Genomic DNA, 55,239 nt, shown 5'->3' on the forward strand with positions numbered 1-55,239 from the left:
CGACACCTGGACACTGGCTTCCCGACTCTCCTGAAGAATCCAGGATCCTGCCGCCTCACAGGCCACCAAGAACAAGATCTTCAGTGATCTTCTAGAGTCGTTCGACGCGCTCGCCCTCGGTGAGCACCCCTCTGGTGTCGAGGACGAGCCTGCCCTGATCTTCGATGATCTCCAGGTCGAAGGTGGCGTGCTGCTGCAGGAGCACCGTCAGGTCCGCTCCGGCGACCGCCGTCGCGAGGTCTTCCGCGCGTGGCACCGCGCTGCCGTTCACCTGCCACTCCTTGACGTACGGGTCGAGGTAGACCAGATCGGCGCCGAACTCCAGCAGCGCCCGCGCGACGGGCAGGGCCGGGCTCTCGCGTTCGTCGGCGATGTCGGCTTTGTAGGTGACGCCGAGCAACAGCACCTCGGAACCGTTGAGGGCTTTGCGACACCGGTTGAGCAGCCGCTGCGCGCGGGCCACCACGTAGGACGGCATGCGCTCGTTGATCTCCTGAGCCAGTTCCACGAACCGGAACGGGTAGCCCAGCTTTCGCACGGCGTACGACAGGTACGACGGGTCGACGGGAATGCAGTGCCCGCCGACGCCGGGCCCGGGAAGGAACTTCTGGAAGCCGAACGGCTTGGTGCCCGCGGCCTCGATGGCCTCCCACAGGTCGATGCCGAGTTCGTCGCAGAAGATCGCCATCTCGTTGACGAGCGCGATGTTGACGTGCCGGTAGGTGTTCTCCAGGAGCTTGGCCATCTCCGCCTCGCGGGTGCCGCTGACCGGCACGATCTGCTGGACGAACCGCGCGTAGAACGCCGAGGCCACCTCCAGGCAGGTGTCGGTGTGGCCGCCGACGACCTTGGGGGTGTTGCGCAGGCCGTACTTGGGATTGCCCGGGTCGATGCGCTCAGGAGAGAAGGCGAGGTGGAAATCCGTCCCCGCCAGGAGGCCGGAGGTCTCCAGGATCGGGCGGGCGACCTTGTCGGTCGTGCCGGGCCAGGTGGTGGACTCCAGGACGACCAGCGTGCCGGCGCTCAGGTTCCTGGCGATGGTCACAGCGGCGCTTTCCACCGCGGAGAGGTCGGGGCGATGGTCGTCGTCGAGCGGGGTGGGCACACAGATGACGATCGTCCGGCTGCGGGCCAGCACGCTCTCGTCGGTTGTCGCGCGGAAGCCGCCGGCCTGCCCCATGTGCTCGAGGTCGGCGTCGGTCACGTCGTCGACGTACGACCGGCCGGCGTTGAGGGCGTCCACCTTTCGCGGGTCGGCTTCGAAGCCGACGACGCGGAGCCCCGCGGCCACGGCCTCCTTCGCCAGAGGCATTCCGACGTAGCCCAGTCCGACCACCGCGAGGTCGTAGCCGGCGCCGGAGGGGTCGCGTGCCATCAACGATCCGTGGAGTCGAGGCGCCGCAGGGCGGTGGCCAGCCGGCCGGCGCTGAGTCCTGTGGTTATCGGCGGCACCCGGTCGCCGAACCGGAGCCGGAAGCGCGCGGTCAGGTCGGCAGGTCCGAAGAACTGCCCCGTCCAGGCGGGAACGGTGGTCCTCAGGTCGCTGTCCTCGCCCAGCGACGTGGTGAAGAGCTCGACGACCGCGCGCTGCACGGCGGTCGCCGGGCTGCCCGTGGCCTTCCCGCTCGTGTGAGCGGCCGCACGGGGCGGTGGGAGCGCGGCCCGGTCAAGCTTGCCGTTGCCGGTCCGCGGCATCCGGTCGAGCACCGTCCAGGTCGCGGGCACCATGGAGGCAGGCAGGAACCGGCCGGTGTGCGCGCTGAGTTCCGGCCGGCTGAGCGCGGCCGCGCCGGTGGCGACGACGTAGGCGTCGAGCCGATGGTGATCACCGGCGCGCGCCGCGACGACGGCCACCTCTCGCACCTGAGGGTGCCTCGAGATGACCTGCTCGATCTCCGCGGGCTCCACACGGAGGCCGCGCATGTTGATCTGTTCGTCGAGGCGGCCGAGAAACTCCAGATCGCCGTCCGGTCGCCAGCGGACCAGGTCCCCGGTCCGGTAGACGACGCCGGCGGCGAAGGGGTTGGCGACGAAGCGCGAAGCGGTGAGATCAGGCCGCCCCACGTAGCCGCGGGCGACTCCCGCGCCGCCGATGCACAGTTCGCCGGGGACTCCGATCGGAACCGGCGCCAGCCGTTCGTCGAGGACGTAGGCGAGGGCACCCGGCATCGGCCGCCCGATCGGCACCGACCTCGCGGGCGGCTCCCCGCGGTCGCAGGTGTACGAGGTGGCCCAGACGGTCGTCTCCGTCGGGCCGTATTCGTTGATGAGAACGGCTTCACGCGTCACCTCGTTGTGGCGCGTCACGAGAGCGGGAGGGCACACCTCACCGCCGACCACAGCGCAGCGCAGCCCGGCGACGGAGTCAGGAGCGGCGTCCAGCAGCGCGGCGTACTGTCCTGGAACCCCGTCGACGTGTGTCACACGCTCGCGCGTGATGAGCTCGCCCAGCAGCCAGGGGTCGCCGACCTCGTCGTCCGTGGGCAGGACCAGCGTGCCTGCCCTTGTCAGGGTCAGGTAGACGCCGGCGCCGAGGGCGTCGAAAGCCGGCCCGGCCAGGGCCAGGTAGGAGTCGATCGGACCGGGGAAGACGGGGTAACGGGCGATGGTGGACGCGACGATCTGCCGGTGCTCGACCTGAACCCCCTTGGGGCGACCGCTGGATCCGGAGGTATAGATCACGTAGGCGAGCCGGTCGGGCCCCGCCTCCGCCTGCCGCCTCCCATGAGGAGCGGCCGGCACGCTGCCGGATCGAAGGGCGTCCAGCGTCTCGCCGTCGATCACGATCTCGGCGCGCGCGTCGGCCGTCATGAAGGCCAGACGATCGGCGGGATGGCCCGGATCGAGCGGGAGGTAGGCGGCACCGGCCTTGAGCACTCCCAGGAAGGCGACGATGAGGTCGACCGAGCGCGGCAACCGGACCCCGACGACGTCCTCGCCGCGCACGCCGAGATCGCGCAGTCGCCGGGCGAGCAGAGCGGACCGGCGATCGAGCTGTCCGTAGGTGATCCGCTCGGTTCCGCACACCACGGCCACGGCGTCGTCGGGGCCGGCTATGAGCTCGTGAAGCACGTGGCTGCTCGCGGCCGGCTCCGCCGTACGGCTGAAGCGTCCGACCACCGTCGTCCGCTCGGCCTCCCCCATGAGCGAGATCGCGGAGAGGGTGTCACGGGGGTCGGCCGCCAGCAACCGCTCCACCTGGTGGAGCAGCCGCTCGGCGGTCGCCTCGTCGATGTCCCTGGCGTCGAAGCACGTGTCGTCCATGCCGATGGTGAGGCTCGATCCGACCGCCCCGTGCGGCGGCACCCTGGGGATCAGCGTCAGCGGCCCGGCGTCGACGAACCTCGGCGGAGCGGCTGCGTCAGCGAAGTGAACCGCGGGCAGGTGCCGGATCCCGGCATCCTCCATGACCTGATGCGCGCCGTCCCGGAAGGCGCCCGCGTGACGGAGTCCTCTCCCCCGGCGTTCCCTCACCTGGTCCACCAGGTCGCTGAGGGATGCCGTGTCGTCGATGTCGATCCGGACGAAACCTTCGGGAACGCCGATCAGCAGATCTCGTGATCGAGTCCAGCGTCCCAGTACCGCCGCCAGCGCGGCGAGCACGGATTCCGGTGCCGCGTCCTCGAACCGGTGCCTGATCACGCCGGGACCCGCGCCCGGGCTGCCTTCCACCGGTATCCGCGACACGGGAGGATCGGTGATCACGTCCCGCCAGTGGGCGCGGGCCCGCGCGGTCGGCTCGTCGCCGCCGGCCGCCGCCCGGCCCGCGTAGGCGTCCGCGACCGCCTGGACGAACTCCCCGGGAGTCGCGGTCTGCGCGGGAAGCGTCACCGCCACACGGCGGTCGCGTACCAGAAAGCTCGGCGTCAGCCGGACGGGAACCGGAACCTCGAGGCAGGGGAACGCGGCGAGCGCCCCTTCGAGCCGGGTCCGATCGACGGCTCCCGCGAGGTCGATCGTGAACGTGACGGTGTGCCAGGGACCGTCGGGATCGAGAACCCACTGCTCCCAGAGCCGCCGTCGTCGTGCGGTCATCATGGCTCCTCGACTGCTCGGACGATCGCGTCGCACAGGGCCGCGGCGACATCCGCGGGTACGGCCTCGCACCGATGACTGACCCGCAGCACCGATCCGGGCAGGAACTCGACGACGAGGTCGACGTCGAGCCGGGTGGTGTCGGCCCAGACGAAGCGCGTCGCCGCCGGCAGGTCGAGCCGCGGCTCGGGAGCGTCCTGCACGGCCAGGACGGTGGTGTAGAGCGGACGCCGGCGGGCCAGTCTGGCCACCTCGTAGGCGGGCACGTCCTGGTGGCTCAGGGCGTCCACCAACCCTGCCTTCGCGGCCGCGACCCCGGCTCCGCGCAGCCGTACGCACACCATGTCGATCAGGCAGGTCACCGACCTGGCGAGGACGTCGTCGTTGCGCCGGGCCACGGGCACGCCCACGGCGAGGTCGGACCCGCCCGTCAGGGCTTCCACGGCTCGCGCGTACGCGGCCAGCAGGACGACCGTGCTGGTGGTGCGATGCCGCAGGGCGCTCTCGTCGAGCCGCGTGACGGCCAGCGGCCGGCTCACCGAGGCGAGTCTGCCCGGCTCGACGCCGTCACGCCGGCCGGGGTCCGGCAGGCCGGTGAGGGCGTGCCTCCAGTAGGCCCGCTGGGCGTCGAGGTCCGTCACGCCGGCCTGGCGATGGTAGGCGCGGGCGACCTCGCCGAGACCGGGAGCCGGACCGCCGAAGCGAGGGGCGCGACCGTCGAGCCGGGCCCGGTACGCCACTGACAGGTCGTGGGCGAGCAGGCCGGCGGCCCAGCCGTCGATGGCGATGTGGTGCACCACGATGCCGAACCGGCCGGGGGCCAGGGCGGAGCGCCACACCTGTCCGGATTCCAGGTCGAGCGGCCGGATCAGCACCGCCGGCAGATCGTGGGGATCTTCCACCAGCCGGAGTTCGACAGGGTACGGTTCGGCCGCGATCTTCGCCACCGGCCCGTCCTGCAGGAAATAGCGACTGCGCAGAGCCTCGTGCCGGATCGCCACGTCGGTGAGCGCGGCCTGCAGTGCCGCCCGCTCCAGCGTCCCCTCGTACTCCCAGACCAGCGGGCACATGCCGGAGACGTCCTCGGGTCGCATCTGGGCCGCGAGGAAGAACCCGAGCTGGGAGGGCAGGAGGGGGACGGCCGTGGCCGCCGTCGGCGTGCCGGGCTCTCCACGATCCTCGCCGGCCCCCCGCGTGCGCAGCCACGCGGCCAGCCGCGCGGCGGTCGGATGGCGCATCACGGCCGAGACGGGAACCGTGACACCGAGGCGGGCCCCCAGCCTGACGCACAGCCTGCCCGCGGCCAACGATGTGCCGCCGAGCGCGAAGAAGTTCTCGGTGACCTGTACTTCCGGCAGTCCGAGCACGTGAGCGAACCCCTCGGCCACGACCTCGGTCACGGGATCGGCAGTCACGGGATCGGCGAGCAGGGGATCGGGATCGACGGAGGTCTCGCCGGTGGCGGCGGGCTTCGCGGGACCGGCGAGCAGGGGGGCAGTGAGCGCCTCGTGGTCGGTCTTGCCGTTGGCGGTCAGCGGAAAGCCGTCCACCCGCGTGATCCGCGCCGGCACGAGATAGCCCGGTAGCCGGGCCCGCAGCTCGCCCTCCACTCCAGGGGCCGGGCGTTCTCCCTGGTAGAAGAGCGCCAGACCGGTCGTCGTGCCGTCCGAGCCGGTGAGCGGCACCGCCGCGCTCCGCACCACCCCGTCGAGGGCGTCCGCGGCCGTCTCGATCTCCGCTGGTTCGACCCGGTGGCCGCGGATCTTGACCTGCCGGTCGAGTCGGCCGCGGTAGCGCAGCAGGCCGTCCTGCCCGCGTTCGCCACGGTCACCGGTGCGGTAGGCACGGGTCCGGTCCCCGTCGTCGACGACGATCTCGACGAACCTCTCAGCGGTACCCGCGGCGTCGCCGAGGTACCCGCGGGCGAGGCCGTCGCCGCCGGTGAACATCTCCCCGTCGATGAGGTGTATCCGTGTGTCCGGCGCGGGCAACCCGATCGGGACGTCGCGCCGCGCGCAGTCCTCGGCGGTGACACGGTGAGTGGTGACCAGGATGCCGCATTCGGCGGGCCCGTAGCAGTTCACCAGGGCGATGTCGGGATGCCGGTTCACGAACCTGCCCGCATGGAATGCGGAGATCCGCTCGCCGCCCGTCATGACCTGGCGCAGACCGGTGAACGCGTCGAGGTCCTCGTCGACGTACAGGTTGAGGAGCGAGGCCGGGAGGAAGAGCGTGTCCAGCCCGCCGCGGTCGACCAGCTCACGGACCCTCTGCGGGAGCGGGTACGGCTCGGTGACGACGACGGCGGTGCCGCCCGAGCACAGCGCGCCCCACAGTTCGAGGGCGAAGCCGTCCCAGGACACCGCCGTGGACAGCGAGACGATCGGACGGCCGGTGAGGTCGGCGGCACCGCAGCGCGGGAACAGCCGGGCGATCGCCCGGTGGGGGGAGAGCACGCCCTTGGGGCGGCCCGAGGTGCCCGAGGTGAAGACCACGGTGGCGATGTCGTCGCCATCGACGTCCTCGTCGACGCGCGCGCCCCTGGCGGACGCCACGGCGGGGTAGGCGCCGGCGTCGATCACGGCGGCCGGTTCGAGCCGGCGGCTCAGCTCCTCGACGCGTACGGCGGGCCAGCCGGGATCCAGAGCCGAGTACGAGGCTCCGCACTTGAGCGTCCCGAGGATCGCCGTGACGAGGCCGATGGATCGGGGCAGCAGCAGCGCCACCCGCTCGCCGGGGCCGACCCCTCTGGCGCGCAGCCCGGCGGCCACCCGGTCGGAGGCGGCGTCCAGTTCGGCGTACGTCAGCACGCGCGTGCCCTCGACCAGGGCAGGGTGGTCTCCTTGGCGCTGCGCGTGGCCGCGGAAGACCTGGTGGAGCACCCTGGTCACGGTCAGCTCACCGCCGCGACCAGATCGCGCAGGACGGGATTGTCCACGAGGTCCTTCACCGCGATGTGGAGCCCGGCCCTGCGCGCCCTGCTGACCATGGTGACCGCGAGCAGGCTGTCTCCGCCCAGCTCGAAGAAGTGGTCGTCCTGGGTGATGCCCTCGATGTCGAGAACCTCCTCCCAGATGCCGGAGAGGGTGATGGCGACCTCGGATGGTGACATATCAGGACTCCTTTGCGGAATGTGGCAGGCAGCGCCCAGCCAGATGGGCGACGTTGAGCACCCTGTTGGTGAGCCGAACCGACGGTGTCGCTCCGGGGACGGACTGTGTCGCACGATGCAGGGCCGCGGGCACGGAGAGAGGTTTGTCGTGATGGCGCCCGGCGCCGAACGCGGTGCGGACCGCCTGCGAGAACCCTTTGCCGTTGCGGTGCACGACCACCAGTGAGGGCACGAAATGAACGGAGAGCCCGAGCCGTTCGAGCTCCGCGACCAGTTTGTTGTCGCCGCCGGGCCCCGCGGATGTCATGCCGCCGGCCTGGAGGAAGGCCTCGCGCCAGACCGCGCTGTTCCCGCCGGCGAAGAAATCGACCGATTCGCCATGCGACAGGCCTCGGTAGCGTTCCATGTACCTGGCCTGGCGTGCCTTGGAGACCAGGCCGGCGTCGAAGGGCAGGACACGGCCGGTGATCCCGCCACGGCCCGGTGTGAGCTCCTCGGCGATCCGGTTCAGCCAGTCCGCGCGGGGCAACGCGTCGTCGTCGAGGAAGGCGAGCATCGGTGAGCTCGCCCGCCCGGCGCCGAGGGAGCGAGCGCGCATCGCCCCCTGCGGGCGGGCGTTGCGGATCACCCGCACCGGCAGGCCGGGCACCGACGCGTCGCCGATGCGCGGCTGCGAGCCGTCGTCGATCACGAGCACTTCGTGCAGCAACGTGGTGTCGCAGTCGACGAGCGCCAGCAGGCAGCGGCGCAGGTCGCGATACCTGTCCCTGCTGGGCACGATCACGGTGACGGGCGCGTCCATTGGTCTCTCCATTCACGGCACAGGGCCGGCCATAGCCGGTGGTGTCCCACTGGCAGGTAGGTACGGCGGATCGCGTGCGGCGCCGCGAGCCAGGGCAGCGGAGCGGCTTTGACCGTGCCGAAAGCGAGGGTTCGGGACGGCACGGCCGGCACGCTGGGCACGAGCCCGTAGGGATAGGCCAGCGGGGGCGAGGCCACCGCGAGCCGGTCGCGGATCACCGCGAGCGATTCGGTGATCTCGTGGCGCTGTTCGTCGGCGCCCAGCTCAGGCAACCTGCGGTGGGTCACGGTGTGCGCGCCGATCAGATGCCCGGCCGTGCGCAGTCCGCCCAGTTCCGCCCAGCTCAGCAAGCCGTGGTGGTAGTACGGCTCCGCGCCGGCCGGACCGGTGATGACGAAGAACACCGCCTTGACGCCGAACCGGTCGAGGATCGGCAGCGCGTACTCCAGCGTGTCCCGGTGACCGTCGTCGAAAGTGATCAGGAAGCGCGGTTCCGCGGGCAACGCCCGCAGGTCGCTCAGCGCGCCGGGATCCAGTGGCCTGCCGTACTCGTCCAGCAGCGTCTCCAGGGCATGGGCGAACGCCTGCGGGGTGACCGACGTGTAGTGCTCAAGAGCGGGATGCACGTGGTGGAAGTACAGGACGAGTGGCCAGCCGGGCGCTGAGCCGGCCATGGCGAGCTCCACCTCCGCGGGCAGCGGGCCACGGATCATCGGTCACCTCCACCCGAGGGCGTCGGCCACGGCGCGCGGCACGCGCAGCCCTTCGGCGCGGCTGTGCGAGGTATGGGCGGCCTCGAGCTGGTCGGGGAAATGCGGCTCGGGGGCGCCCCCGGCGTAACCCGCTGTCACGGCAACACGCAAGGCTTCGATCAACGTGTCGATCTCGTCGAGCCCGAAGGCGGCGGGCGAGAGTCCGATGAACAGCTGGCTGCAGTTCATCGGCCGGCCGGGGCGCTTGCGCTGCTTGCCGACGAGCGGACTGATGGTGTGGCCGCCGAGCATGCCGGCCAGCACCTCGGCGATGACGGTCACGCAGAGCCCCTTGTAGCCGCCGAACAGCGGCACTGATCCGCCCTGCTCCAGGTCCGCCGGATCGGTGGTCGTCCGTCCTTCGCCGTCCAGCAGCCATCCCGGAGGGACGGGCGCGCCACGATGCCCGGCGTCGCGGATCTTCCCGATCGCCACGACGCCGGTGGCGAAGTCGACGACGAAGGGTTCGTCGCGGCGGGTGGGGGTGACGAGGCAGACGGCGTTGCTGCCGAGCGTCGGCCGGACCGCTCCCGGAGCCGCCAGGCTGGGGCCGGAGACGTTGTACAGCAGCCCGACGGTCCTGTGCCGCTGGAACGGCCACCGGTAGGCGGCCATCATACCGACGTGGTTGTTGTGGTGGACGGCGACCGCGGAGACGCCGGTTCTGACCGCGGTCAGCGCGCACCATTCAGCGGCTCGTGCGGCGGCGACCTGGCCGAATCCGGCGCGGGCGTCGACGCGGGCGGTCGCGCCCCGTGCCGAGAGGACGGGTCTGGCCGTGGGATCGATGCCACCCGCGCTGACCCGCTCCAGGTAGGTGGGCAGGAGCCCCACTCCGTGGGAGGGGTGCCCCCTCACATCGGCCTCGACGAGGACGTCGGCGACGATGCCGGCGGTCTTCTCCGTGGCGCCCACCCCGCGCAGGGCCGCCACGGTGAGGTCGCGCACCTTTCCGGCGGGCAGGCGGAGGTCAGGGCCAGGATCCGGCGCGGAGCTCTCCGGGATGAGAGTCCCCTTGGCGAGAGTGAACACGCGGTCGGGCATCACCCGCTCGCCCTGGACGGCGTCGGTGGCCAGCAGGACGGTGGTCTTTCCGCTCGCCTTCCGCTCTCGGACCAGTGCGGCGAGGTGGTCGACGGGCAGCCGGTCGGCGTCGTCGACGACCAGGACCTGTCCGCTGATCTGTCCGAATCGTGGGCGCAGCTCGCCCTTGAGCACCGCGCCGAGCACGCTCTTGCCTGAGCCCCGCGCGCCGCGGACCAGGACCGTCTGGCCGGCGGAGATGTCGAGGTCGAGTCCGCGCAGGAGGACCGCCTCCTCGCCGGGCGCGCCGACGACGACGACGAGATCGCGCACGGTCAGCATGTGAGCTCCTCCGCCGCCGCGCGCACCCTGACGACCGCCTCTTCGAGCAGCTCACGAACGGTGCCGGGATGGTAGTGCCCGGTGCTGTACTTGATGTGCAGCTCCAGCCGCCTGTCGACGACGTCGCCTTCGAGCATGAGCGTGTAACGCTCGGTCTGGACCTGCGAGCGCAGTGGCCCGAGGGGCTCGTCGGCGGATCGGAGCAGCGCACCGGCGCGCTCGTCGAGCCGTCCCAGCTGGCCGCGGAAGTTGTAGCGCAGCGTGGTCTTGGGGAGGTCGGCGAGCTCGTCGGTGAAGTGGCGCAGGGCGTCGAAGCCGAACAGGCGCTCGGGGACGGCCCGCAGGTCCGCCGGGTCGAAACCGTCCCGGGCCGTGAACACGATCGGGAACGTGTTCTGCAGATAGCCGACGGTGTCGACCACGTCGATGTTCAGTGGCGTCAGGTGCCGGCCGACGTGATAGGTGTCGACCCCGACTGCCGGAAGGCCCCAGCGCGCCATGATCGCCTGAGCGGCCGCGTCCAGCACGACATCGCTCACGCGTAGTCCCCGAGCCCTGGACGCCCTGGCGAGCACCGCGGTTTCCGCGGCGGACAGCCGGATGCCGGCCAGTCGCATCGTGGACAGCGACGCCGGCTCGTCGCGGTCGGTGGGAGGCATCCGTACCGCGTCGAAGGGCCGTGCCCGCCAGCGTCGCGCGTCGGCCGCCGCCTCCTCCGTACGCACCCACTGCTCGACGGCGGCGACGTAGTCGGCCGGCGTGGCGGGACGACGCGGTCCTTCGAGTTCGCCGCGCAACGCGCTTTCGAGCTCGTCGGCGACGATGCCCATGGAGAATCCGTCGAGCGTCAGATGATGGATGATCACCAGTAGCCGCCCCGGCTCGTCGCCGAAGGGGAAGTGCACCACGTGAAGGACCTGGCCGTCCGCCGGTCGCATCCTGGTCTGCGCCCTGGCGATCTCCTCGGCCAGGGCCGCTGCCTCGCCACGGTAGTCAGCCAGTTCGGCCCGGCCCATGACCGTGCCGGCCTGCGGGCTCAGCACCTGTGACCGCCATCCGTGCGGAGTCACGCGGTAAGCGGTGCGCAATGCCGGGTTGCGCTCGAGGAGGCGTTCCACGGCCCGGACGAGGATCTCGCCGGTCAGCTCGGCAGGTACGGTGAACAGCCAGCCGAGGTTGAAGTGGTGCCAGTCGGCGTCCGGCCGGTTGCCGACCCACCGCCGCTGGGCGGGAAGCAGGCACGTCATGCGGTCACCTCCGCGGACTGCTCGGCGCGTTGCCGGCGGGTGCGGGGATGCCGGACCGCCACTTCGGCGCTGATCAGGCAGGCGCCGCTGACCAGAGCGAGCAGCACGACCCAGCCGAGCGATGTCAGGCCGCTGATGAGCAGGGCGACGACCACGGGCCCGATCGCCTTCTGCGCCGAGTCGCCGAGCGCGAAAACCGCGAGGTAGCGGCCCCGCAGGCGTTCCTTGGCGAGCCCGATGGAGACCGTCCACTCGGCGGCGGAGGCCGACAGCTCGCCGATCGAGTGCATCACGACCGCGACGGCCATGACGGCGATGGTGAGCGTCACCCCGGTGTACTGGGCCGTCACGTAGCCGGCCGCCGCGAACGCGAAGGCGATCGCGGCCCGCGCGTACGCGGGACGGACGTCCGCCGGTCCGCTGAGATTCCTGGTCGCCCGTACCTGGAACAGCACGATCATGATCGTGTTCGCGGTGAACAGCACGCCGACGAGCGCCTGCGGGGCGTTGGTGTGCTGGACCACCCAGAGCGGAACGCCGACGATGAAGGCGTTCGCCTCCAGGAGCACCAGGACGTTCAGCGCGGCGAGCGTCACGTAGCGCCAGTCCGCCAGCACCGCGCGATAGCCGCCGGGGGCTGGGGCCCGCTCTGCTTCGGCGACCGCTCGGAAGGCCCGCTCGGGCGGCCTGATGGACACGACGAGAACGGCCGCGACGACGAACGACAGGACATCGAGGCCGATGGCCAGGAGGTATCCCTCGCGGGTTCCGACGGCCAGCACGATCGCGGCAAGCAGTCCGCCGATTCCGTATCCGGCGTTGCGGATCGAGCGGTTGAAGGCCAGCAGCCGGTTCCTGGTCTCGCCTTCGGCGATCTCGGCGATGAAGGCGTGCTTGGCCGGCCGGCCGGAGGCGTCGGCCGTCTGCGCGAGAAGCACCGCGACCACCAGCGGAGCGAAGGCGTCGGCGAGCAGGTAGGCGGCGGTCCCGAGTGCGGCCAGGCCGAATGCCGCGATCACCACCGGTTTGGGGCCGTAACGGTCGACGAGGGCGCCCCCGACGGGCACCAGCGCGATGCCGGCGATGCCCGCGATGCTCATGGCCAGGCCGACCGTCACCGGCTCGAGGCCGATCTGCCGGGTGAAGTAGATGATGACCAGCGGCATCAGCAGACCGCTGCCCAGAGCGTCCACGATCGCCACCCAGGACCAGCGGCGTACCGCGGGAATGTCAGGCAGGCCGACCAGCCTGCCCACGAGGCCGGTCATGTCATCGCTCCGGAGGCTGGTCAGGAAGCCGCTGGAGGAACTCCAGACGGTTGCCCAGATTGTCATGGACGTAGAAGCGCCGGTGGCAGGGGAGGTCGCCGTCCCACGTGACCTCGACGCCGCGATCGGCGAGGCGGCGGGCCAGGTTGTCGAGATCGGCCGACCTGATGCCGGGATGGGCCTTACGGGCCGGGCGGAAGTCCTCTTCCACGCCGAGATGGATCTCCAGTGCGTCGGCCCGCACCCACAGACCTCCGCGGGCGGCGAGCGCCGGCGGCTTCGGGATCTCGACCATGCCCAGGACACCCACGTAGAAGGAGCGGCACTCGTCCTCGCTGCCGGGAGCGATGGCCAGTTGGACGTGATGCAGGCCGAAGCCGAACGGCGACCGATGGTCATGGTCATGTCGCCCGGCGTGGGGCGGGTTGTCACTCACAGCTGTTCTCCCTTTCACGAAGACGCCCCCACACGGCGGTGACGTGGGCATCCAGGTCTGCCGGCAGATCGGGTTCGGGGCAGGTGCTGCGCCTGGCGCGCAGCCCGCCGAGATAGGGGGCGAGATCCAGACCGACGAAGGTGCTGAGCCGCCGCGTGGCCCTGCCGTCGCACAGCGCGCGATATCCGACCACCATCTGGCGCGCCGGGTCGAGCGCCGGCGCGAGTGCGAGCCAGCCGCGGTGCCAGGCCGCCCACTTGGCGCACGCGCCGACATCGGTAGCCGGCTTCCACGGCCGCTCTCCCGCCCATTCGTGCGTGGAGGCGGCGACCTCGTACGGGTGCCGCACGAGAAGCAGCAGGCGAGCCGACGGCACCGCCTCCAGCACGGTGGGCAGATCGAGCAGGTACTCGTTGTACTTGTCCCCCCAGAAGGGCCAGGCCGCGTAGGACTCGGTGAGGATCTCCCGGACCAGCGCCGAGGGGTCGTCACGCCGGCCCTCCGCCACCCTGGAGGCGGCGGCGCGCAGGGCGGTGCCGACGCGGACGCGCCAGTGCGCGACTCCCTGTCCTGCCACCGGCTTGCGGCCGAGAGCATGCCAGATCTCGTCGGCCCGGAAATGCCGGCCCGCGAGATCGCTCCGCGTGCACCAGCGGGGCAGGAGGTAGGGCAGCTTGCCGTTGACGGTGAACAAGCCTCCGCTGTCGGCGTAGGCACGGCTGAGCGCGTGCGCGAAGGCAGTCGTTCCCGACCGCTGAGCGCCGAGGAGCAGGAGCGGGCCGTTCACGTGGTCACCAGCCTCTTCAGCCACCGCATGCATTCGACGCTCGCCGCGTGGCCCCCTTCGGTGAAGGCCTCGCCCCATGGCCGGTCGCGTTCCTCCCGCGTCAGGACGCGCCCGTGCCGCCAGTGAGTCTCCAGCGACAGCCAGCCCTCGTAGCCGTCGGCGGCCAGGGCGGCGACGATCTCCGCCCAGGGCAGATCGCCCTCGCCGAGGCGGACATAGCCGGTCGTGCCCGCCGGGTCCTTGACGTGCACGTGGCGGATGAGTGCTGACCCGATCCGGTACTCCTCGGGAAAGGGAGCCCGATGCCGGCCGCTGAAGACGCTGTTGCCCGGGTCCCAGAGAATCCCGACGTCGCTGTGACCCAGCACGTCCAGGAAGGTCATGATCAGGGCGATCGTCGGGGTGTTGGTCCGCGTGCCGGTCTCCACCAGAAGCTGGACGCCGGACATGGAGACCCCGTGCAGCACCTCCCTGGCGACCTGGGCGGCGCTGACCGGATCCGGTGCGCCGTCCCGGTAGAAGGTGAAGGCGCGCACGTGGGGGGCGCCGAGGAGACGAGCCTGCTCGACGGCGCGGATCAGCAGGGCCCGGACCCGGCCGACGTCCTCGTCCGTGCGCGGCAGGTCGCACTTCATGGCCGGCGGGCAGAACCCCGCCACCTCCAACCCGTGCTCGGACACCGTCCTGCGCGCCTGCGCCAGCTGCTCGTCACCGAGCCGATGGGGCGGCGTGTTCGCGAGGGACCGTATCTCGATGCCCGAGAACCCGCAGGAGCGCGCGGTCCTCGCGACGACGCTCAGATCCTGGTGGACTTCGTCGTTGATCACGGCGAGTCGCATGCGACCCCCTTCCACGCATGGCAGAGGACGCTCAGGTCCTGCTCGGGCACGCCCGCGTGCGACTCCACCGTCAGGTCGGTGACGTCGTCGCCGGCCAGGCGGAGCCAGCGGAGGTCATCGCCGGTCAGCGGGCGGTGCCGGTGCCGGTCGCCGCAGCCGAAGCCCTTGACCTGAACGGCACGAGCCAGCGGGGCCAGCTGGGTCAGATCCGCCTCGAAGTCTCGCGAGATCCCGTGCAGGCCAAGGTTGTCGATCAGCAGGCGGCAGCCGTACCGGTCGCACAGGCGCATCAGCTCATCGGGGCCCGCATGCCCTCGATGGGTCTCGATGAGGACGTCTCGCGGCGGACGATGGCGGGTGAGTCGGTCGATCTGCTCCGACGTGCACGGGGCCTCGAGCGCGCCCACCGCCGCGAAGATCTTGACGGGGTGATCGGGGAAGTGCTCCGCCGGCGTCACGTCGTAGTCGTCCCGGCCGAGCACGACCGACAGTCCGACGAACGCCACGGGGAGTCCGGCCAGTCCGGCGATGCCGTCCCGCTCCCACCGGTGGCCCCTGCCGGCCCGCAGGTCGACCACCGTACCCCCGGCACGACGGGTGAGCGCGGCCAGATCGGAAGCGCTCAGCTCCGGCGCCGACGCCGACGAGAGGCCGCACCGTGCGATCATCGGCCGCCGGCCTTCCGCACCTCGTCGAGCACGGTCACGACGGCCCTGGCCCGGGCCAGCCGGCAGCGATCGGGGCCGGCGGCGAACTCCTGGTAGACCCGTGTCCGGAGGGCCGGGGTGGGCTCGGGTGGGATCTCGGTCACCCGATCGCCGACCGCGATCCGGACCATGCCATCGGTAATCTCGAATCGCCTGGCGTCGCCGCCGACGATGACGAGGTGTTCCGCCCGCGTGCCGCCATCGGCCGACACGGTGAAGGCCAGCGTCGCCCCCGAGGCGAAGAAGATCGTCCCGGCGCTCCTGATGTCGATTCCGGGCGCACATTCGCGATAGTCGCTGACCCGTACCCGTTCGATGTCGCCCAAGAGCTGGCAGGCGATGTCCAGGTAGTGAATTCCGAGGTGAGACGTGACCCCGCCGGATGAGTGCAAGGGATTCGCGCGCCATCCGGTGAAATGTTCGGGCGCCCGTGGCCGGCTCACGAGCAGCGTTCCGATCGCGTCGCCGCCCCAGGCGGTGCAGGCGGTTTCCGGGATGCGCAGGCGATGCTGCAGCATCACGGCCACGTCGTCGGACTTCGCGGCGAGCCGGTCCAGTTCCTCGACCGACATGGCCGGAGGCTTCTCCAGGAGAAGCGATTTCCCGGCGTCGAGAACAGCGTGCGCCATGTCGGACCGCTGACCGGGAGGGGTGCACAGCGCGACCGCGTCCAGGTCCGGGTCCGCCAGGACGTCCGGCCACGAGCCGATCCGCCGGTGCGGGAGGACGTCGACGGTTTCGTCGGCGTCGAAAACGGAATGCAACACCATGGCGCCGGCTTGTCGAATCGCCGTGGCGTGCTGCCGGCCGGCTTTGCCGTAACCGACGATCGCGATACGCATGTCGCCCCGGTGATCATGCTTCGACCTCGCGGCGCGCGAAAGCATGTCGCTTCCGGGAGTTTCTTTCATCGAGTCACACTTCTCTCCCGCGCCAGGGCCGGCGTCGGAGTCGCTCGCATCGCAGAAAGGGATGAATCTGACACTGGCCCCTCATATGCCGAGGGCGACCGCGCCGATGGCAGCGCCATCACATGGGCACGATCGATGAGTATCGAGCAATTCGTGCAGATTTATACGGTTTATGGCCGTATGTGCAGTTTCTAGCCGAATCGCCTTGCATGAGCCTTTCATCGGACTTTCATGAGACTTACCGAGGCCATGCCGGCGCCGGGCCCGCCGCCATGCCCGCCGCCATGCCGGCGCCGGGCCGCGAGGACCGGCCACCCGCCGCCCCGCCCTCCCGCGACCCGCGCAGGCGTCGGCGCGAATCCCGACAGGCTCGGCGACCATCCAGAATGATGGGCGGGACAGCCCTGATCGAGAGGCGTCGATGACTGGAGAGCGCGGCGGAGGTGTTCGTCTCGGTCGCGGCCGTGCCGCCGCTGCCGAAGTCGCAGGACGAGGCGCTCGACGCACTCGAGGCCGACCAGGTCGTCGCGGCCTGTTCGCGCCCGACCTCATCGACACGTACCTGTCGGTCAAGCAGACGGAATCGCGCGCGCTCGACGGTCTGGACGACGTGGAAAGCTGCCGGAGGATCGCTGATGTCTTCTGAGTCCCTCGATCAGTCGATCGAGGCCATCGCGCTGGTGGACCACCATGTCCACGGCGCCGCGGGCAACGACCTGTCCAGGGCGGAGTTCGAGGAGCTCATCACCGAGTCGGACCGGCCGGTACCCGGCTGGATGAGCCAGTTCGACTCCCAGATCGGCTTCGCGATCCTGCGGCACTGCGCGCCCGTGCTGGGTCTCGACCCGCACGCCTCGCCCGAGGCGTACATGGCGCGGCGTGCCGAGCTCGGCGCCGCGGAGGTGAACAGGCGGTTGCTGACCGCGAGCGGGATCGGCCACTTCCTGGTGGAGACCGGTTATCGCGGCGACGAGATCCTCGGGGTCACGGGCATGGCCGAGGTCACCGGACGGCCCGCCGAGGAGGTCGTCCGCTTGGAGGCGGTGGCCGAACAGGTGGTCGCCGAGGGCGTCAGCGCGGCCGGGTTCGCCGCGCGCTTCGCCGAACTGCTGTGGAAGCTCAGCCGTACGGCCCGCGGCCTCAAGACGATCGCCGCCTACCGGCACGGGCTCGACCTCGACCCGAGCCCGCCCACCCCCGCCGAGGTCACGGCGGCGGCGGGGCGGTGGCTGCGGGCGGTCGAGGAGACCGCGACGGTCCGGGTCGACGATCCGGTGCTGCTACGCCACCTGATCTGGACCGGGATCGAGCGCGGGCTGCCACTGCAGTTCCACACCGGCTACGGCGATCCTGACATCGACCTGCGCCGCTCCGACCCGCTGCTGCTGCGGGGGCTCATCGAGCGGGCCGAGCCCAGCGGGGTGCCGCTGCTCCTGCTGCACTGCTATCCGTTCCACCGCAACGCGGGCTACCTCGCCCAGGTCTACCCCAACGTCTACTTCGACGTGGGCCTTGGAGTGAACTACACCGGAGCGCGCAGCGTGGCCGTCGTGGCGGAGAGCCTGGAGCTGGCGCCGTTCGCCAAGACTCTCTTCTCCTCCGACGCCTGGGGCCCGGCCGAGCTGCACCACCTGGGCGCCCTGCTGTGGCGCCGGGCCATGTCCCGCGTCCTCGGCGGTTTCGTGGCCGACGGGGAGTGGTCGCCGGCCCAGACGGTCCGGGTGGCCACCATGATCGGCAAGGACAACGCGCGTCGCGTCTACCGCCTGGGAGACGACGCATGACGGATCAGACCCGAGCGCTATCCCGGACAAGACACGCGAACACACCCCGGATGAGAACGCGCGAACGCACCCCGGACGAGAACGCGCGAACGCACCCCGGACGAGAACGCGCGAACGCACCCCGGACGAGACACACAGACACACCCCGGACGAGAACGCGCCAACGCCTGCTCGCCGCGCTGCGCGCCGAGCTTCCGAGCTCCTGCTCTGGCGGTCATGGCCGAAGGCGCGAGCCCTGATGGAGGAGCAACTCGGCTGACCCGCGCGCGTTTCAGCGCGTGAGGCCGCGATACCGGCGCAGGCGTCGCAGTCGATGGGCGCGCGCAGCGTGCCGCCCGAGCGGGACCGACGACCTCCCTCCAACTGGCCCCCTCCACTTACACCCGTCAGCGGCTCGACCCCGGCCGGGTGGGTGGCCACGCCGGTCGGGGCGGTGCTCCGGCTCACGGCGGAGCGTTGGCGGGAGCGGCCGCATCGAAGGTCGGCGGCTTGCGATGATGCCAGGTTGACGCCATAGTGGCGTCATGGATCTCGCGCCATACGTCGACTATCTGCGCCAGGAGCTGGCCGCCGCCGCCGAGGTCGGTGGCGACGACGCCCGTGCGCTCGCCGAGCGGCTCACCGGGCCGCTGGAGTCCGCGACCAGGCTCGCCCTGCTGGAGGCGCTGTCGAAGGCGGCCGACGAGATCACGCGCGACCTCGCACCCGGGTCGGTCGACGTCCGCCTGCGCGGTCGCGACCCGGATTTCGTCGTCAGGGTCCCCGTCGACGAGTCCGCCGACCAGACCGTCGAGCCCGTGCCCGCCGTCGCGGCCAGGCCGCCGGCTCCCCCGCTGCCGCCGGAGGGCGACGAGGGCGGTACGGCGCGCATCAACTTCCGGCTTCCCGAGCACCTCAAGGTCAGGGTGGAGGAGGCGGCCGGCAGGGAGAGCCTGTCGGTGAACGCCTGGCTCGTCAGGGCGGTCGCAGCCACCCTCGAACCCGCCGAGGGCCGCGGCGGCGGGCGCTCCTCGGGCACGTCGGCGGGACGCCGCTACACCGGCTGGGTCCGCTGACACCCCAGCCTGACCGTCCGCCGGACTCCCCGTCCACCAGCCCTCGTCCGCCGGACTCCCCATCCACCGGCCCTCGTCCGCCGGACTCCCCGGCCCTCGTCCGCCGGCCTCCCCGTTCGTCGGCCTGCCGGTTCGCCGGCCTGCTGACCGTCCCCCTGTCCACCCGCCCGCCTCCACGTCCGCCGACTCCCCGTCCGTCCGGCCGTCCATCTGCCCACAGCACCGGTGAGGCTCATGGACGCCGCCCGCCGCCCCGCAAAGTGCCGCGTTCCATCCGGCCCGCATGCGGACCTGATCACGCCGCGGGGTCGGCCGGACCTAACCGACAGGGGTGAGCCAGTCGCGGTAGCGGTCGTCACGACCGTGCACGGCCGCGTCGTAGGCGTTCCTGAGCTTGGCGGTCACCGGGCCTTCCGGACCGCTCTCGCGGTGGTCGACGGAGGCGACCGGCACGATCCCGACGGCCGTGCCGCACAGGAACAGCTCGTCGGCCGTGTAGAGCTCGGCGCGCAGGATGTCGCGCCGCCGTACGGGCAGGCCGAGGTCGGCGGCGAGCCGCTCGACGGTGTCCTGGGTGATGCCCTCCAGGGCCCCGGCGGTGGCGGGCGGGGTGGCCAGCGCACCGTCGCTGACGAGGAACAGGTTGGCGGCCGTGCACTCGCTCACGTGGCCGGCGGCGTTGAGCAGCACGGCCTCGTCGAAGCCCGCGTCCAGCGCCTCGGCCTTGGCCAGCACCGAGTTCAGGTAGGGGCCGGTCGCCTTGGCGACCGTGGGGACGACGGCGGGGTCGTTGCGGCGCCAGGAGCTGGTCATCAGCCGCACCCCGTCGCCCAGGTACGTGCCCCACTCCCAGGTGGCGATCGACACCGTGACCGGGCAGTTCCGCGCCGAGATGCCCATCTCGCCGTAGCCGCGGTGGACGAGGTGGCGGATGTAGCAGGTCGAGTGGCCGTTGTCCCTGACCGTTCGCAGGGTGGCGGCGTGCAGCTCGCCCGGGGTGTACGGCACGGCAAGGCCGATGATCTTCGCGCTCCGGTAGAGCCTGGCCAGATGGGCGTCGAGCCGGAAGACCGCCGGGCCCCGCGGGGTGTCGTGGACGTTGGTGCCCTCCAGCACGGCCGTGCCGTAGTGCAGGGCGTGGGACAGCACGTGGACGCGGGCCTCCGGCCACGGAACCAGCGCGCCGTCCATCCAGATCGTCCCGGTCTCGGGCAGCTTCATCATGTCCCCTCAAGTGGCTCAATCAAGTGGCCACTTCTGAGCCACTTCTCCAATGAGTGGCGAATCTAGCGGCGGTCGACCAGGCCACACAAGAGCGGGCACAATAGCCCGGTGGGAACCGAGGATCTGAACAGGTTCGCCGTGCTCATCCGCGACCGGCTGCGGCTGCGCGAGGGCAGGCAGCCGCCCAGTCGCAGGCTCGCCGGGGCGCTGAGCGATCTCGCCGAGATCGGCGCGCTGGCCCCCGGCGGCAGGCTGCCGTCCGAACGCGACCTCGCCCTGATCGTCGGGCTCAGCCGCGGCACGGTCGCCGCCGCGCTCAACGCCCTGTGCGAGGAGGGGCTGTTCGAGCGCCGCCACGGCAGCGGCACCTACCTGCGCGAGACCGTCGCCACGGGCACGCCGTCCTTCTCGGGGCTGCTGCGCGCGGGCGCCGTCCTCGCCGACCTGTCGACCTCGGTCGTGCCCGACCCCTCACACCTCGTCGTGCCCCCGCTCGACGCCGCGGAACTCCTGCGCACGCCCACCGGCCACGGGTACGACGCCAAGGGCGACCCTCGCCTGCGCGCGCTGCTGGGCGGGGACGTCCTGATCACCGGTGGCGCCCAGCAGGGCATCGACCTGGCGGCCAGGGTCCTGCTGCGCCCGGGGGACAGGGTGCTGGTCGAGGATCCGACGTACGGCGGCGCGCTCGCGGCCTTCCAGCGGGCCGGAGCGCTGGCCGTACCCGTCGAGCTGGCCGACCCGCGAGCGGCCCGCGCGGCGATCGGCCTGCACCGGCCCGCGCTGATCTACGCCGTCAGCGTCAACAATCCGACGGGCGCGGTCCCCGACCTGCGGCACGTGGCCGACCTGGCCCGCGCCGAGGACATCCTGATCGTCGAGGACCGGACCCTCGCGGAGCTGGTGTTCGAAGGCGCCTGCCCGGGGCCGCTCGCGGACGGTCACCCGCACGGCACGGTCACCGTGGGCTCGCTGTCCAAGGTGCTGTGGGGCGGGCTGCGGGTGGGCTGGCTGCGCGCCGCCGAGCCGCTGCTGGCCCGGCTGGCCGAGGCCAAGCAGGACGCCGACCTCGCCACCAGCGCCGTCTCCCAGCGGATGGCGGCCGGACTCCTGGAAGGCAACCCCGCCGGCTCCTGGCGCGCCGAGCTGGCCGCCCGCCGCGACCACCTGTCCGCCGCGCTCGCCGCCGCGCTGCCGGCGTGGACCTGGGAGCCGCCGCGCGGCGGCCTGTCCCTGTGGGTCCGCCTGCCCGGCACCGACACCGACCGCTTCTCGGCGCTCACCCGCCGGTACGGCGTCGCCGTCGCCCCCGGCTCGCTCTTCTCCGCCGACGGCCGCCACCGCGACCGCCTGCGCCTGAGCTTCGCCCTGCGGCCCGAGCTGCTCGACCAGGCCGTCGCCGGCCTCGCCGAAGCCTGGCGCGCCCTCGACCAACAGACCGGCACGCCCGCGCAGAGCGGCTGACCCCCGTCTCGATCGGCTCGGGCCCTCGCCCTTCTCCCACGAGCACGGTCGAGGTCGCGGCAGGCGCTCACCGGTCGTCAGGGTCGCCCCGGACCGCGGTCACCAGGTCCGCGCCGGACTGGTGGAATCAGGTCCGCGCCGGACCGGTGGAATCAGGTCCGCGCCGGACCGGTGGAATCAGGTCCGCGCCGGACCGCGGTCGAGCTCGTCGCGAAGGCGGCCGACGGCCTCCCTGCCGTCGGCACGGCGCCAGGCCAGGGCGACGCGGTGGCGGGGAGCGTCCCGCAGCGGGCGCCAGACCAGCTCGGGATGGCCGGCCTTGGCGGCAGGCACCAGCGTGACCAGGTCGGGCTCGGCGGTGAGCAGCAGGACGACGGCGCTGAGCCGCCGGCTGTCGCACACCTGGACCTCGGGCCGCCATCCGGCGGCTGCGCAGGCGTCGAGCACGTGGTCGTGGTAGCCGGGGGCCTCCTCCCGGTCGAACCAGAGCAGGCGCGTGCCGGTGAGATCGTCCGCCGTGAGCCGGTCCGGCAGCCGGTGCCGCTTGCCGGCGATCACGCCGAGGGGTTCGTCGACCAGGCGCAGCAGCCTCAGGTCCGTGTCGTCGGTCGCGGGCTCGAGCACGAGGCCGAGGTCGAGTTCACCCCTGCGCAGCAGGTCCGGCTGTTCGGCGGAGGCGGCGTCGCGGAAGGCGATGTCCACGCCCACGGCTGCGGCGGCCAGCCGTACCCGGCCGAGCAGGTCGGGACCGATCCCCGTGGACAGCCCGAGCCTGAGCGCGGGCGCGGAGCCGGCGGCCAGGTCCCTGATGTCGCGCAGGGTGCGGTCGGAGCGGGCGAGCAGGTCGCGGGCCGCCTCCAGCGCCGCCGCCCCCGCGGGGGTCAACCGCACCCCGCGCGGCGTGCGCTCCAGGAGGGTGACGCCGACCGCCCGCTCCAGGGCCTTGATCTGCTGGCTCAGCGACGGCTGGGCGATGTGCAGCCGGCGGGCCGCCCGGCCGAAGTGCAGCTCTTCGGCCACTGCCTGGAAATACCGCAGCCGCCGCAGATCCCATCCCATTCCGGCCATGATAGGCCGCGCCTGTCGGGCAGGTGGAAACCGGTCTTGGACAGTCCCATCGGGGACGCTGTGCACTGGACGGCATGACTATCGTGTTCTGGGTCTTTCAGGGGTTGCTGGCGGTGTTGTTCCTCCTCGCCGGTGGCCTCAAGATCTTCGCGCCGCTCGAGGCCATCAGCGGGATCATGCCGTGGGTCGAGGACTTCTCCCGGCCCCAGGTGGCGGGCATCGGGATCCTGGAGGTGTTCGGCGCGGCGGGCCTCGTCCTTCCCGGCGTGACGCGGATCGCGCCCGTGCTGACGCCGGTCGCGGCGATCGGTCTGGTGATCCTCATGGCCGGCGCCACGATCACGCACCTGGGTCGCGGGGAGGCGCACCTGGTCGGCGGGAACATCGCCGTCATGGTCGTCGCCGCGATCGTCGCATGGGGGCGTCTCACCTCGTGGCCACTCTGAGCCCGCCCGCCGGGGCCCCGATGTCACCCCAGCCGGGCGCCGGCGGGCTGCAGGAAACCGGCGGCCGCCACCGCGCAGACGGCCGCGGCCAGCAGGAGCGGCAGGGCCGGGCCGGTGGTCCCCAGCGCGCCCATGGCCGCCACCCCGAGCGTCGCGCCGACCTGCCTGACGCTGTTGAGCAGCCCGCCGGCCGCGCCTGCCGTACCCTCGGGAGCGGCCGCGACGACGGCCGCGGCCAGCGCGGGCAGCACGAAGGAGACGCCGAGGCCGGCCAGCAGCAGCCCGGCGGGCAGCCATCCGGCGGCCAGCGCGAGGCTGCCGGCCGCCAGCAGCGCCAGCCCGGCCAGGATGGGCGGGCGGGGGCCGAAGCGGGCCACCAGCCGGCCGGTCAGCGGCGGGTTGAGCACGAAGGGCAGGGTCATCGGCAGGAACGCCAGGCCGGTGGCGGTCGCGCCGAGGTGCTGGTCCCGCAGCAGGAGCGGCAGCACGAACAGGATGCCGTTGAGCGTGAAGGTGACCGCGGCGCCGGCCGCCAGCCCGGCGCGCACGCCGCGGCCGGCCAGCAGCCCGCGGTGGAGCACCGGCGCCGGGCTGTGCCGTTCGAGCGCCGCGAAGAGGCCGGCCGCCGCCAGGGTGGCCGCTCCTGAGGCGGCCGCGTGCGCCCAGGCGCGGGAGCCGGCGGCCACCACGGTGTCGGTGAGCAGCGCCAGCACCGCCACGGCGGCCAGCTGCGCGCGCCAGTCGATCCGCCGCTCCCCCGCGGGGCAGGTGATCGCCGCGCCCTTGACCAGGGACAGCACGAGGAGGGTGATGGGCACGTTGACGAGGAAGATCGCCCGCCAGCCGGCCAGGTCCACCAGCGCTCCCCCGGCGATCGGGCCGGCGGCCACCGCCGCGCCGCTGACGGCCGCCCAGGTGGCCACGGCGCGTGCGCGGCGCGGCGGGTCAGGGTAGAGCCGCGCGATGATCGCCATCGAGCTCGGCAGGCAGGCCGCCGCCGCTGCCCCGAGCACGGCGCGCAGGCCGACCAGGGCCGGCAGCGTCGGCGCCAGCGCCGACAGGAGCGAGAGCGCGCCGAACGCGCTCACCCCGGCGCGGAAGACGCGGTGCGCGCCGTACCGGTCGGAGACGGCGCCGGCCGACAGCAGCGACGCCCCGAACACCACGGTGTAGGCGGTGGTCGCCCACTGCAGGCCGGCCACGGAGGTCTCCAGCGAGGCGGCCAGGTCCGGCTCGGCGACCGCCAGCACCGTCATGTCCAGCAGCACCATGAAGTAGCCGAGCGAGACGCCCACGAGATATCTGATCATGGCGCCCACCCTCGCCCGGCACCGACCGCCGCCTCCACCGGCTGACCCGAAGGCAGCGTTCGGAATTTCCGAACGCCCGGCGCGGGTTGGCAGCGGCATGGAACTGCGCCAGCTGCGCACCTTCGAGACCCTGCTACGGCACGGCACCGTCACCGACGCCGCCGTCGCCCTGGACCTGGCGCCCTCCAGCGTCTCCGAGCAGATCCGCGCGCTGGAGCGCTCGCTCGGGGTGTCGCTGTTCGAGCGCACGCCGCGCGGCATGCGTCCCACCGCGGCCGCCGAGCGGCTGACCGGCTGGGCGCGCCGCCTGCTGGAGCTGGCCGAGCAGGCCCGGCTGGAAGTGACCGGGCAGCCGTACCGGCTGCGCCTCGGGGCGCTGGAGACCATCGCCGCCACCCACGCGCCGCGCGTGCTGGCCCACCTGGCCGAACACCATCCCGGCTTGGAGGTGCGGGTGCGTCCCAGCTCCAGCAGGGACGAGCTGATGGCCGAGGTCGCGGCCGGGCGGCTGGAGGCGGCGCTGCTGCTGGACGCGGGTCAGGCGCTGGGCGGGCTGGGGTTCGCGCCGCCTGAGCCGCTGACCTTCCTCGACGTCGACGAGGTCCCGCTGGTGCTGGTGGCGGCACCGGGACACCCCCTGGCCGGGCGCGGCCTGGTCGGCCCCGGTGACCTGGCGGGCGAGCGGCTGCTGGTCAACGTGCCGGGCTGCTCCTTCCGCCTGGCCGCCGACAGCGTGCTCGGGCCGGGGCCCGAACGGGTCGGCGCGGGCGGGGTGGCGGTGATGCGCGCCTGGGCCGAGCAGGGGCTGGGCATCGCGTTGTTGCCGGAGTTCGCGGTGGCCGGGGCGCTGGAGTCGGGTGCGCTGGTACGGCTGGCGCTGCCGGCTCCGCGGCTGAGCCTGCGCCTGGTGTGGCGGGAGGACCGGGAGGAACTGCCGGGGTTGCGGCAGCTGCTGTACGCCGCCGCCGGCCGGCCACGCCACTCGTAGCCGCAGGGTTCGGCGGCTCCGCCCGCACGCCGCAGCCCCGATAATTGCCAGATGTGACAGATCTGGACGGCCTCGTGAGGGAGTCAGCTGACCGGCTGGCCGCGAATCACGTCGGCGTGGTGGTCGCCGCGCTGACCCCCGGCTCGGTGGAGATCCGGGGTGCCGGTCGCGCCGGCGGTGACAACGACGGCACGCCCGGCGCCGGGACGGTGTTCGAGGTCGGCTCGGTGACCAAGGTGTTCACGGCTCTGGCCCTGGCGCGGCTGGGTGTCGCCGGCACGGTCGACCTCGACGAGCCCGTGGCCGCGCTGCTGCCCGAGGGAACACGCGTGCCATCACGGGATGGCCAGGAGATCACCCTTCGGCATCTGGCGACCCACACCTCAGGGCTGCCCCGACTGCCCAAGGGCATGATGCTGGAGGCGCTGCTCCGCCCGTGGAAGCCGGATCCGTACGCCGGATGCACGATCGATCTCCTGCTCCGGGGGCTGGCTCGGACCCGGTTGGGCGCCACACCCGGACGCCGGTTCCGCTACTCCAACCTCGGCGCCGGCCTGCTGGGAGCGGCGCTCGCCCACCGGGTGGGCACCGACTACGAGACGCTGATCTCCCGGGAGATCAGCTCCCCGCTGGACCTGACCGGCACCGGCATCACCGTCGACGGCACTGCCGGCAGCGGCCGGTCGGCGCGCCTGGCGCAGGGCCACACCCGGCGGGGCAGGCCCGCCGCGGCCTGGCACCTGGCGGACATGGCCGGTGCCGGAGGGCTGCGATCCACGCCGGCCGACCTGGTCGCCTTCCTCCGCGCCCACGTGGACGACGGCGCCGGCGCGCTGGCCGAGGCGATCCGGCTCAGCCGCCGGACCGAGCACCGGATCAGCCCCTTCTCCTGGGTTCACCTGGGCTGGATGGGGCAACGGCTGCATGCTCGGCAGGGCGCCCACCTGCAGATCTGGCACAGCGGGATGACCGGCGGGTTCTCCTCGTTCGTGGGCTTCGACCCCGAGAAGGGGGTGGGCGTCGCCGTCCTCAGCAACACGCGACGTTCCGTGGACCGTCCCGCCTTCGAGCTGCTCCGCACCTTGCAGACGGCGCATTCCTGAGCTGTCGAGCCGGTCGGGCAGCCGCGGCGGGGGGGGGGCGCCCACCCCCCGCCAACTGATCGCCGACATCGCTGTACTCATCCGCGGTTGCCGATCAAACCGGCAGGAAATCAGGGGCGCAGCAGGGGACGTCCTTCAAGCGCGGCTTCCCAGAGCTTTTCCGCGGCATCTTCAGTGTCGCCGTCCAGGAACTCGGGCAACAGGATGTCAGCCGCATCATCCGCGTCGGCGTCTTCAAGGTAATCGCCCTCGGACACGCGCAGCCGACGGGCCTTCAGATCATCGACAAAGGTGACCTCGCCCCTGTCCCATGTTTCGAGCCACGCGCCCGCAGATGCAGCACCGTGTACGACGAGCATTCCCGAGTCGGAGAGTTCCGTCATCAGCAGGCCCCCGACGGTGAGCGAGCCGCCGATGAACAGATTGCTGTCCACGAGGCACATCAGGTGCTGCGCGGTGACCGAGCCGGTGACATAAAGCGGCGTGTAGACGTCTGCGTTCAGAAAGCGCATCGGCCCGTTGACCGTCAGGTAGGTACCCGGAGGGAAGGCCGCGACGGGGCGGGGTCCTGCCCCGTCGTCCGTCGCTCACAGCGAGACGGTGCTGCGCAGGTTCCACGACCTGCACCGCGATACCGGATCCGGGCCGCTGCTCGACCCGTTCCCGCTGGACCTGGCGCGTCGCTCCGGCCGCGCGCACGCGCACCACAACCCGATGGAAGCCTGGACGCCGGAGCGGACAGGCCGCTACCGGCCCACGGTTCACCAAGATCGAGAAGGTCAAAGAACCGTGCGTCAAACGCCCTTCAGAACACGATCAAGTGCCGCCCGGCCTGCGGGTCCCCAGTTCGGCTTGCCGCCGGGAAGGCCCCGATCTCCGTTCTGCCCCATGAGCATCAGGAAGAGGCTCTTCATAGCGGCCAGCCCGCGGGCGCGCCGGATCGCCGCCTCGTCTGCGTGCGCGTACATCTCGAAGAACCGTGCGGCCGTGCCCGCGGGTAGCAGCACCCATGCGGCGGCGAGGTCCCACGCCGGATCGCCGGCGAACATGCCACCGAAGTCGACGATGCCCGAGAGCGTTCCGTCCGAGACGACGACGTTCGCGGGATGGAGGTCGCCGTGCACCCACACCGGCGGGCCCTCCCACTCGGAGGCCGCGACGGCATCGGCCCAGACGGCCCGGACGGCGCGGACATCGCCGACGGCGTCGCGGTCAATGGCCTGCAAGAACTGCTCGAAGCCGCCCGTGCACCTCTTGGGGTGAGCGCCGAAGTCCGAACTGGCCGGGGCCTCGGCGGGCGCCTCCACATGGAGCGCCTGGAGGAAGCCCGCCAGCGTGTCGGCCGCGTGGGTGCCGCGGCTGATCGAGCCGTGGTCCAGCGGCTCGCCGGGAACCCACGTCATGACGGTCCAGTGCTTGGGGAAGCGCTCGGACGGTTCGCCGAACCGCACCGGGATCGGCACCGGGAGCGGCAGGCGCGGGGCCAGCACAGGTAGCCACCGCCGCTCCTTGAGCTGGAGCTCCGGGGTGGGGTCCATGCGCTGCATGCGCACGGCCAACTCGTCCCCGAGGCGCCACATCTGGTTGCCCCAGCCGCCCGCCACCTCGCGGATGGCCAGCCCTGCAAGGTCCGGATGTTGCTCCTGCAGCAGGTCGCGGACCAGGTCTGCGGTGATCTCAATCTCGGTGTCCGTCATGCGAGATCACAGTACTGAGGCGGCAGGCGGAGCGGCTCTCGCTCTCCGGAACATCTCGCTGTGATTCCTCTGGCATCACCGATTCGGTTTCAGAGAGCTGCAGATCAGAGGCTTTGGGACGGACCGGCCCCAAAGTTCAGAGAATCTCAGAGAAACTCGTGAACCACTCTTAAGATCACCAAAGGCCTGGCCATCGACAGGAAGAGCTCACTCATGCGCACCATTTACGTCGTCACCCATCCGGAGGCGACGCATCACATCGAGGGGCTCGTCGGCGGTTGGCATGATTCGCAGCTGACGCCGACCGGCCTCAGCGCGGCGGCCTCCATTGCCCAGGCGCTGCGGGCTCAGATCCCGGACGGCGGCGAGGTGGAGCTGTTCTCCTCGGATCTGCAGCGCACCCGGCAAACGGCCGAGAAGGTTGCCGAGCCGTTCGGCGTGAAGCCAATCTTGGACCGCAGACTGCGGGAGAAATCCTATGGAGAGGCGGAGGGAAGGCCACAGGAGTGGCTGGATCAGCGATTCGTGCCGCCGCCGGCTGTCGGGGAGCGGCTGGAACATGACGAGGGCGTGGAGGGTGCCGAGACCAAGGCGGCGCTGGCGCAGCGCATCTACGCGGCCATGGACGAGATCGTGCAGCGCCCCTGCGAGCACCAGATCATCGTGACGCACGGTGGCTCCCTGACCTTCGTCGTGGCGGCCTGGATCAAGATGCCGATCATGGCGGTCGGCCATGCCTTTTTCCGAGTTCGATCGGGCAGCATCACCACACTGCACGAAGACGATTTCCGCCACAGCCGCCAGGTCGTCAACCTCGGTGACACCCGCCATCTCGACTCCGCCAAAGCTGGGCTGACCTCTACCTGACCCGAACGGCAGGTCGCCGGCGTGGTCATGGCCACACCCGCCCGCCCGCGATCCGACTCCGCGATGCCCTCCCGCAACCGCGGATCCTCACCGAGCCATACGGTCAACCCGCCGACATTCTCGGCAGGCGCCTGGAACGCTGATGACCAGTGACTCTTCCGGCATGCGCCCAAGCACGCGATCGCCACGGCCTGTCGTAGTGGTCAGACGTCGTGAGCGGCCATTCACGTAGGCCGGAGGCGAGAAAGCAGGGACCGGGCGGTCGCGTGCTGGTGGCTGGCGCAGGGCCCGCGCCGCGGCTGGGACCGGAGCGCCGGCGTGGCGCCCGCCGAGCGAGCCTGACCAGCTACGGGCCGGGCTCGCTCGGGCAACAGCCCAGAGGGGCATCGCTCGGCGGCAGAAGCCAGCAGAGAAGAACGAAGGGACCGTGAACTATTGACGGGGCATGGCGAATATGTGATCACACTCAGGGCGCTCCAGAAGCGCCACCACGTAGGTCGTCGTAGCGACTACCACGTCCCAGATCGGGCCATCCGCCCTCTCGAACTCTTCCATCGATTTCCGAACAGCTCTGCGGGCCCTGGAGATCTCCTGGTCCGCCCCGATGCTCAGCGCTTCATGGAGGGCTTCGCCGAAGCCGATGATCCTTCGGCAGGTGGCGATGTCCCGCTGCCTTCCGCGTGGGAGGACTCCCCGTTCTATCTGTGCGGCATGCGCTGCATCGCCGGCCTCTTCGGCGTCCCTGAACCCGAGGACACGGGCCGCCCTGGTCGCGAGGTCGGTATCCAGTTTCTCCCACGCCTGAGGATCCAGCCGGGACAGCATGTAGATCGTCCGGCCGACGAGGAGCTCATAGGCCGATGACCGCTTCTTCGAGGTTTCCTTCGTTGCATACCAGTCGAAGCCGATGCTGATCACGAGGGTCGCCGCGGAGAATCCCACAACGCCGGACAGCAGGTTGACCATGATCGGATGCCGGTCGAGGTATTCCAGATGGTTTTCCTCCAGGTACACGCTCAGGCTGAATGACAGAAGCGCCACGAGAGCCAGGAGAAGTTGCAGCCTTAGCGGAAGTGACTTCATGGGTACTCCGGTGAGGCGTCGAGGGCGATCGCCCGAAGCTGACGGCTGTCGATCCAACGGTCAGTGGTTCAGCACGGTTCCCTGCCGTGTCCCGCCTGTGAGGGGCGCACGCGCAGGGTGCGGACCTTCCTCCAGACCCGGCCTGCGACCTCCTTGAAGTCGATCAGGTGGTAGGTGCCGGCGTCCGGTCGCGTGGTGCAGGAGACCGGTGTCGGGGGCGGCTCGGCGGCGCCGCCGAGCATCTTCACCTCCTGCGCGAGGGTCCCGGCAGCGGCCCGCGGGGCACCGCTCCGCTCCCGCGCACGACCGGCGGGGTGGGGCCGGTAGGCCCGACGGCGTACCGGCAGAGCCCTGGTGCGCTGCTGGTCGAGCGTTGACGAGCGGCACTACCCCAGAGCGAGCGTGAATCAACAGAAGCGAACCCGCCGCTTCACGCGCATGTATCGCCGCCGCTGTCCGTCTTTCCGACTGCGTCCAGCCCGTCCGAGTGCAGATGTGTTGAGATCTAGTCGTTATAAAGTGCGGTATTGCATGATTCTGATGATTCATGGTGAATTGCAAAGGCAAGGCTGTTCGTATTCGTCCCGGCCGCCCCATCCCCCGGCCCGCGACGGGCCACCGGCCCGCGACGGGCCACCGTCCCAGCCCTTCCCACCCGTTTTCACCGTGCCGCCTCACGGCTCTCCCCAGCACCCCCGCGAGGGCAGGCTCCGGCATGCCCCGGCCGGGCCGTACCAGTGGAGCCTGCCCGCCATCCACCCCCCATGGAGGCAGTTCGTGCGTGCGCTTCGACAACTTCTCTCCGGCTTCGCCGCGACGACCCTGCTGAGTACGGCCCTGGTGAGCGCCGGGCTGGCCGCGACCGTGGCAACGGCCGCTCCCGCAGCCGCGGCGGCGGTCGACGACGGTCTCGCGCTCACCCCGCCCATGGGTTTCAACAACTGGAACAGCACCCACTGCCGTGCCGAGTTCAACGAGGAGATGGTCAAGGGAATCGCGGACCTGTTCGTCTCGAAGGGACTGAAGGACGCGGGATACCAGTACGTCAACCTCGACGACTGCTGGGCGCTGCCGCAGCGCGACCAGAACGGCAACCTGGTGCCCGATCCGGTGCGGTTCCCCCACGGCATCAAGGCGGTGGCCGACTACGTCCACTCCAAGGGCCTGAAGTTCGGCATCTACACCAGCGCCGGCACCAGGACGTGCGACGCCAAGGGCTTCCCCGGCGGGATCGGCCACGAACGGCAGGACGCGAACCTGTTCGCCTCCTGGGGTGTGGACTACCTCAAGTACGACAACTGCGGCGACCATCTCGGGCAGAGCGCGCTTGAGAGGTACACCACGATGCGCGACGCGCTCAGGGCCAGCGGCCGGCCGATCGTCTTCAGCATCTGCGAGTGGGGCTCCAACCAGCCGTGGCTCTGGGCGCAGGACGTCGGCCACCTGTGGCGCACCACGGGCGACATCAGCGACAGCTGGTCCTCGATGCTCGACATCATGAAGCGCAACCTGGCGCTGGCGCAGTACGCCAAGCCGGGGGCCTGGAACGACCCCGACATGCTCGAAGTGGGCAACGGCGGCATGACGGACACCGAGTACCGCACCCACTTCAGCATGTGGTCGATCATGGCCGCTCCGCTGCTCATCGGCTCCGACCTGCGCAGGGCCTCAGGCGAGACGTTCGACATCCTGCTCAACAAGGAGGTCATCGCCGTCGACCAGGACCCGCTCGGGATCCAGGGAAGCGTGCTGAAGTCCGAGGGCGGCCGGTGGGTCGTCGTCAAGCCGCTGGCCAACGGGGACAAGGCGGTCGCCCTGTTCAACGAGAGCGACCGGGCGCAGCGCGTCGCCACCTCGGTGACCGAGATCGGACTGGCCGACGGCAGCCCGGCCTACCGGGTGCGCGACCTGTGGACCCGCACGGACACCCACACCGAGGACGTGCTCGCGGCGACGGTCCCCGCGCACGGCACGGTCATGCTGCGCGTCTCCAAGGACGCCGGGTGGGCGCGGTACGCCCCCGCGGTCGAGCTGAGCCCGCAGGGCGAGGCCGCCTATCCGGACGGCCCGGTGCTCGCCCACCCCGGCAAGCCTCTCACCCTCGCCACGACCGCGGTCAACCACGGGCACGTCCCGGCCCAGCGGCTCTCGGTGCGGGTGACCGCGCCCGAAGGGTGGAAGGTGGAGGCGACCTCCCCCACGACGAAGGGCACCCTCGCTCCCGGCAGGACCTTCCGTACCACCTGGAAGGTCACCGCGCCGGCCGACGCCCCCTCCGGTCACCACGAGGTGACGGCCACGCTGGACCACACCGGCCCCGGTGGCCGGCCGCCGGCCCGGACCACGGGCACGGCGGGACTGCTGGTGCCGCCCGCTGCCCCCACCGGCAGCTCCTACCTCAGTGACGTCGCCTGGCTGAGCTCGACGAACGGCTGGGGCCCCGTGGAGCGGGACCGCAGCGTCGGCGAGGACGGCTCGGGGGACGGCGGGCCGCTCACCGTCGGCGGAGCGGTGTACGCCAAGGGCCTCGGCGTGCACGCCCCGAGCACGGTCGAGTACTACATCGGCGGCGCCTGCACCCAGGTGACGGCCGTGGCCGGCCTGGACGACGAGGCGGGGACCCGCGGCACGGCCGCGTTCGAGATCTGGGCGGACGGGCGGAAGGTCGCGAGCACCGAGGTCATGACCAACGCGATGCCCGGGCAGCGGCTCACGGCCGACATCTCGGGAGCCGCCCTGCTGCGCCTGGTGGTCACCGACGGCGGGGACGGCATCAACTACGACCACGCCGACTGGGCGGACGCCAAGCTCACCTGCGCCGGCCCCACCCACAACCACTACGAGGCCGAGGCGCCGGCCAGCGCCGTCGAGGGCGCCGCCCTGCGGGCCGCGTGCGGCGGGTGCTCCGGCGGCGCGAAGGTCGGCTACATCGGCAACGGCGCCGCCAACGCCGTCACCCTCACCGGCGTCACCGCGCCGAGCGAGGGCGACTACCGGCTGGAGATCCACGGCCTGGTCGACGGCTCCCGGTCCTTCTCCGTCAGCGTCAACGGCGGCCCGGCGACGCAGGTGGCGCTGACCGGCACCAGCTGGTCCGTCCCGGCCGTCGCGACCGTCACCGTACGGCTCGCCGCCGGCGCCAACACGCTCCGCTTCGGCAACGACACCGCCTATGCCCCCGACCTCGACAAGGTCGTCGTCCACGGCTGATCACGGATGACCACGGCTCCCGGCCCCGGGCGGACCGCCGCCCGGGGCCACGGATCCGGCCCCGGTGAACCGCCGCCCGGGGCCGCCCGGCCGCCTACCGGTCACCCGGCGCGCGACCGCCGATCTCAGTCCTTGACGACCTCCACCCAGTAGCGGCCGTCACCGTCACGGTGGGCGCCGTGGATGTCGGTGGCCAGGTCGGGGAAGGCCCGATCGAAGTCCTCCAGAGCCCGCAGATAGGTCATCAGCGGGCCGTCGGCCGGGCCGGTCGCCTCGCCGGGCATCAGCATGGGGATCCCGGGCGGGGTGACCACCACCGTGGCCGCGGCGACCCGCCCCGGCAGGCCGTCCAGCGAGACGCGCTCGGTGCGGGCCCGGATCATGGCCTGGTAGCAGTCGGCGGGAGTCGACACCGCCTCGGGCAGGGTGGTGAAGACCTGGTCGAGCAGCTTCCCGACACCGGAGTCGCGCAGCTTCTCATGGACCAGGGTGCAGAACTTCTGCAACGAGATCGCGGACGGCCCGAAGCCCGGCAGCACCTCCGCCAGGTCCAGATCGTTGTCGTAGGCGTTCTTGAAGTCGGTGAGCGCGTCGATCAGCGTGCCCCACTTGCCCTTGGTGATCCCCATGGAGAACAGCACCAGCAACGTGTGGTCGCCGGTCTTCTCCACCACGATGCCGCGCCGCTCCAGGTAGGCGGCCACGACGCGGGCCGGGATGCCCCAGTCGAGCGTGCCCGTGGCGGCGTCGGCACCCGGGCAGGTGATCGTCACCTTGACCGGGTCGAGCAGGCAGTAGCCCTCGGACATCCCGTCGAACCCGTGCCAGGCGGCCCCCTCGTCCAGGGTCCAGCACCGGGGCTCGGCGCACAGCAGCGCAGGGTCGGCGTCGGCGAACGAGACGTCCTGACCGGTGCGCGGGTCGGTGACCGTGGGGGGCTGCCAGACGCCGAAGAACCAGTCGGGCCGCAGGCCGTCCTCGCGGATGCGGGCGGCCAGCCGTACCATCGCCTGCCGGAAGCGGACCGCCTCGACGATCGCCTCCCCCGTCAGGAACGGCCCGGACGGGCCGTCCATCATCGCCGCCGCGACGTCCAGCGAGGCGATCATCGGGTAGAGCGGCGAGGTGGAGGCGTGCATGAGGTAGGTCTCGTTGAACGCGTCGTAGTCGACCGGCGCCCGCTCCGCCGGGCGGACGTGCAGCATCGCCGCCTGCGACAACGCGGCCAGCAGCTTGTGGGTCGACTGGGTGGCGAACACGGTGGGACGCCCCGCGCCCGGCAGCGTGCGCTCGTCGATCGCCATGCCGTAGCGGCCGGCGTAGAGGGGGTTGAACCGGGCGTAGGCGAACCACGCCTCGTCGAAGTGCAGCCGCGGCACGCTGGCGCCCAGCAGCTCGCCGACCCGCACCGCGTCGTAGCACACCCCGTCGTAGGTGGAGTTCGTGATCACCGCGTACGTCGGGTCCCCGGCGGCGAGGGGGTGGGCGGCCACCCGGTCACGGACCGCGTCCGCCTGCAGTACGGCGGGCGGGATCGGGCCCGCCAGCCCCAGCCCGTTGCGCTCGGGTACGAGGTAGACCGGGCGGGCGCCGCTGATGGCCAGCGCGTGCTGGACCGACTTGTGGCAGTTGCGGTCCACCAGGACCGTGTCGTCACGGGCGATCGCGTGGTGACCGACGATGCGGTTGGCGGTGGAGTTGCCGTTGACCACGAAGAACGTGCGGTCGGCGGCGAAGACGCGGGCGGCGTTGCGCTCGGCCTCGCCGATCGGGCCGGTGTGGTCGAGCGGCGATCCCAGCTCGGTGACGGAGATGGACAGGTCGGTGCGCAGCAGCCGCTCGCCGTAGAAGTCGAAGAACGCCCGCCCCACCGGCGACTTGAGGAACGCCACCCCGCCCGCGTGCGCCGGTGTGTGCCAGGAGTAGCGATGGTGGTCCTGAAGGCGCCGCAGCGCGCTGAAGAACGGCGGAAGGATCTTCTCGGCGTACTGCTCGGCCGCGTGGGCGATGCGCCCGGCGATGAACTGCGGGGTGTCCTCCAGCGGGAAGACGTAGCCCTGGATGACCTCGTACACCCACAGCGGAAGCTCCTGCTCCTGCGTCATCAGGAAGACGGGCAGGCCGCGGAACCGTTTGGCCACCGCGCCGAGCAGTTCCTCGGCCCCCGGCGCGTCCCATGCCGCCAGCACAGCCGTCAGCGACGCGTCCGACCCGACCACCGCCAGGGCGTCCTCGGCCCGGTGGGTCCAGCGCACCTGGAGCCCGTGCTCGTCCATCGCCGCGCACACGCGGCGGAGCTGATCGGCGAGTGCCGAATCGGCGTCGGGACGTTCGGTGACGGCGGCCAGAACCGTTCGCTCCATGCGGCACTCCGTGATCGGGGGGAAGGGATCGGGGAAAGGGGTGGAAGACCTCCACGCAATAGTAACGGTGTGTCGTCGATTGGCAACTCTGTGCAATGAGATGAAAGTGGCGAACGAGGGGGCGGGCCTGACCGGCCGCGCGCAGGTGGTGGTGCCGTCCTGCGCATGCGGCGCGGCCAGGCCCGCTTACCGGCCTGATCCGCCGCCTAGGGCGGTGGTGTGCGGATCAGCCGAGGTTCCAGACGGAGGAGATGCGGTCGTTCCAGCCGCTGGGGACGAGGTTGGGGATGTCGGTGAACGGTGCGACGAACAGGGAACTGCCACCGAAGTTGATGTGCTCGTAGTAGCGGACCGAGCAGTTCGTGCCGCCCATGGAGCTGATGACGTCGTTCCAGTCGTGCAGGTGCAGGGGCCCGTGGTGGACGCTGGTCAGGTCGTTGTGCGCTTCTCGGGCGGCACACCAGAACCAGTCACCGGCGTACTCCACGTGCTCGAACATCTGGACCTGGCCCCACGTCGCGGGGCGCGGGTCCCGCGCGGCCCCTGCCTGGGCCAGTTGCGAGGCCGCCCACAGCGCGCCGTTGAGCGCGCTGTCGTCGGTGAGGGCCGACAGCCGCTCGGGGCCGTAGATGTAGGTCAGCGGACGGCCGTCGAACCGCGACAGGTCGCGGGGGTCGTGCTCGACGCCGTCCACGACCACCGCCATGGCGGGTGCCGGGTGCGTGAGGGGCTGCGTGGAGGTCGCCCTGGGCGCGCTCAGCACCTGGGCGGCGTCCATCTTGACGGGCGGGGCCGAGCGGGGCGCGCTGACGGCCTTGCTGACGAGTGCCTCCAGCGTGGTGATGCCCTGGTCGCGCAGCAGCGCCAGCACGTCGGCCTCGGCCAGTCCCCCGACGTGGTCGGAGAACTCCAGGAAGCGCTCGACCTGGCGGCGGGCGGGGGTTGAGATGCTTTTCACGGGTGTTCCTCCCCTGTGAGTGGTGCGAACTCCTTCATGGTCGGGTGAGGCGGCGGCCCGGACATCCCCCCAGTGTTGGGGATGGCGTTCAGGTGGTGAAGGCGGCCATGAGCTCGTCCCTGCCGGCCGCGCCGGTCTTGCGGAAGACCGCCTTCAGGTGGTCGTTCACCGTGTACGCGGACAGGCCGAGCAGCCGCGCGATCTGCTTCGGCGCGGCTCCCCTGCACAGCAGTTCCAGCACGCCGCGCTCGCGCGGCGTGATCGCGTACCAGTCGCAGAACGAGGGCAGCATGAGCGCGCCCGCGGCCGACTGGATGACCACGGCCACGTCGCCCGTGCCGTCCTCGTCCAGGGCTTGGCCCTCGACGGCGAGCCAGCGGCCGTAGTGGGCCGCGGGGGCGCAGATGAGCGGCCGGCCGCCGCCCGATCCGCGGACGTGCTCGCCGGCGTCGATCGCCAGCGCCGTCACGAACGTGTCGGCCAGCCAGGCGTGCGTGCCGTGCCGGACAGGGCCGCGCAGCCGCTCGAGCCACGCCTGGGCCTGCGGGGTCACGGTACGGATCGTGCGGTCGGGGCCGACGACGATCACGCCGGCGGGCAGCGCGGCCGCGGTGGGCGCCAGCGGGCCCGCGGTGACGTACCGGCGCAGCGCGGTCACCAGCGCCGGGCCGAGCAGCGCCGCCCTGCGCAGGTCGTCGCCGGTGAAGGGGTGGTCGTCGCAGGCGCGCACCAACCCGAGCAGCCCCCACACGCCGCGGCTGTCACGCAGGAGCAGCCGCAGCTCGCAGGAGACGCCGCAGGCCGCGAACGCCCGCCGCGCCCCCTCGTCGGCGCCGGCCACCGCGACCGGCACCTGCCGGCGCACCAGGGACGAAGGCCGGCAGGGATCGCCGTGGGTGTGACGGTGGGCGAGCAGGGCCGTGGCGAGTTCGCGTTCGTACCGGTGCCAGAAGCTGAACGAGCCCTGCCCGAGCCCGGTCGCCGGACTGGTGCCGATCAGGCGCAGCGCGTCGTGCCGTACCCACGGCGCGATGGCCGCGGAAAGCGCGGCGCCGAGATCCTCGGCGGCGATGGCCCGATCCATCAGCGTGCGCAGTTCGTGGACCACCCGGTCCTGGCATGAGGTCACGCCGCTCACGTCAGCACAGCGTGGAAAGCATCGGCAAGCGGAGGGTAGCGTTTTGGCTACTCTCAGTTTGAGCAGGCCCTAGCCGGGCGCACCCTGCCGTTCGGGCAGGGACCAGCTCGCCAGCAGCCGCAGCGCCTCCTGCGAGGGCGAGCCAGGCTCGGCCGCATAGGCCACCAGCACCTGGTCGGGCTCTCCGGTCACCGTGAACGACTGGAAGCTCAGCGACAGCTCGCCCACCACCGGATGACGAAGCTGCTTGGTCCCGCGCGTCTTCTCCAGCACGTTGTGATCGGCCCACCAGCGGCGGAAGTGCGCGTTCTTCACCGACAGCTCGCCCACCAGCGCTGCCAGCAGGGCGTCGTCCGGATACTGGGCCGCCTTCAGCCGCAGGTAGGCGACGACCTCCCTGGCCTTCTTCTCCCAGTCGACGAAGATCTCCTTGCTCGCCTCGTCGAGGAAGCAGAAGCGCGCCCAGTTACGGTGCCTGCCCAGGTCGGTGTAGAGCGCGGAGGCCAGGCGGTTCCAGGCCAGCAGCTCGCTCCTGTGGTCGATCACGTAGGCGGGCACGCCCTCCATCGCGTCGAGCAGGTGCCGCAGCTGAGGGCCGACCGTGCGACGGGTACGCCGCGAGCGCTGAGGTGCGCGCACCGGCCTGGCCAGACTGAACAGGTAGGTCCGCTCGTCCTGGTCCAGACCGAGCGTCCTGGCCAGCGCGTTGAGCACCTCTTCCGACACCCCGCCGCCGCGTCCCTGCTCCAGCCGCGTGTAGTAGTCGGCGCTCATCCCTGCCAGCTGGGCCAGCTCCTCCCTGCGCAGGCCGGGCACGCGGCGGCGTCCGCCGTACGACCGCAGGCCCGCCTCCTCGGGACGGACGCGCGCGCGACGCGACTTGAGGAACTCACCCAGTTCGTTCACCCCTCGATTATCGGTCCGCCCGGCCGCGCGTGCCTGGTCCTGTCAGACCCAGGAAAACCAGGTCCCTGGGTACGGCATGCGGCGGGCGGCAGAGTCGGCGCCATGACCGACAACCTCGCGGGCCGTACCGCCATCATCACCGGAGCATCCAGCGGCATCGGAGCCGCCACCGCCACACTGCTGGCCGCCAGGGGTGCCAGGGTCGCGCTGCTGGCCCGCCGCGAAGAGCGGCTGACCGACCTCGTCCAGGAGATCAAGCAGGCCGGAGGGGAGGCGATCGCCGTCGCCGCCGACGTGGCCGACTCCGCTTCGGTGGCCGCGGCCGTCCAGCGGGTGCTCGGCGTCTTCGGCGGGGTGGACCTCGTCGTCAACAACGCCGGGATCATGCTGCCCGCCCCCGCCGAGCAGGCCGACCTCGCCGACTGGGAGAGCCAGATCGACGTCAACGTCACCGGCGCGCTGCGCATCGTCCACGCGCTCACGCCCTCCCTGCTGCGGGCGGCGGCCACCGGGCCCGCCGACCTGATCAACATCTCCTCGATCGCCTCGCACGTGCCTTTCCCCAGCTTCGCCGCCTACACCGCGAGCAAGGCCGCCGTCACCCACCTGTCCACGACCCTGCGCGCCGAGCTCGGCGGCCGTGGGGTGCGGGTCACCGCCGTCGAGCCGGGGGTCGTCGCCACCGAGCTGCAGGGGCACGTCACCGATCCCGCGGTCAACCAGTGGCTCGACGGGCTGATCGGCAGCATCGAGGTGCTGTCGGCCCAGGACGTGGCGGAGGTGATCGCGTTCACGGCGGCTCAGCCGGCACATGTCAATCTCTCGCGGATCACCATGTATCCGACTCGGCAGGTGTAACGAGCCCGGACCTGGGCGACGGTGTGGGAGCGGCCGGGTTTCGAGCCGCTCCCACACCGTGTGGACGCTCAGGGGGGAGCCGGCTGGTAGGGGCACGGGCAGCGCCCGCTCAGCCCGGGGAGGCCGGCGGGCCCTGGTGCCCGTCGGCGCGGGCGGATGCCTGGCTAGGTCAGCTGTCCGACGGTGAACCCGGCCAGCAGCTCGCCGTCGGGCGGGATGACGCCGTAGCTGCTCTCGGGCAGCTCGTTCCAGGCTCCCGGCAGGTCGCCGAGCGGCTCGGACACGACCAGGCGGGTGTCGGCGGACAGCCCGCGCAGCCACGCGACATCCGGGTGCAGCGAGCGCAGGGACTCGACGCTGGAGCTGTAGAACAGCGTGCGCGACTGGCGCCGGCTGGAGTAGCGGAAGACCCACACCCGCTCGCCGTTCGACGTCGCGACCGTCATCTGCAGCGGGAACTCGATGCCGTGCTCGTGGCCGAGCCGTTCGACCAGGCCGGCCATGCGGGCCACGGCCTCCGGCGGGTCGTCGTCCAGGCCGAACGTCAGTGCCAGGTAGAACATCACCTCCGAGTCCGTCGTGCCCTCGATGCGGGAGAACAGCGCGGGGTCGACGGCCATGCACAGCTCCCGCCGGAGCCGGTCGAAGCCGGTGACCACGCCGTTGTGCATCCACAACCAGCGTCCGTACCGGAAGGGGTGACAGTTGGTCTGCTGCACCGCCGTACCGGTCGACGAGCGGATGTGGGCGAAGAACAGCGGCGAGCGGACATGCTCGGCGATCTCCCGCAGGTTGCGGTTGTTCCACGCCGGGCCGGTGTCCCGGAAGATCGCGGGGGTGCCGATACCGACGGTGTACCAGCCGATGCCGAACCCGTCGCCGTTCGTCGTCTCCACGCCCATCCGGGAGCGCAGGCTCTGGTCGATCAGCGACGGCTGCGGACGGTACAGCACGTCGCACAGCAGCATGGGCGTTCCCGAGTAAACGAGCCATCTGCACATGAGCCACGCCTTTCCTCAACAGGTCGTACAACCTCCGCCGTACCCTCTCGGCCGGGTGGTATGGCGTGGCCTGCGCGCGACGGTGCCGGCGAAGGAGCAGGTCAGTGACCGGAGCCCCGTGCGGGTGGGCCCGCACGTGAGGTCGTCAGGCGGCGTACCGCCGCAGGAACATGTCGACACCCTCGCGGATGAGGCGTTCGGCGAGGTCGGCGGTGAGCGTGGTCCCGAAGGAATTGAAGATCAGGTGGGGGTAGACCGTCAGCCCGAAGAACTGGATCGTGGCCACCTCGATGTCGCCGACGGCGAGCCGGCCACGCTCGGTCAGGTGGCCCAGGATCTCGCCGAGGAGCCCGGCGAACCGGCCAGGCCCGCGCTCCTGCCAGGCCCGGCCGATCTCGGGGAAGCGGCGCAGCTCGCCGGTGACGAGGTTGCGCAGCTCCGGCCGCGGGGGCTCGATCGCCTCGGCGACCATGGCGCGCGCGGTGCGCGTGAGCACCTCGCGTACGTCCTCCGCGGCCAGCACGTCGGCCTTGACCTGGGAGAGTGTCGAGCCGATCTCGTCCAGCGCGTCCTCGACCACCGCGGTGAACAGGTCTTCCTTGCAGCCGAAATGGTTGTAGACGGTCACCTTGGACACGCCGGCGGTGGCGGCGACCACGTCGACGCTGGCGTCGAAGCCGTCGCGCAGGAACACCTCGCGCGCGGCGGCGACGATGGCGCGCCTGCTGCGCTCGGCGCGCTTGCCGGTGGGAGCGGATGCGGCGGTGCCTCTGGCCATGGCGCCATCCTACCCGACAACTGAACGATTGAGTACAGTAAAACTTTCCTGTACCGTACAGTTCAGTTAATTCGAGGAGGTTCGCCATGCCCGATACCGTCACCACCGGCACCCTCGCCGTACCCGGCGCCCGGCTGCACTACGAGGTGCGCGGCCAGGGGCCCGTCGTGGTCCTGGTCGGCGCCCCGATGGACGCCAGGTCGTTCGAACCCCTGGCCGACCTGCTGAGCGCCGACCACACGGTGCTCACCACCGATCCGCGCGGCATCAACCGCAGCCCCGTCGACGACCCCGGCCAGGACTCCACGCCCGAGATGCGTGCCGACGACCTCTCGCGGCTGCTGACGCACCTGGGCGCCGGTCCCGCCGCCGTCCTCGGCTCCAGCGGCGGCGCCGTCAGCGCGCTGGCCCTCGCCCAGGCGCATCCCGACCAGGTCCACACCGTCATCGCGCACGAGCCCCCGCTGATCGAGTTGCTGGAGGACCGCGAGGAACTCCGCAAGGGCACCGAGGAGATCATCGCGACGCATCTGGCGGGGGACGCCCGCGGAGCGTTCCGCAAGTTCCTGGAGCAGGCGAACATCTTCCTGCCCGAGGAGGTGTTCGAGCACATGGTCGGGGGCGATCGCGACCCGCAGGACGTCGCGGACGCGGACTTCCAGCACACGCACATGCTGCGGCCCACGGTCCGATGGGTCCCCGACGTGCACGCCCTGCGCTCGGGGAAGCCGCGGATCGTGGTGGGGATCGGCACGGACTCGGCCGGGCAGCTCTGTGACCGCTCCTCGCGAGCCCTGGCGGACACGCTCGGGGTCGAGCCGACGATGTTCCCGGGGGACCACGTCGGGTTCGCGGGGGATCCCGAGCGCTTCGCCGCCCGGCTGCGTGCCGTACTCGCAGAGGCCGACCTCTAGCGTGTCTCGGGGCCGCACTCCCCGGATGCCGGCGCGGGCCGATCACGGGCGACGGGGCCGGCCCGCACGGTCGGGATGCCGGTGCGGGCCGATCACGGGTGACGGGATCGGCCCGCACGGCCGGGCCACCGACGCGGGCCGATCCCGGTCTCAGGACGCGAGGCGCGGCGCCGCGGCGAGCGCACGGCGGAGCCGGTGGCCCCACGCCCGTTCGCCGACCCTCATGAGATGGGATCGCCGGCGCGGGGTGGTCGCGCGAGGGCCCGGCCCGAGAGGTGCCGCTCGATCAACGCCAGATCCGCTCGGTCCTTCGGGCGGCCCAGGAGCCGCTTCCAGCGGCGTACGTCCGCCAGGGACTCGTACCTGAGGCCGTCGACGACCTCGGACCGGGCGATCAGCTCGTCCACGGTGCCGGCCTCGGCGAACCAGCCGTTGAATATCTCGATCCTTCCGTCCAGGACCGCGACCTTCTCGACGTGCTCGCCGAACGGAGACGGCTCCGGCGCGCCGAACGCGCACGCCCTGGCCCAGGCCTGGCCACGGGCGACCACGTCGAGGTCGCGGATGTCGTCCTTGATGCCGTGGGCGAGGAGCGGCCCGCTGCCCGCGATGACGAAGTCCGCCGGGGGAAGCTCGAGCGACAGCAGTGCTCGGACCAGGGGATGGTCAATGGCTCTCATGAGAGCTCATTCTCGGCGCTTGTCCGCCGCGGTCCGGCCGGTGGCAGGGCATGCCGGAGCAGCGCTATCTCAACGCCCGGGCCGCCCGCCTGCCCTGAGCCGAGCCGGCGCCCGCCGTAACGTCAGCACCCTGCCCTGGGCAACCCGCCGTACGTCACCACCGCACGCTGCGCGACCCGCTCCCTGCCGTGCCTCAGACCGCGCCTCGGGACGTGCCTCAGCGCCACACCTTGTCGAGGAACCCGGCGACGAGCGGGGCGATCTCGGGCAGCTTCTCCTCCAGAGCGAAGTGGCCGGTGTCGAACAGGTGCAGCTCGGCGTCGGGCAGGTCGCGCAGGTAGGCGTGGGCGCCGGGCTCGGGGAAGAACATGTCGTGGCGCCCCCAGGTGATGAGCGCCGGCGGGGTGTGCTCGCGCAGCCACGCCTGCCACCTGTCGTACTGCTCGACGTTGGAGTGGTAGTCGAAGGCCAGCGCGACCTGCGCCTCCTTGCGCCCGGGCAGGTCGAGGAAGTGCTGGTCGAGGGTCCAGCCGTCGGGGGCGACCGCCTCGGGGTCGCCGGTGCCGCCTTCGTACTGGCCGCGCGTGCTCTCCAGCGTGAGCAGCCCGCGCACGGTCTCCTCCGCCCCCGCCACCTCCGGGCGCAGCGCGATGAAGTCGCGCGCACCGGCCGACAGCCCGTCCTCGTAGGCGTTGCCGTTCTGCACGATCAGGCCGGCGATCCACGACGGGTTGCGCAGGGCGAGGCGGAAGCCGACGGGCGCGCCGAAGTCGAAGACGTACATCACGAAGCGCTCCAGCCCGAGCCGCCGCACGAAGCCCTCGGTGATGTCGGCCAGCCGGTCGAAGGTGTAGGTGAAGTCGTCGGGGGCCGTGGTGTGGCCGAAGCCGGGATAGTCGGGGGCGATCAGCCGGTAGCGGGCGCCGAGCGCGTCGATGAGCCGCCGGTACTGGTGGGACGCCGACGGGAAGCCGTGCAGGAGCAGCAGCACGGGGGCGTCGGGATCCTCGGGGAGCGACTCCCGGTAGAAGACCTTCACCCCGTCGACGTCGACGAACCTGTGCACCACACGCGGGACCAACATGTCACATGCCTCCGTAGCGAGAAGATGCATTAGTTATAGCACTAATGGGTCATGATGGCGATGTACCATTAGAACCATGCTCATCGGAGAGCCCCTGGCGCTCGACCTGATCAATACCCGCCCGGCCGGCACCGACCTGATCGCCACCCCCGAGGGGCTCAGACGCTGGCTGGACCTCGAGACCGACCGGCTGCCGGGCCTGGACGGCCTGCCGTCGGCGGCCGACCTGGCCGCCGTGCACGCCGTACGCGACCACGCCGGCACCGCCGTCCACACGCTCATGCGGGGTGAGCGGCCCGCGCCGGCCGCGCTGCGCGGCCTCAACACGGCCCAGCGCGCGGCGCCCGCGGTCAGGGAGCTGCGCTGGGACGGCGAGGCGCTCACCGCGGTCCCCGTCCGCACGGGTTCGCCGGGTGTCCGGCTGGCCGCGATCCTCGCCGAGGCGGCTGCCGACCTGTTGAGCGATCCCGCCGCCGGGAGGATCCGGCAGTGCGCGGCCGACGACTGCGTGATGCTGTTCCTGCCCGCGCACCCCCGGCGGCGCTGGTGCTCGGCCGCGCTGTGCGGCAACCGGGCCAGGGTGGCGCGCTACTACCAGCGCCACAAATCAGTGTGAAACTTGCCGGATGAGATCATTACTTGTCGCGATGTGCATGGCGCTCGCGGCGGCGATCCCCGCCTTTCCCGCGCATGCCGAGACCTATTCCTACGCCGACGCGATCCGCGAGACCGCGTGGGTGGAGCTCGACGTCGACCTCGATCGCGACGGCCACAGGGACCGCCTGGCCGCCGACGTCATCCGGCCCGCCGAGCCGGCGGCGAGCGGGCTCAAGGTGCCTGTCCTGATGGACATCAGCCCCTACTACGCCTGCTGCGGCCGGGGCAACGAGGCCCAGAAGAAGACCTACGACGCCGACGGCAAGCCCACCGGCTTCCCGCTGTACTACGACAACTACTTCGTGCCGAAGGGCTATGCGGTGGTGCTCGTCGACATGTCGGGCACCAACCGGTCGACCGGCTGCATGGACAGGGGCGGCCGGCACGACGTGGCCGCGGGCGCCCAGGTGGTGAACTGGCTGAACGGCAGGGCCCGCGCCTACACCAAGCCGTTCGGCGGCGAACCGGTGGCGGCCGGCTGGTCCACCGGCGCGGTCGGCATCTGGGGCAAGTCGCACGACGGCTGGCTGGCCAACGGCATCGCCACGACCGGGGTGCGCGGCCTGAAGACCGTGGTGTCGATCGCCGGGAACACCGACATCTACCGCACCTACAACGCCAACGGCGCCTGGCGCGGTTACGTCCGGACCGACGACGGCCCGCCGCGGCTCTACAACGAGCGCGCCATGCGGCTGTGCAAGCCGTTCACCGAGGAGCTGAACCGGCTGGAGGGCAACGACGGCGACTGGAACCGCTACTGGCAGGAGCGCGACTACCCCGGCAAGGCCGACCGGGTGCGGGCCAGCGTCTTCGTGACCCAGGGGTTCGGCGACTACGCCGTGGCGGCGTCGAACTTCTCCCTGTGGTGGCAGGCGCTGCGGGTGCCGCGCAAGGCGTGGCTGTTCCAGGGCGGGCACGTGGACCCGTTCGACCTGCGCAGGGCCGACTACGTGCGCACCGTCGAGCGGTGGTTCGACAGGTGGCTGCGCGGCGTCGACAACGGCGTCGACCGCGAGCCTGCCGTGACGATCGAGCACGCCCCCGACCAGTGGCGCGAGGAGCAGGCCTGGCCCGCGCCGGGCGCGCGGCCCCGTACGTGGTGGCCGGGGCAGGACGGCCTGTCGACCACCCCGCCCCCGGCGTCGGCGCGGGCCACCTTCCAGGACGACCCCGACATCGGCCGGTTCGAATGGGTGAAGGAGGGGCCCTCGAACCACCGGCTGCTGTACAGGTCCGAGCCGCTGGCGGCCGACACCCGCCTGTCGGGCACCGGCAGGATCACGGTGACGATGAAGTCCTCCACGCCGGTCGCCAGGGTGGGGATCGCGGTGGTCGACTACGGCCCCGCCACCATCAGGGACTACGTCGACATCACCGGGACGGGCGGCATCCGCACCCTCACGACGCGCTCGTGCTGGGGTGAGGGCAGCGCCACCGACAGCGCCTGCTACCTCGACACCGAGACCGCCACCACGACCGTCGACCACGAGATCGTCGCCACCGGATGGGCGGACCTCGGCCACCACGCCACGTTGCGGCGCGGCGTGCCGCTGGACCCCGAGCGGTTCTACACGATGAGCTTCGACCTGTCGCCGCTCGACCACGTCGTGCCCGCCGGGCACCGCATCGGCCTGGTGATCGGCGGGACGGACTACTGGGAGTTCCTCGAACCCGGCCAGCGGCCCACGCTCACCGTCGACCTGGCCAGGACCACGCTGACCCTGCCCACGGTCGGCTGACCCCCGCTCCGAGGCATCCACCCGGGCGGACGAACGGCGCGGCGGAAATGGTGCGGGCCGACGAAGCCCGCCGCTCCCGCAGTCAGCAGGATGAACCGATGACCGACCTCACTCCCCTGCAGCGCCTGCTCGACAGCGAAGCGACATCCCGCCACGTCCCCGGTGCCGCCGTCGGCGTGCTCGCCGACGGCGTGCAGCACATCCTGACCACCGGCGTCACCAGCGTCGACGCGCCGGCCCCCGTGACCGGCGACACGCTGTTCCAGATCGGGTCGACCACCAAGACGGTCACCGCGACAGCGGCCATGCATCTCGTCGAACGCGGCCGGCTCGACCTGGACGGGCGCGTGCGGCAGTACCTGCCCGGCTTCCGGCTCGCCGACGAGCGGGCCGCGGACGAGCTGACCGTCCGGCACCTGCTGACCCACACCGGCGGATTCCTCGGCGACATCGACGACGGCGAGAGCTGGGACACCTCGGCGCTGGCCGACTCGATCGGCACCTACGACCGGCTGCCCCAGCTCTTCCCGCCCGGGGCGCTCGCCTCCTACAACAACGCCGGGTTCCGGCTGCTCGGCCGGATCGTCGAGGTCGTGTGCGGCGAGCCGTACGAGCAGGCGGTCAGGCGCATCGTGCTCGAACCCCTGGACATGAGCTCCAGCTTCTTCTTCCCCTGGGAGGTCGCGACGCGGGCGCACGCGGTCGGGCACGCCGTACGCGAGGACGGCCCGCGGGTGGCGCACACGTGGGGGCTGTTCCGCGAGGGCATGGCCGAGGGCGGGCTGGTCTCGTCGGTGCGCGACCAGCTTCGCTACGCCGCCTTCCACCTGGGCGCCGACGGCGAGGCGCCGATCTCGGCGGCCACCAGGGAGCTGATGCGGGCCGAGCACGTGCGGGTCGGGGCGCCGTGGACCGGCATCGGGCTGCCGTGGCTGCTGGAGGAGCAGGCGGGCGTGCGGCTGGTCACGCACGGAGGCAACATCGGCAACCTGCAGCTGTCCACGTTCGTGCTGGCGCCCGAGCACGGCTTCGCCGTCACCACGCTCACCAACTCCGCGCCCGGCAAGGCGCTGGGCGCGCTGGTGACCGACTGGTGCCTCGAGCACCTGCTCGGCGCGAAGCCGCAGGCCGTACGGCTGGCGCTGCGGGCACCCGCGCCGGAGTACGCGGGCGGCTACGACGCCGGGCAGTGGACCTTCGAGGTCGACGAGAACCTGACGGCGCGGTTCGTGCTGCGGCCCGAACTGGTGAGCGCGGGAGTGGAGGGCATGCCGGACCTGCCGCTGGCGCTGGTCGAGGGCGGTGACGAGGTGACGATCGCCGCCGACCCGCGGCGCGTCGTGGGCCGCTTCCTTCGCGACGACGCGGGTGAGATCGCCTTCCTGCACCTGGGCGGCAGGGCCGCCCGGCGGATCCCGACATCATGATCCGCGGCACCGCCGAGCACAGGTCTGTATTGAAATAGGGAAGCAACCGGCCCCACTTCTCGGCAGAGAAGGCGCCGACGCCGTCAAGGACCACTTCGTGGCGGTCCTCCAGCAGGTCGGCCATCGGCTGTCCCGAGTGACGGTCAGCCGCAGCGGCCGGGGGGCGATGCCGTACGGCTCGCGCCCTCCCCACGAGGCTGCGAGCCGTACGGTCAGGGGCCGGGTTTCAGCCCCCGATCCACACCGCCGCCAGGATGATGAGAATCACCGTCTCGGCGACGTCCAGCCGTCCCGCCCACCCGGAGAAGCGGCGCAGGTCGGCGGAAGGATGCCTGCCGCGGCTGAAGGATCGCGCCGCGATCAGCACCAGCGGGATGGCGCGCCCCGCCGCGACCCCCAGGAACGGAAGAACGGCCGGCCACCAGTTCGGCGCGCCCAGTGGCCACAGCACCAGCAGGTAGAGGCCCGGCGACGACAGAGCGGTGGCGAGCCCGGTGCCGAGCGCCACGCCGAAGACTCCGGCGTAGGGGACGGGGCCGAGCGCCGCCCAGTGCCGCGGGACCCGCCACGGGCTGCCCTCCAGCCGTACCGGCAGGAGCCCGCCGGCCACCAGCGCCAGGACCAGGGCCACGCCGCCGAGCGCCCACGCCGGAAGCCCGCCTGTGACCTCGCCCAGCAGGTAACCCGTGGTCGCGGTCGCCAGCGCTCCCAGCGGAAGGCCGGCGGCATAGGCCGCGACCGCGAACGCCTTCAGTTGCTCTCTCCCCCGGACCGGAGGAGACGCGATCACGTGGACCGCGTTACCGCCTCAAGGCGTCTGCAGCCCCTGGATGCCGCTCAGGATGCCGAGCAGCGCCAGCAGCGGAATCTCCCAGCCGTCGGCGACCCTGGGGACGGACAACGTCACGGCGCTGACGCCGACGCCCGCCACGAGAGCGGGGCCGGCGACCGACCACCTGGGGCTCAGCGGAACCGTCAACCGCATGAGACCCCTCCTGGATTGATCACGACCAGACCGGTCATCGGCCGTTGCAGTAGCAGTAGCTTCCCCCGCACTTGCAGTCGCAGCAGTAGTAACCGGGCGAGTACGACCAGCAGGCCCCTCCGCCGCAGCCGTTGTAGTAGCTGCACCCCGCGCTGCTGAGGCAGTCGCTTCCCGAGCATCTGCTCGATCCGCAGTAGCCGCTCCCGAACGGCCCGGTGCATACCGCCGCCTGCACGGGCGACTGCCCGACGGTCAGCCCGGCAAGGGTTCCGAAAGCGGCCGCGGTGGCCCCACGCAGCACCTGGCGGCGGTTGACCCTCGACGCGGTCCAGGTGAGCAGTCGTTTCATCGGGAAGTGCTCCTCTCCTCTGTGGGCGCGGACAGAACTGTGAGCTGGTTGGCCTCGTGGGCGGCCAGTTCCAGGCCGTCGAGGCCGTTGACGATCCCGCGTGACCGCACCCGGCCGTCATGGCCGACCGCGACCGAGAACGGGGTCAGGCCGACCTCGTACCGGGCGGCGATACGGCCTCGGGGATCGGGGACGACGCGGATCACGGAGGCCAGGTCACCGGCCCATTCACGAACCGCGCGGGGATGGCCGTCGCAGATGACCACCACCAGGACGTCGGGGTGCTCCGCCGCGAACCTCCGCAGCACCGATCGCAGGGCACCGCACAGGGTGCATCCGGTGGAGGCGAACACCGTGATGAAGGGACGGTCCTGCGCGGGAAGCGTCACGGCTGCGCCGTCCAGATCCCTCGCGTCCAGGGCCGGGAAGAGGCTCCCCTCGTCGGGACCGTGCGCGACCCGTCCCTCCGGACTGGTCATGTACATCTGCCCGAAGTGGTGGTAGAGGGCGAACACCGCGCCCACCAGCACAGCGACGAGAACCCACAGAACGACATACGAAATCACGAACAACGTACTCATGTGCACCTCGTGCTCGATCCGGCAGCGGCGGGAGCGGAACCGCCGGGAGTCACCTGCTCCCTCTGAGCGTCGAGCGGAACCTTTCGAACTGGATCGTCCGCCCCAGCAGTGCGAAACAGGCGATGCAGGCCACCCCGAGCAGCACGCCGGTCAGCGCGGCCGGCAGGGCCGTCGGGTCGGTGATCGGCGACGTCGCTCCCGGGCCGCCCACCGACGCTCCGGGGCCGCCCGTCGACAGCGCGAGAAGAACGAGACTCCCCGCGAGAAGAACGGCCGCCCGGACAGCGCTGACCGATGTCGGGACACCGGAATCCAGCGCTCCGAAACAGCGGCAACTCTCAGAGACACCCAGACGGGCGGCGTTCACCAGGACGGCGGTGAATCCCAGGGACAGTCCGGCGGCTCCCAGGGCCGCCCACCATCCCGTTCCGGCGATGAGGCCGAGCCCCACGACCGCCTCGCAGAGGGGGACCGCCCCCCGCGAGATCCGCACCAGGACAGGAGGGACCGCCATGGCTTCGAGGAAAGGGGACAGCGAGGCACCCCCTCCCGCCTTCATGAGGGCGGCGAAGACCAGCTGGAAACCTATCGCCGTCTGGAGGACGACGACCCACTGCCCCGAGCCGCTCAAGACGAGACCAGCTCCGGGAGGGACCGGGCGACCTTGACGAGTTCGTCGGCCCCGACGTCGCGCGGCGCCCTGAGCGCATAGGTGCCGCCCGGGGCGTTGACCGTCACCGAGTGCGCGTTCGGCGCCCAATACCGGTCGCCGTCAGGTCCGGTGAACATCCAGAGGCCGTCGTGGTAGACGGCGCTCGCCCCGGGAATCCCGAGGTCCACAGCGATTCCCGGACGGTTCTCCGTGCCCTCCAAAGTCCGGCCCGGCTCGGCGACGAAACAGACAACGAGCGGTGAGGCCTGCTCCTCGTGACTGGAGCCACGCGCGTACACGAGTGCGATCTGGTTTTCCAGGGTGCCGAACCCGGGGGCCTCAGGCCCTTCCGTCCGGAACTGGAACTTGAATCCTCGGAGGACGTACGAAGGCTGCAGATTTCTCGTTTCCACAGTTCTCCTCATTCTCCCTGCAGATGATTTGACGGAACCCCCTGAGCACCGAAAATCGATAACCTCACTCATGTGATCACACGGGTTGATCTTCGTCAACACTGAAGGTCAACTTGTTTTCACCATCGATTCGAATCGCGCCCATTCTCATTCCCGGACGATAACCTGCCTGGTCACAGCATGATCGCTTCGCATGCCGCTCTCTCGCACCCAGGTCGACGGGGGTCCCGTACGACACCGAACCACCCGGACCCGACGATCTTCGGCTGTCGAAGCCGGTCACGCGCACCCCGGATCCGTTCCACCCTGAAATCCGAAGCCCAAGGCACGACATGGTCCCGTGCGGCCGGAACCACGGGCCGGAAAACCAGGGATCCATTTCACCGCCGACCGCCTAATGCATTCGCCTCGCAGCGCTCGTGACATGCGGATTTACCGGCAACCGAAGAGGGCGGCACATCAGGACGGACACGATGCGCCTTTTTCATCCCCGGGCCGCCGCGGAGTTTCTGCGGCCCGAAATAATCCGCACCGGGCCACCAGGGCGACCCGCCAAGGCCGATGCACATGTCCGTGTCGGCGACGGTCGCCAGCGGCTTGTTGCGCAGCCCTTGGCTCCCAAGATATAACCTAGGATCACTAGGCAGATCCGAATGACTCTAGGGACGGTGGTGTGCGCATGGCGCGGGCCGGGTTGACGGCGGATCGGGTGACGCTCGCCGGTGCCGAGCTGGCCGACGAGGTCGGGTTCGACCACGTGACCATGTCGGCGGTGGCGCGACGACTCGGGGTGAAAGACGCCAGCCTCTACGCGCACGTCCGTCACCTGGCGGACCTGCGCGGGCGGATCGCGCTGCTCGCCGCCGACGAGAAGTCCATCCGCATCGCGGAGGCCACCGCCGGGCGGGCCGGAAAGGATGCGCTGGTGGCGTACGCGAACGCCTGGCGGCAGTACGCCCACGACCACCCGGGCCGGTACACGGCGACGCAGATCCCGACGGAGATCGATCCCGAGCTCATGGCCCGAGCGCCCGGGCCACGACGCGCGGTCGAGCTGACCTACAGCATGCTGCGCGCCTACGCGCTGGACGAGCCCGCCCTGACCGACGCGGTCCGGCTGATGCGCAGCATGTTCCACGGGTTCATTGGCCTCGAGGCCGCGGGCGGGTTCGCGCACGCGCGCCCGGCCGAGGACTCCTGGGTCCGCTGCCTCGACGCCCTGCACGACCTCCTGGAGCACTGGCCCGCATACCATGAAGGAGACCCGACATGACCGGCCCGACCATCGGCCACCTGCGCGTCGACGGCGCCACCCTGCGCTACGAGGTGCGCGGGAAGGGCCCCCTTCTGCTGCTGATCCCCGGCGGCACCGGCGGCGCGGCCTCCTTTGACGGCGTCGCCGACGAGCTGGCCGCCGAGTACACCGTCGCCTCCTACGACCCGCGCGGCCTGTCCCGCAGCCCGCTGGACGACCCGGAGGCCCGGCAGCGGGTCGCCCAGCACGCCGACGACGCGTTCCAGCTGCTGGAGCTGCTGTCTCCAGCCGCGCCCGCCCGCGTGGTCGGCTGCAGTTCGGGGGCGATCGTCGCGCTGCACCTGCTGGCCACCCGTCCCGAGCGGATCGAACGCGTCGTGGCGCACGAGCCGCCGGTGGTCGAGGTGCTGCCGGACGCCGCCGAGCATCGCGCGCTGCTCGCCCGCGTCCAGGACACCTTCCTGCAGGACGGGCTGATGCCCGCGGCGGCCCTGCTCGCGGCCGGTCTCAGGCGGCCCGGCGCCGATCCCGTCGACGCCCGGGCCACCGAGCTGCCGCCGCAGGCGAAGGAGCGAGCCGAACGAACGATGGCCGACATGCCCTACTTCATCGGGCGTATCATCCCGACCTTCATGGCCTACGCCCCGGACGTGGATCGGCTGAAGGCCCTGTCGGACCGGCTCGTGCTCGCAGGCGGAGCGGACTCACGCGGTGAGCTGCCCTACCGTCCCGCCGCCTTCCTGGCCGAGCGGTTCGGCACGGAGCTCGTCCACTTCCCCGGCGGGCACACGGGCCTCAGCACGCACCCCGCCGAGTTCGGCGAGCTGCTCCGCAAGGTGCTGAGCGTCCAGTCGTACGGCTGAGCGCCCGTCCCCGGACCGTACATCGGTGATCCGTCAGGCGGACCGCCTGTGCTCGCCGTGGCGAGCACAGGCGGTCGGACGGGTCACCGCTGGTTCCTTTCAGGGTCCGGGCGGGCCGTGGCGACCTCCTCGTGGGCCGGACGGCCGGCGGCTGAGGTCGGGCCAGCCGCCGGGCGGGCCTGTCGCGCCCGGTCCAGGACAATGAGGGGTAGCGCGGCCGCGGCGAGGGCGGCGCCGATCAAGCAGACCGACGTGAGTGCGGCCCCTTGCGTCAGGGAGACCGCCGCCAGGACCGGGGTGATGCTGATACCCAGCTGGAATGCCGACACGGTGGTGGCGCCGGCGAGGGTCGGCGCCTCGGCGGCGAGAGCGAAGACGCGTCCGTAGACGGCGGGGTTCAGCACGAACGCGGCGACGCCGAGCAGGAACACCGTGGGCACCACCGCCCAGGCCTGCTGGATCACGACAGCCATCACGACCGACAGGATCACGATCGCCGACGCGCCGGTGAGGAGTGCGACGTGCGGGCGCTTGTCGGAGATGCGGCCGCCGATGGACAGGCCGACGAAGGCGCCGACCCCGAACAGCGCGAGGATCGCCGGGATCCAGACCTCGGGGATGGCGGTGATGTCGGCGAGCATGGCCGCCAGGTAGTTGAACGTGATCATGTACGCCGCGGTGGTCAGGATCGTGATCGCGTAGATGCCCCACAGCATCGGTTTCCGCATCGTGGCCAGTTCCCGCGAAACACTCGGCTCGGCGGGCCGGTTGCTGTCGGAGTCGGCGGCGGGAAGCCCGAGGAGGCAACCGATGATCCCGGCGACGGTCAGAGCCACCACGGCCCAGAAGCCGCCGCGCCACTGGATGAAGTGGCTGAGCAGCGTGCCCGCGGGGCCGCCGGCGACCATGGCCACGCTGAGCCCGCTGACCACGACTCCGGAGGCGCGGGCGTTCCGGTCCGGCGTCACCAGGCTGATCGCGGTCACCGACGCGACGGCGAAGAAGCCCGCGTAGGCGATACCCGCGACCACCCTCGTCAGCAGCAGGACCTGGTAGTCGCCCAGCAGGCCGACGACGATGCTGACCGCGAAGAGGCCCTGGGTCGCCACCAGCGCCGTACGGCGCGGCCAGTGCAGACTGAGCACGGCGAACGGTGGCCCGCCGATCACGACGCCCAGCGCGAACGCGGTGATCAGGAACCCGGCCGAGGAGAGCGTGACCTCCAGATCGGCGGCCACCGCCGGCAGTACGCCGGCCAGCAGGAACTCCGCGGTTCCCATCGCGAACAGGCTGAAACTGAGCAGGTACACGCCGGCAGGCAACCGGTCGGAGCGAGTGTTCCCGGGCGTCTCCGCGGTGATGCCGGCCATCAGATCGCACCCCCGGCGTCGAGCCCGCCACCAGACGAGACGGCGGCAGCCGGCTCCCGTTCGAGCAGCCGGCCGGTCATGCCGATGGCGGCGGCGACGACCTGTGCCCCGGGGTCGACCACGTTCCCGCCTGCCCAGACCTCCGGGACATGCGTGGCACCGGGCGAATCGGCGGCGCCGAGTCCAGGGACCCCGTCCCTGGTCAGGTACCCGTGCGGGTGGTCGGCGGGCCCGTTCCCTGGCTGAGCGCCGCCGACGACCGGGGCCGCGAACCGTGCTCTCGCGGGCACGAACCCGGCCCGCGGGTCGGCGGCTCCACCGCCGACGATGACCGGGTCCCACAGCACCTCTGACACCGATCCGCTCGTTGAATCCGTTGTTGCGTCCATGCGGATCACCTCCATCGAGAGGATCGGGAGATCTGACCGAAATCAACAAACTCCATTGCTGATTCCGGGACACATTGGTTGACTGCATCCCATGGACGAGCAGCCGACCGTCAGCGCCGTGATAGACCAGATCGCTCCCCGGCTGCGACGCGCCCGCGAGAAGAAGGGCATCAGCCTGGCCGACCTCGCGCGCGCCACTGGCATCTCGACCAGCACGCTGTCCCGGCTGGAATCAGCCCAGCGCAAGCCGAGCCTCGAGCTTCTCCTGCCGATCACCGCGGCGCTGGGCATCCCCCTCGACGAGATCGTCGCCGCGCCC

General features: G+C 71.5%; 53 protein-coding genes (1 of these 53 only partly in view). 16 read left to right on the forward strand and 37 right to left on the reverse strand.

The features are described from left to right. Positions 1 to 91: 91 nt before the first annotated feature. The 14 genes from ACWEVS_RS25845 to ACWEVS_RS25910 are packed head-to-tail and all read right to left on the reverse strand — an operon-like array spanning position 92 to position 16,192. Positions 92 to 1,375 (reverse strand): nucleotide sugar dehydrogenase, encoded by a 1,284-nt coding sequence (locus tag ACWEVS_RS25845; RefSeq protein ID WP_452553733.1) that lies wholly within the window; start codon positions 1,373 to 1,375, stop codon positions 92 to 94. Then, positions 1,375 to 4,035: a non-ribosomal peptide synthetase gene (locus ACWEVS_RS25850; protein WP_452553734.1), complete on the reverse strand. Its 2,661-nt coding sequence runs from the start codon at positions 4,033 to 4,035 to the stop codon at positions 1,375 to 1,377. The genes ACWEVS_RS25845 and ACWEVS_RS25850 overlap by 1 nt, the downstream gene beginning before the upstream one ends. Further along, on the reverse strand, positions 4,035 to 6,926 hold the full coding sequence (locus tag ACWEVS_RS25855) for an AMP-binding protein (protein WP_452553735.1): 2,892 nt from the start codon (positions 6,924 to 6,926) through the stop codon (positions 4,035 to 4,037). The genes ACWEVS_RS25850 and ACWEVS_RS25855 overlap by 1 nt, the downstream gene beginning before the upstream one ends. A gap of 2 nt (positions 6,927 to 6,928) precedes the next feature. Beyond that, positions 6,929 to 7,147 (reverse strand): phosphopantetheine-binding protein, encoded by a 219-nt coding sequence (locus ACWEVS_RS25860; protein WP_449928910.1) that lies wholly within the window; start codon positions 7,145 to 7,147, stop codon positions 6,929 to 6,931. Between the two features lies 1 nt (position 7,148). After that, positions 7,149 to 7,949: a glycosyltransferase family 2 protein gene (locus tag ACWEVS_RS25865; protein ID WP_452419561.1), complete on the reverse strand. Its 801-nt coding sequence runs from the start codon at positions 7,947 to 7,949 to the stop codon at positions 7,149 to 7,151. Beyond that, complete coding sequence (locus tag ACWEVS_RS25870) at positions 7,928 to 8,662, reverse strand: polysaccharide deacetylase family protein (RefSeq protein WP_449928914.1); 735 nt, start codon at positions 8,660 to 8,662, stop codon at positions 7,928 to 7,930. The genes ACWEVS_RS25865 and ACWEVS_RS25870 overlap by 22 nt, the downstream gene beginning before the upstream one ends. Before the next feature lie 3 nt (positions 8,663 to 8,665). Next, positions 8,666 to 10,066 (reverse strand): Ldh family oxidoreductase, encoded by a 1,401-nt coding sequence (locus ACWEVS_RS25875; RefSeq protein ID WP_452553737.1) that lies wholly within the window; start codon positions 10,064 to 10,066, stop codon positions 8,666 to 8,668. After that, entirely contained in the window at positions 10,060 to 11,313 is a 1,254-nt protein-coding gene (locus ACWEVS_RS25880) for a condensation domain-containing protein (RefSeq protein ID WP_452553739.1), read from the reverse strand. The genes ACWEVS_RS25875 and ACWEVS_RS25880 overlap by 7 nt, the downstream gene beginning before the upstream one ends. Further along, complete coding sequence (locus tag ACWEVS_RS25885) at positions 11,310 to 12,581, reverse strand: MFS transporter (protein ID WP_452553741.1); 1,272 nt, start codon at positions 12,579 to 12,581, stop codon at positions 11,310 to 11,312. The genes ACWEVS_RS25880 and ACWEVS_RS25885 overlap by 4 nt, the downstream gene beginning before the upstream one ends. Position 12,582: 1 nt before the next feature. Next, positions 12,583 to 13,017, reverse strand: a complete 435-nt coding sequence (locus tag ACWEVS_RS25890) for a glyoxalase (RefSeq protein ID WP_449928922.1) — start codon at positions 13,015 to 13,017, stop codon at positions 12,583 to 12,585. After that, the gene (locus tag ACWEVS_RS25895) at positions 13,010 to 13,804 is read right to left on the reverse strand and encodes a sulfotransferase (protein WP_449928924.1); all 795 of its coding nucleotides are present in this window, start codon (positions 13,802 to 13,804) and stop codon (positions 13,010 to 13,012) included. Before ACWEVS_RS25895 ends, ACWEVS_RS25890 begins: the two co-directional genes overlap by 8 nt. After that, positions 13,801 to 14,643 (reverse strand): sugar phosphate isomerase/epimerase family protein, encoded by an 843-nt coding sequence (locus ACWEVS_RS25900; RefSeq protein ID WP_452553742.1) that lies wholly within the window; start codon positions 14,641 to 14,643, stop codon positions 13,801 to 13,803. The genes ACWEVS_RS25895 and ACWEVS_RS25900 overlap by 4 nt, the downstream gene beginning before the upstream one ends. Then, positions 14,628 to 15,311 (reverse strand): hypothetical protein, encoded by a 684-nt coding sequence (locus tag ACWEVS_RS25905; RefSeq protein WP_452553744.1) that lies wholly within the window; start codon positions 15,309 to 15,311, stop codon positions 14,628 to 14,630. Before ACWEVS_RS25905 ends, ACWEVS_RS25900 begins: the two co-directional genes overlap by 16 nt. Then, the gene (locus tag ACWEVS_RS25910; RefSeq protein ID WP_449928930.1) at positions 15,308 to 16,192 is read right to left on the reverse strand and encodes a Gfo/Idh/MocA family protein; all 885 of its coding nucleotides are present in this window, start codon (positions 16,190 to 16,192) and stop codon (positions 15,308 to 15,310) included. The genes ACWEVS_RS25905 and ACWEVS_RS25910 overlap by 4 nt, the downstream gene beginning before the upstream one ends. A 704-nt stretch (positions 16,193 to 16,896) precedes the next feature. Here ACWEVS_RS25910 and ACWEVS_RS25915 point away from each other — a divergent pair. Next, on the forward strand, positions 16,897 to 18,045 hold the full coding sequence (locus ACWEVS_RS25915; protein ID WP_452553745.1) for an amidohydrolase family protein: 1,149 nt from the start codon (positions 16,897 to 16,899) through the stop codon (positions 18,043 to 18,045). A 524-nt stretch (positions 18,046 to 18,569) separates the two neighbouring features. Beyond that, positions 18,570 to 19,100 (forward strand): hypothetical protein, encoded by a 531-nt coding sequence (locus ACWEVS_RS25920; protein ID WP_449928936.1) that lies wholly within the window; start codon positions 18,570 to 18,572, stop codon positions 19,098 to 19,100. Positions 19,101 to 19,418: 318 nt separating this feature from the next. Here the strand turns inward: ACWEVS_RS25920 and ACWEVS_RS25925 are convergent, their stop codons facing one another. Then, the gene (locus ACWEVS_RS25925; protein ID WP_452553747.1) at positions 19,419 to 20,324 is read right to left on the reverse strand and encodes a branched-chain amino acid transaminase; all 906 of its coding nucleotides are present in this window, start codon (positions 20,322 to 20,324) and stop codon (positions 19,419 to 19,421) included. Positions 20,325 to 20,432: 108 nt separating this feature from the next. Here ACWEVS_RS25925 and ACWEVS_RS25930 point away from each other — a divergent pair, with 108 nt between their 5' ends. Further along, positions 20,433 to 21,788 carry an aminotransferase-like domain-containing protein gene (locus ACWEVS_RS25930; protein WP_452553749.1) on the forward strand — a complete coding sequence of 452 codons (1,356 nt, stop codon included), beginning with the start codon at positions 20,433 to 20,435 and terminating at the stop codon, positions 21,786 to 21,788. Between the two features lie 177 nt (positions 21,789 to 21,965). Here the strand turns inward: ACWEVS_RS25930 and ACWEVS_RS25935 are convergent, their stop codons facing one another. Continuing rightward, on the reverse strand, positions 21,966 to 22,847 hold the full coding sequence (locus ACWEVS_RS25935; protein WP_452553751.1) for a LysR family transcriptional regulator: 882 nt from the start codon (positions 22,845 to 22,847) through the stop codon (positions 21,966 to 21,968). 83 nt (positions 22,848 to 22,930) lie between these two features. Here ACWEVS_RS25935 and ACWEVS_RS25940 point away from each other — a divergent pair, with 83 nt between their 5' ends. Beyond that, positions 22,931 to 23,302: a DoxX family protein gene (locus tag ACWEVS_RS25940; protein WP_452553753.1), complete on the forward strand. Its 372-nt coding sequence runs from the start codon at positions 22,931 to 22,933 to the stop codon at positions 23,300 to 23,302. 23 nt (positions 23,303 to 23,325) lie between these two features. Here the strand turns inward: ACWEVS_RS25940 and ACWEVS_RS25945 are convergent, their stop codons facing one another. After that, positions 23,326 to 24,612, reverse strand: coding sequence for an MFS transporter (locus ACWEVS_RS25945; RefSeq protein WP_452553755.1), 1,287 nt, complete (start codon positions 24,610 to 24,612; stop codon positions 23,326 to 23,328). Positions 24,613 to 24,709: 97 nt separating this feature from the next. On the opposite strand from ACWEVS_RS25945, the gene ACWEVS_RS25950 reads away from it, so the two are divergent. Together ACWEVS_RS25950 and ACWEVS_RS25955 are read left to right on the forward strand one after the other, a co-directional pair. Next, complete coding sequence (locus tag ACWEVS_RS25950; protein ID WP_452419549.1) at positions 24,710 to 25,600, forward strand: LysR family transcriptional regulator; 891 nt, start codon at positions 24,710 to 24,712, stop codon at positions 25,598 to 25,600. A 53-nt stretch (positions 25,601 to 25,653) separates the two neighbouring features. Next, positions 25,654 to 26,703 (forward strand): serine hydrolase domain-containing protein, encoded by a 1,050-nt coding sequence (locus ACWEVS_RS25955; protein WP_452553756.1) that lies wholly within the window; start codon positions 25,654 to 25,656, stop codon positions 26,701 to 26,703. A 110-nt stretch (positions 26,704 to 26,813) separates the two neighbouring features. Here the strand turns inward: ACWEVS_RS25955 and ACWEVS_RS25960 are convergent, their stop codons facing one another. After that, a complete protein-coding gene (locus tag ACWEVS_RS25960; RefSeq protein WP_452553757.1) occupies positions 26,814 to 27,215 on the reverse strand; it encodes a hypothetical protein in 402 nt (133 codons plus the stop codon). Positions 27,216 to 27,497: 282 nt separating this feature from the next. Next, a complete protein-coding gene (locus ACWEVS_RS25965) occupies positions 27,498 to 28,400 on the reverse strand; it encodes an aminoglycoside phosphotransferase family protein (protein WP_452553758.1) in 903 nt (300 codons plus the stop codon). Positions 28,401 to 28,613: 213 nt separating this feature from the next. Between ACWEVS_RS25965 and ACWEVS_RS25970 the strand changes: the two genes are divergently transcribed. Further along, entirely contained in the window at positions 28,614 to 29,267 is a 654-nt protein-coding gene (locus ACWEVS_RS25970) for a histidine phosphatase family protein (protein WP_452553759.1), read from the forward strand. Positions 29,268 to 29,699: 432 nt separating this feature from the next. Here ACWEVS_RS25970 and ACWEVS_RS25975 read toward each other — a convergent pair whose 3' ends face one another. Together ACWEVS_RS25975 and ACWEVS_RS25980 are read right to left on the reverse strand one after the other, a co-directional pair. Beyond that, complete coding sequence (locus ACWEVS_RS25975) at positions 29,700 to 30,350, reverse strand: hypothetical protein (protein WP_452553760.1); 651 nt, start codon at positions 30,348 to 30,350, stop codon at positions 29,700 to 29,702. Between the two features lie 68 nt (positions 30,351 to 30,418). Then, a complete protein-coding gene (locus tag ACWEVS_RS25980) occupies positions 30,419 to 30,592 on the reverse strand; it encodes a hypothetical protein (RefSeq protein ID WP_452553762.1) in 174 nt (57 codons plus the stop codon). Positions 30,593 to 31,127: 535 nt separating this feature from the next. Here ACWEVS_RS25980 and ACWEVS_RS25985 point away from each other — a divergent pair. Next, positions 31,128 to 33,560: an NPCBM/NEW2 domain-containing protein gene (locus ACWEVS_RS25985; RefSeq protein WP_452553764.1), complete on the forward strand. Its 2,433-nt coding sequence runs from the start codon at positions 31,128 to 31,130 to the stop codon at positions 33,558 to 33,560. A gap of 125 nt (positions 33,561 to 33,685) precedes the next feature. Here ACWEVS_RS25985 and ACWEVS_RS25990 read toward each other — a convergent pair whose 3' ends face one another. The 4 genes from ACWEVS_RS25990 to ACWEVS_RS26005 form a co-directional block, all read right to left on the reverse strand. Beyond that, complete coding sequence (locus ACWEVS_RS25990) at positions 33,686 to 35,923, reverse strand: Orn/Lys/Arg family decarboxylase (RefSeq protein ID WP_452553766.1); 2,238 nt, start codon at positions 35,921 to 35,923, stop codon at positions 33,686 to 33,688. Between the two features lie 226 nt (positions 35,924 to 36,149). After that, positions 36,150 to 36,881 carry a hypothetical protein gene (locus ACWEVS_RS25995; RefSeq protein WP_452553768.1) on the reverse strand — a complete coding sequence of 244 codons (732 nt, stop codon included), beginning with the start codon at positions 36,879 to 36,881 and terminating at the stop codon, positions 36,150 to 36,152. An 88-nt stretch (positions 36,882 to 36,969) separates the two neighbouring features. Further along, positions 36,970 to 38,019 carry a LuxR C-terminal-related transcriptional regulator gene (locus tag ACWEVS_RS26000; RefSeq protein ID WP_449928968.1) on the reverse strand — a complete coding sequence of 350 codons (1,050 nt, stop codon included), beginning with the start codon at positions 38,017 to 38,019 and terminating at the stop codon, positions 36,970 to 36,972. A 69-nt stretch (positions 38,020 to 38,088) separates the two neighbouring features. Then, positions 38,089 to 38,925 (reverse strand): helix-turn-helix transcriptional regulator, encoded by an 837-nt coding sequence (locus ACWEVS_RS26005; RefSeq protein WP_449928970.1) that lies wholly within the window; start codon positions 38,923 to 38,925, stop codon positions 38,089 to 38,091. Positions 38,926 to 39,027: 102 nt separating this feature from the next. Between ACWEVS_RS26005 and ACWEVS_RS26010 the strand changes: the two genes are divergently transcribed. Beyond that, entirely contained in the window at positions 39,028 to 39,783 is a 756-nt protein-coding gene (locus ACWEVS_RS26010) for an SDR family oxidoreductase (RefSeq protein WP_452553769.1), read from the forward strand. A gap of 164 nt (positions 39,784 to 39,947) precedes the next feature. On the opposite strand, the gene ACWEVS_RS26015 is transcribed toward ACWEVS_RS26010, so the two are convergent. Then, on the reverse strand, positions 39,948 to 40,784 hold the full coding sequence (locus ACWEVS_RS26015) for a class II glutamine amidotransferase (RefSeq protein ID WP_449928974.1): 837 nt from the start codon (positions 40,782 to 40,784) through the stop codon (positions 39,948 to 39,950). A gap of 145 nt (positions 40,785 to 40,929) precedes the next feature. Further along, positions 40,930 to 41,562, reverse strand: a complete 633-nt coding sequence (locus ACWEVS_RS26020; RefSeq protein ID WP_452553770.1) for a TetR/AcrR family transcriptional regulator — start codon at positions 41,560 to 41,562, stop codon at positions 40,930 to 40,932. A gap of 86 nt (positions 41,563 to 41,648) precedes the next feature. Here ACWEVS_RS26020 and ACWEVS_RS26025 point away from each other — a divergent pair, with 86 nt between their 5' ends. Further along, positions 41,649 to 42,476, forward strand: a complete 828-nt coding sequence (locus ACWEVS_RS26025) for an alpha/beta fold hydrolase (RefSeq protein WP_449928978.1) — start codon at positions 41,649 to 41,651, stop codon at positions 42,474 to 42,476. A gap of 221 nt (positions 42,477 to 42,697) precedes the next feature. Here ACWEVS_RS26025 and ACWEVS_RS26030 read toward each other — a convergent pair whose 3' ends face one another. Together ACWEVS_RS26030 and ACWEVS_RS26035 are read right to left on the reverse strand one after the other, a co-directional pair. Next, positions 42,698 to 43,156, reverse strand: coding sequence for a hypothetical protein (locus ACWEVS_RS26030; protein WP_452553772.1), 459 nt, complete (start codon positions 43,154 to 43,156; stop codon positions 42,698 to 42,700). 217 nt (positions 43,157 to 43,373) lie between these two features. Beyond that, positions 43,374 to 44,240, reverse strand: a complete 867-nt coding sequence (locus ACWEVS_RS26035; RefSeq protein WP_354916040.1) for an alpha/beta fold hydrolase — start codon at positions 44,238 to 44,240, stop codon at positions 43,374 to 43,376. Between the two features lie 76 nt (positions 44,241 to 44,316). Here ACWEVS_RS26035 and ACWEVS_RS26040 point away from each other — a divergent pair, with 76 nt between their 5' ends. From ACWEVS_RS26040 to ACWEVS_RS26050, 3 genes are all read left to right on the forward strand, one after another. After that, a complete protein-coding gene (locus ACWEVS_RS26040) occupies positions 44,317 to 44,856 on the forward strand; it encodes a CGNR zinc finger domain-containing protein (RefSeq protein WP_452553774.1) in 540 nt (179 codons plus the stop codon). A 10-nt stretch (positions 44,857 to 44,866) separates the two neighbouring features. Further along, positions 44,867 to 46,636, forward strand: a complete 1,770-nt coding sequence (locus ACWEVS_RS26045) for a CocE/NonD family hydrolase (protein ID WP_452417562.1) — start codon at positions 44,867 to 44,869, stop codon at positions 46,634 to 46,636. 98 nt (positions 46,637 to 46,734) lie between these two features. Next, positions 46,735 to 48,063 (forward strand): serine hydrolase domain-containing protein, encoded by a 1,329-nt coding sequence (locus ACWEVS_RS26050; RefSeq protein WP_452553775.1) that lies wholly within the window; start codon positions 46,735 to 46,737, stop codon positions 48,061 to 48,063. A 226-nt stretch (positions 48,064 to 48,289) separates the two neighbouring features. On the opposite strand, the gene ACWEVS_RS26055 is transcribed toward ACWEVS_RS26050, so the two are convergent. The 6 genes from ACWEVS_RS26055 to ACWEVS_RS26080 are packed head-to-tail and all read right to left on the reverse strand — an operon-like array spanning position 48,290 to position 51,055. Continuing rightward, positions 48,290 to 48,853, reverse strand: coding sequence for a hypothetical protein (locus ACWEVS_RS26055; protein ID WP_449928987.1), 564 nt, complete (start codon positions 48,851 to 48,853; stop codon positions 48,290 to 48,292). Positions 48,854 to 48,871: 18 nt separating this feature from the next. Next, complete coding sequence (locus ACWEVS_RS26060) at positions 48,872 to 49,048, reverse strand: hypothetical protein (protein ID WP_354916055.1); 177 nt, start codon at positions 49,046 to 49,048, stop codon at positions 48,872 to 48,874. 34 nt (positions 49,049 to 49,082) lie between these two features. Then, positions 49,083 to 49,397: a hypothetical protein gene (locus tag ACWEVS_RS26065; RefSeq protein WP_354916058.1), complete on the reverse strand. Its 315-nt coding sequence runs from the start codon at positions 49,395 to 49,397 to the stop codon at positions 49,083 to 49,085. Then, complete coding sequence (locus tag ACWEVS_RS26070; RefSeq protein WP_449928990.1) at positions 49,394 to 49,978, reverse strand: hypothetical protein; 585 nt, start codon at positions 49,976 to 49,978, stop codon at positions 49,394 to 49,396. Before ACWEVS_RS26070 ends, ACWEVS_RS26065 begins: the two co-directional genes overlap by 4 nt. A gap of 49 nt (positions 49,979 to 50,027) precedes the next feature. After that, the gene (locus ACWEVS_RS26075; protein ID WP_452553778.1) at positions 50,028 to 50,609 is read right to left on the reverse strand and encodes a MauE/DoxX family redox-associated membrane protein; all 582 of its coding nucleotides are present in this window, start codon (positions 50,607 to 50,609) and stop codon (positions 50,028 to 50,030) included. Next, positions 50,606 to 51,055, reverse strand: coding sequence for a hypothetical protein (locus tag ACWEVS_RS26080; RefSeq protein ID WP_452417554.1), 450 nt, complete (start codon positions 51,053 to 51,055; stop codon positions 50,606 to 50,608). Before ACWEVS_RS26080 ends, ACWEVS_RS26075 begins: the two co-directional genes overlap by 4 nt. A gap of 667 nt (positions 51,056 to 51,722) precedes the next feature. On the opposite strand from ACWEVS_RS26080, the gene ACWEVS_RS26085 reads away from it, so the two are divergent. Together ACWEVS_RS26085 and ACWEVS_RS26090 are read left to right on the forward strand one after the other, a co-directional pair. After that, positions 51,723 to 52,316, forward strand: coding sequence for a TetR/AcrR family transcriptional regulator (locus tag ACWEVS_RS26085; protein WP_449929095.1), 594 nt, complete (start codon positions 51,723 to 51,725; stop codon positions 52,314 to 52,316). Then, positions 52,313 to 53,161: an alpha/beta fold hydrolase gene (locus ACWEVS_RS26090; RefSeq protein ID WP_452553780.1), complete on the forward strand. Its 849-nt coding sequence runs from the start codon at positions 52,313 to 52,315 to the stop codon at positions 53,159 to 53,161. The genes ACWEVS_RS26085 and ACWEVS_RS26090 overlap by 4 nt, the downstream gene beginning before the upstream one ends. Before the next feature lie 83 nt (positions 53,162 to 53,244). Here ACWEVS_RS26090 and ACWEVS_RS26095 read toward each other — a convergent pair whose 3' ends face one another. Together ACWEVS_RS26095 and ACWEVS_RS26100 are read right to left on the reverse strand one after the other, a co-directional pair. Continuing rightward, complete coding sequence (locus tag ACWEVS_RS26095) at positions 53,245 to 54,531, reverse strand: MFS transporter (RefSeq protein WP_452553782.1); 1,287 nt, start codon at positions 54,529 to 54,531, stop codon at positions 53,245 to 53,247. Then, positions 54,531 to 54,887: a hypothetical protein gene (locus ACWEVS_RS26100; RefSeq protein WP_452553783.1), complete on the reverse strand. Its 357-nt coding sequence runs from the start codon at positions 54,885 to 54,887 to the stop codon at positions 54,531 to 54,533. The genes ACWEVS_RS26095 and ACWEVS_RS26100 overlap by 1 nt, the downstream gene beginning before the upstream one ends. A gap of 124 nt (positions 54,888 to 55,011) precedes the next feature. On the opposite strand from ACWEVS_RS26100, the gene ACWEVS_RS26105 reads away from it, so the two are divergent. Next, positions 55,012 to 55,239, forward strand: the 5' portion of a protein-coding gene (locus ACWEVS_RS26105; protein ID WP_452417550.1) for a helix-turn-helix domain-containing protein. 351 nt of this gene lie beyond the right edge of the window; the window shows 228 of its 579 coding nt (coding positions 1–228); the start codon lies at positions 55,012 to 55,014; its stop codon lies beyond the right edge, outside the window.

The sequence above is a fragment of the Nonomuraea sp. NPDC003754 genome (assembly GCF_053605785.1).

What these genes read in the sequence shown, in the direction of transcription:
- ACWEVS_RS25945 (WP_452553755.1), bottom strand. Translation starts at nt 24,612, where the DNA reads ATGATCAGATATCTCGTGGGCGTCTCGCTCGGCTACTTCATGGTGCTG.
- ACWEVS_RS26045 (WP_452417562.1), top strand. Translation starts at nt 44,867, where the DNA reads ATGAGATCATTACTTGTCGCGATGTGCATGGCGCTCGCGGCGGCGATC.
- ACWEVS_RS26090 (WP_452553780.1), top strand. Translation starts at nt 52,313, where the DNA reads ATGACCGGCCCGACCATCGGCCACCTGCGCGTCGACGGCGCCACCCTG.
- ACWEVS_RS25990 (WP_452553766.1), bottom strand. Translation starts at nt 35,923, where the DNA reads ATGGAGCGAACGGTTCTGGCCGCCGTCACCGAACGTCCCGACGCCGAT.
- ACWEVS_RS25975 (WP_452553760.1), bottom strand. Translation starts at nt 30,350, where the DNA reads ATGAAGTCACTTCCGCTAAGGCTGCAACTTCTCCTGGCTCTCGTGGCG.
- ACWEVS_RS25885 (WP_452553741.1), bottom strand. Translation starts at nt 12,581, where the DNA reads ATGACCGGCCTCGTGGGCAGGCTGGTCGGCCTGCCTGACATTCCCGCG.
- ACWEVS_RS26070 (WP_449928990.1), bottom strand. Translation starts at nt 49,978, where the DNA reads ATGAGTACGTTGTTCGTGATTTCGTATGTCGTTCTGTGGGTTCTCGTC.
- ACWEVS_RS26065 (WP_354916058.1), bottom strand. Translation starts at nt 49,397, where the DNA reads ATGAAACGACTGCTCACCTGGACCGCGTCGAGGGTCAACCGCCGCCAG.
- ACWEVS_RS25850 (WP_452553734.1), bottom strand. Translation starts at nt 4,035, where the DNA reads ATGACCGCACGACGACGGCGGCTCTGGGAGCAGTGGGTTCTCGATCCC.
- ACWEVS_RS26015 (WP_449928974.1), bottom strand. Translation starts at nt 40,784, where the DNA reads ATGTGCAGATGGCTCGTTTACTCGGGAACGCCCATGCTGCTGTGCGAC.
- ACWEVS_RS25910 (WP_449928930.1), bottom strand. Translation starts at nt 16,192, where the DNA reads ATGCGTATCGCGATCGTCGGTTACGGCAAAGCCGGCCGGCAGCACGCC.
- ACWEVS_RS25870 (WP_449928914.1), bottom strand. Translation starts at nt 8,662, where the DNA reads ATGATCCGTGGCCCGCTGCCCGCGGAGGTGGAGCTCGCCATGGCCGGC.
- ACWEVS_RS25940 (WP_452553753.1), top strand. Translation starts at nt 22,931, where the DNA reads ATGACTATCGTGTTCTGGGTCTTTCAGGGGTTGCTGGCGGTGTTGTTC.
- ACWEVS_RS25970 (WP_452553759.1), top strand. Translation starts at nt 28,614, where the DNA reads ATGCGCACCATTTACGTCGTCACCCATCCGGAGGCGACGCATCACATC.
- ACWEVS_RS25960 (WP_452553757.1), bottom strand. Translation starts at nt 27,215, where the DNA reads ATGCGCTTTCTGAACGCAGACGTCTACACGCCGCTTTATGTCACCGGC.
- ACWEVS_RS25900 (WP_452553742.1), bottom strand. Translation starts at nt 14,643, where the DNA reads ATGCGACTCGCCGTGATCAACGACGAAGTCCACCAGGATCTGAGCGTC.
- ACWEVS_RS25860 (WP_449928910.1), bottom strand. Translation starts at nt 7,147, where the DNA reads ATGTCACCATCCGAGGTCGCCATCACCCTCTCCGGCATCTGGGAGGAG.
- ACWEVS_RS25880 (WP_452553739.1), bottom strand. Translation starts at nt 11,313, where the DNA reads ATGACGTGCCTGCTTCCCGCCCAGCGGCGGTGGGTCGGCAACCGGCCG.
- ACWEVS_RS26095 (WP_452553782.1), bottom strand. Translation starts at nt 54,531, where the DNA reads ATGGCCGGCATCACCGCGGAGACGCCCGGGAACACTCGCTCCGACCGG.
- ACWEVS_RS26060 (WP_354916055.1), bottom strand. Translation starts at nt 49,048, where the DNA reads ATGCGGTTGACGGTTCCGCTGAGCCCCAGGTGGTCGGTCGCCGGCCCC.
- ACWEVS_RS26050 (WP_452553775.1), top strand. Translation starts at nt 46,735, where the DNA reads ATGACCGACCTCACTCCCCTGCAGCGCCTGCTCGACAGCGAAGCGACA.
- ACWEVS_RS26040 (WP_452553774.1), top strand. Translation starts at nt 44,317, where the DNA reads ATGCTCATCGGAGAGCCCCTGGCGCTCGACCTGATCAATACCCGCCCG.
- ACWEVS_RS25920 (WP_449928936.1), top strand. Translation starts at nt 18,570, where the DNA reads ATGGATCTCGCGCCATACGTCGACTATCTGCGCCAGGAGCTGGCCGCC.
- ACWEVS_RS26010 (WP_452553769.1), top strand. Translation starts at nt 39,028, where the DNA reads ATGACCGACAACCTCGCGGGCCGTACCGCCATCATCACCGGAGCATCC.
- ACWEVS_RS25980 (WP_452553762.1), bottom strand. Translation starts at nt 30,592, where the DNA reads ATGCTCGGCGGCGCCGCCGAGCCGCCCCCGACACCGGTCTCCTGCACC.
- ACWEVS_RS25845 (WP_452553733.1), bottom strand. Translation starts at nt 1,375, where the DNA reads ATGGCACGCGACCCCTCCGGCGCCGGCTACGACCTCGCGGTGGTCGGA.
- ACWEVS_RS25915 (WP_452553745.1), top strand. Translation starts at nt 16,897, where the DNA reads ATGTCTTCTGAGTCCCTCGATCAGTCGATCGAGGCCATCGCGCTGGTG.
- ACWEVS_RS25950 (WP_452419549.1), top strand. Translation starts at nt 24,710, where the DNA reads ATGGAACTGCGCCAGCTGCGCACCTTCGAGACCCTGCTACGGCACGGC.
- ACWEVS_RS25925 (WP_452553747.1), bottom strand. Translation starts at nt 20,324, where the DNA reads ATGATGAAGCTGCCCGAGACCGGGACGATCTGGATGGACGGCGCGCTG.
- ACWEVS_RS26020 (WP_452553770.1), bottom strand. Translation starts at nt 41,562, where the DNA reads ATGGCCAGAGGCACCGCCGCATCCGCTCCCACCGGCAAGCGCGCCGAG.
- ACWEVS_RS25965 (WP_452553758.1), bottom strand. Translation starts at nt 28,400, where the DNA reads ATGACGGACACCGAGATTGAGATCACCGCAGACCTGGTCCGCGACCTG.
- ACWEVS_RS26035 (WP_354916040.1), bottom strand. Translation starts at nt 44,240, where the DNA reads ATGTTGGTCCCGCGTGTGGTGCACAGGTTCGTCGACGTCGACGGGGTG.
- ACWEVS_RS25905 (WP_452553744.1), bottom strand. Translation starts at nt 15,311, where the DNA reads ATGATCGCACGGTGCGGCCTCTCGTCGGCGTCGGCGCCGGAGCTGAGC.
- ACWEVS_RS25875 (WP_452553737.1), bottom strand. Translation starts at nt 10,066, where the DNA reads ATGCTGACCGTGCGCGATCTCGTCGTCGTCGTCGGCGCGCCCGGCGAG.
- ACWEVS_RS26030 (WP_452553772.1), bottom strand. Translation starts at nt 43,156, where the DNA reads ATGAGAGCCATTGACCATCCCCTGGTCCGAGCACTGCTGTCGCTCGAG.
- ACWEVS_RS26025 (WP_449928978.1), top strand. Translation starts at nt 41,649, where the DNA reads ATGCCCGATACCGTCACCACCGGCACCCTCGCCGTACCCGGCGCCCGG.
- ACWEVS_RS25935 (WP_452553751.1), bottom strand. Translation starts at nt 22,847, where the DNA reads ATGGGATGGGATCTGCGGCGGCTGCGGTATTTCCAGGCAGTGGCCGAA.
- ACWEVS_RS26085 (WP_449929095.1), top strand. Translation starts at nt 51,723, where the DNA reads ATGGCGCGGGCCGGGTTGACGGCGGATCGGGTGACGCTCGCCGGTGCC.
- ACWEVS_RS25865 (WP_452419561.1), bottom strand. Translation starts at nt 7,949, where the DNA reads ATGGACGCGCCCGTCACCGTGATCGTGCCCAGCAGGGACAGGTATCGC.
- ACWEVS_RS26080 (WP_452417554.1), bottom strand. Translation starts at nt 51,055, where the DNA reads ATGAGGAGAACTGTGGAAACGAGAAATCTGCAGCCTTCGTACGTCCTC.